General features: G+C 73.4%; 44 protein-coding genes (1 of these 44 only partly in view). 10 read left to right on the top strand and 34 right to left on the bottom strand.

The features are described from left to right. Window positions 1-777, top strand: partial view of an alpha/beta fold hydrolase gene (locus tag ACZ3YO_RS29640; protein ID WP_465575273.1) — the 3' portion only. The gene continues 537 nt to the left of window position 1, outside the view; the window shows 777 of its 1,314 coding nt (coding positions 538-1,314); its start codon lies off the left edge, out of view; its stop codon occupies window positions 775-777. A gap of 244 nt (window positions 778-1,021) precedes the next feature. On the opposite strand, the gene ACZ3YO_RS29645 is transcribed toward ACZ3YO_RS29640, so the two are convergent. Beyond that, window positions 1,022-2,620 (bottom strand): DUF4192 domain-containing protein, encoded by a 1,599-nt coding sequence (locus tag ACZ3YO_RS29645; protein ID WP_465575275.1) that lies wholly within the window; start codon window positions 2,618-2,620, stop codon window positions 1,022-1,024. A 229-nt stretch (window positions 2,621-2,849) separates the two neighbouring features. On the opposite strand from ACZ3YO_RS29645, the gene ACZ3YO_RS29650 reads away from it, so the two are divergent. After that, window positions 2,850-5,105: a RecQ family ATP-dependent DNA helicase gene (locus ACZ3YO_RS29650; protein ID WP_465575278.1), complete on the top strand. Its 2,256-nt coding sequence runs from the start codon at window positions 2,850-2,852 to the stop codon at window positions 5,103-5,105. 374 nt (window positions 5,106-5,479) lie between these two features. Next, a complete protein-coding gene (locus ACZ3YO_RS29655; RefSeq protein WP_465575418.1) occupies window positions 5,480-6,175 on the top strand; it encodes a hypothetical protein in 696 nt (231 codons plus the stop codon). Between the two features lie 294 nt (window positions 6,176-6,469). On the opposite strand, the gene ACZ3YO_RS29660 is transcribed toward ACZ3YO_RS29655, so the two are convergent. The 3 genes from ACZ3YO_RS29660 to ACZ3YO_RS29670 form a co-directional block, all read right to left on the bottom strand. Continuing rightward, window positions 6,470-7,165, bottom strand: a complete 696-nt coding sequence (locus ACZ3YO_RS29660; protein ID WP_465575281.1) for a hypothetical protein — start codon at window positions 7,163-7,165, stop codon at window positions 6,470-6,472. Window positions 7,166-7,265: 100 nt separating this feature from the next. After that, complete coding sequence (locus tag ACZ3YO_RS29665; protein ID WP_465575283.1) at window positions 7,266-7,970, bottom strand: ribonuclease HII; 705 nt, start codon at window positions 7,968-7,970, stop codon at window positions 7,266-7,268. A gap of 122 nt (window positions 7,971-8,092) precedes the next feature. Beyond that, window positions 8,093-8,836 carry a TetR/AcrR family transcriptional regulator gene (locus ACZ3YO_RS29670; protein WP_465575286.1) on the bottom strand — a complete coding sequence of 248 codons (744 nt, stop codon included), beginning with the start codon at window positions 8,834-8,836 and terminating at the stop codon, window positions 8,093-8,095. Window positions 8,837-8,996: 160 nt separating this feature from the next. On the opposite strand from ACZ3YO_RS29670, the gene ACZ3YO_RS29675 reads away from it, so the two are divergent. Then, window positions 8,997-10,544 carry an MFS transporter gene (locus tag ACZ3YO_RS29675; protein ID WP_396323771.1) on the top strand — a complete coding sequence of 516 codons (1,548 nt, stop codon included), beginning with the start codon at window positions 8,997-8,999 and terminating at the stop codon, window positions 10,542-10,544. 167 nt (window positions 10,545-10,711) lie between these two features. On the opposite strand, the gene ACZ3YO_RS29680 is transcribed toward ACZ3YO_RS29675, so the two are convergent. The 16 genes from ACZ3YO_RS29680 to nrdR form a co-directional block, all read right to left on the bottom strand. Then, on the bottom strand, window positions 10,712-12,478 hold the full coding sequence (locus ACZ3YO_RS29680) for a DUF4153 domain-containing protein (protein ID WP_465575289.1): 1,767 nt from the start codon (window positions 12,476-12,478) through the stop codon (window positions 10,712-10,714). A gap of 217 nt (window positions 12,479-12,695) precedes the next feature. After that, window positions 12,696-15,887, bottom strand: a complete 3,192-nt coding sequence (locus ACZ3YO_RS29685) for an Ig-like domain-containing protein (RefSeq protein WP_465575291.1) — start codon at window positions 15,885-15,887, stop codon at window positions 12,696-12,698. 159 nt (window positions 15,888-16,046) lie between these two features. After that, window positions 16,047-16,898, bottom strand: coding sequence for a carbohydrate ABC transporter permease (locus ACZ3YO_RS29690; protein ID WP_465575294.1), 852 nt, complete (start codon window positions 16,896-16,898; stop codon window positions 16,047-16,049). Between the two features lie 146 nt (window positions 16,899-17,044). Continuing rightward, window positions 17,045-18,067 carry a carbohydrate ABC transporter permease gene (locus ACZ3YO_RS29695; protein WP_465575297.1) on the bottom strand — a complete coding sequence of 341 codons (1,023 nt, stop codon included), beginning with the start codon at window positions 18,065-18,067 and terminating at the stop codon, window positions 17,045-17,047. Window positions 18,068-18,177: 110 nt separating this feature from the next. Beyond that, window positions 18,178-19,578: an ABC transporter substrate-binding protein gene (locus ACZ3YO_RS29700; protein WP_465575299.1), complete on the bottom strand. Its 1,401-nt coding sequence runs from the start codon at window positions 19,576-19,578 to the stop codon at window positions 18,178-18,180. A gap of 324 nt (window positions 19,579-19,902) precedes the next feature. Continuing rightward, complete coding sequence (locus ACZ3YO_RS29705; RefSeq protein ID WP_465552000.1) at window positions 19,903-21,108, bottom strand: cytochrome P450 family protein; 1,206 nt, start codon at window positions 21,106-21,108, stop codon at window positions 19,903-19,905. A 55-nt stretch (window positions 21,109-21,163) separates the two neighbouring features. Continuing rightward, entirely contained in the window at window positions 21,164-22,408 is a 1,245-nt protein-coding gene (locus ACZ3YO_RS29710; RefSeq protein WP_465575302.1) for a cytochrome P450, read from the bottom strand. Continuing rightward, entirely contained in the window at window positions 22,405-23,085 is a 681-nt protein-coding gene (locus tag ACZ3YO_RS29715; protein WP_465575305.1) for a GTP-binding protein, read from the bottom strand. Before ACZ3YO_RS29715 ends, ACZ3YO_RS29710 begins: the two co-directional genes overlap by 4 nt. Then, on the bottom strand, window positions 23,066-23,434 hold the full coding sequence (locus ACZ3YO_RS29720; protein WP_465552004.1) for a DUF742 domain-containing protein: 369 nt from the start codon (window positions 23,432-23,434) through the stop codon (window positions 23,066-23,068). Before ACZ3YO_RS29720 ends, ACZ3YO_RS29715 begins: the two co-directional genes overlap by 20 nt. After that, a complete protein-coding gene (locus ACZ3YO_RS29725; RefSeq protein WP_465552006.1) occupies window positions 23,431-23,874 on the bottom strand; it encodes a roadblock/LC7 domain-containing protein in 444 nt (147 codons plus the stop codon). The genes ACZ3YO_RS29720 and ACZ3YO_RS29725 overlap by 4 nt, the downstream gene beginning before the upstream one ends. Further along, window positions 23,874-25,562: a sensor histidine kinase gene (locus ACZ3YO_RS29730; RefSeq protein ID WP_465575309.1), complete on the bottom strand. Its 1,689-nt coding sequence runs from the start codon at window positions 25,560-25,562 to the stop codon at window positions 23,874-23,876. Before ACZ3YO_RS29730 ends, ACZ3YO_RS29725 begins: the two co-directional genes overlap by 1 nt. A 228-nt stretch (window positions 25,563-25,790) precedes the next feature. After that, window positions 25,791-26,357, bottom strand: a complete 567-nt coding sequence (locus tag ACZ3YO_RS29735; protein ID WP_465575312.1) for a Clp protease N-terminal domain-containing protein — start codon at window positions 26,355-26,357, stop codon at window positions 25,791-25,793. Window positions 26,358-26,360: 3 nt separating this feature from the next. Further along, on the bottom strand, window positions 26,361-26,597 hold the full coding sequence (locus ACZ3YO_RS29740; RefSeq protein ID WP_396323784.1) for an RNA polymerase subunit sigma-70: 237 nt from the start codon (window positions 26,595-26,597) through the stop codon (window positions 26,361-26,363). A 31-nt stretch (window positions 26,598-26,628) separates the two neighbouring features. Beyond that, window positions 26,629-27,393, bottom strand: a complete 765-nt coding sequence (locus tag ACZ3YO_RS29745) for an SDR family oxidoreductase (protein ID WP_465575316.1) — start codon at window positions 27,391-27,393, stop codon at window positions 26,629-26,631. Between the two features lie 176 nt (window positions 27,394-27,569). After that, complete coding sequence (locus ACZ3YO_RS29750; RefSeq protein WP_465575319.1) at window positions 27,570-30,458, bottom strand: vitamin B12-dependent ribonucleotide reductase; 2,889 nt, start codon at window positions 30,456-30,458, stop codon at window positions 27,570-27,572. A 211-nt stretch (window positions 30,459-30,669) separates the two neighbouring features. Then, entirely contained in the window at window positions 30,670-31,167 is a 498-nt protein-coding gene (gene nrdR, locus ACZ3YO_RS29755; RefSeq protein WP_396323787.1) for a transcriptional regulator NrdR, read from the bottom strand. A 585-nt stretch (window positions 31,168-31,752) separates the two neighbouring features. Between nrdR and lexA the strand changes: the two genes are divergently transcribed. Next, the gene (gene lexA / locus ACZ3YO_RS29760) at window positions 31,753-32,415 is read left to right on the top strand and encodes a transcriptional repressor LexA (RefSeq protein ID WP_224281048.1); all 663 of its coding nucleotides are present in this window, start codon (window positions 31,753-31,755) and stop codon (window positions 32,413-32,415) included. A 234-nt stretch (window positions 32,416-32,649) separates the two neighbouring features. Here lexA and ACZ3YO_RS29765 read toward each other — a convergent pair whose 3' ends face one another. Genes ACZ3YO_RS29765 through ACZ3YO_RS29785 form a run of 5 tightly spaced genes read right to left on the bottom strand, consistent with a single transcriptional unit; the run spans window position 32,650 to window position 40,464 of the window. Next, entirely contained in the window at window positions 32,650-34,782 is a 2,133-nt protein-coding gene (locus tag ACZ3YO_RS29765; RefSeq protein WP_465575323.1) for an ATP-dependent DNA helicase, read from the bottom strand. A 12-nt stretch (window positions 34,783-34,794) separates the two neighbouring features. After that, window positions 34,795-36,630 carry an IucA/IucC family protein gene (locus ACZ3YO_RS29770; RefSeq protein WP_465575325.1) on the bottom strand — a complete coding sequence of 612 codons (1,836 nt, stop codon included), beginning with the start codon at window positions 36,628-36,630 and terminating at the stop codon, window positions 34,795-34,797. Then, window positions 36,608-38,008 (bottom strand): lysine N(6)-hydroxylase/L-ornithine N(5)-oxygenase family protein, encoded by a 1,401-nt coding sequence (locus ACZ3YO_RS29775; RefSeq protein ID WP_465575328.1) that lies wholly within the window; start codon window positions 38,006-38,008, stop codon window positions 36,608-36,610. The genes ACZ3YO_RS29770 and ACZ3YO_RS29775 overlap by 23 nt, the downstream gene beginning before the upstream one ends. A gap of 15 nt (window positions 38,009-38,023) precedes the next feature. Continuing rightward, window positions 38,024-38,737: a GNAT family N-acetyltransferase gene (locus ACZ3YO_RS29780; protein ID WP_465575421.1), complete on the bottom strand. Its 714-nt coding sequence runs from the start codon at window positions 38,735-38,737 to the stop codon at window positions 38,024-38,026. After that, a complete protein-coding gene (locus ACZ3YO_RS29785; protein ID WP_465575331.1) occupies window positions 38,629-40,464 on the bottom strand; it encodes an IucA/IucC family protein in 1,836 nt (611 codons plus the stop codon). Before ACZ3YO_RS29785 ends, ACZ3YO_RS29780 begins: the two co-directional genes overlap by 109 nt. Window positions 40,465-40,797: 333 nt before the next feature. Between ACZ3YO_RS29785 and ACZ3YO_RS29790 the strand changes: the two genes are divergently transcribed. Beyond that, entirely contained in the window at window positions 40,798-41,985 is a 1,188-nt protein-coding gene (locus ACZ3YO_RS29790) for a hypothetical protein (protein ID WP_465575334.1), read from the top strand. A 37-nt stretch (window positions 41,986-42,022) separates the two neighbouring features. Next, window positions 42,023-43,174 (top strand): trypsin-like serine peptidase, encoded by a 1,152-nt coding sequence (locus ACZ3YO_RS29795; RefSeq protein WP_465575337.1) that lies wholly within the window; start codon window positions 42,023-42,025, stop codon window positions 43,172-43,174. 126 nt (window positions 43,175-43,300) lie between these two features. On the opposite strand, the gene hflX is transcribed toward ACZ3YO_RS29795, so the two are convergent. The 5 genes from hflX to miaA form a co-directional block, all read right to left on the bottom strand. Beyond that, the gene (gene hflX / locus ACZ3YO_RS29800; protein WP_465554404.1) at window positions 43,301-44,806 is read right to left on the bottom strand and encodes a GTPase HflX; all 1,506 of its coding nucleotides are present in this window, start codon (window positions 44,804-44,806) and stop codon (window positions 43,301-43,303) included. Between the two features lie 148 nt (window positions 44,807-44,954). Next, the gene (locus tag ACZ3YO_RS29805; protein ID WP_465575340.1) at window positions 44,955-47,396 is read right to left on the bottom strand and encodes a RelA/SpoT family protein; all 2,442 of its coding nucleotides are present in this window, start codon (window positions 47,394-47,396) and stop codon (window positions 44,955-44,957) included. Window positions 47,397-47,568: 172 nt separating this feature from the next. Beyond that, a complete protein-coding gene (gene dapF / locus ACZ3YO_RS29810; protein WP_465575342.1) occupies window positions 47,569-48,486 on the bottom strand; it encodes a diaminopimelate epimerase in 918 nt (305 codons plus the stop codon). Window positions 48,487-48,559: 73 nt separating this feature from the next. Beyond that, entirely contained in the window at window positions 48,560-49,069 is a 510-nt protein-coding gene (locus tag ACZ3YO_RS29815; protein WP_396323797.1) for a hypothetical protein, read from the bottom strand. Window positions 49,070-49,298: 229 nt separating this feature from the next. After that, window positions 49,299-50,228 (bottom strand): tRNA (adenosine(37)-N6)-dimethylallyltransferase MiaA, encoded by a 930-nt coding sequence (gene miaA / locus ACZ3YO_RS29820; protein ID WP_465575423.1) that lies wholly within the window; start codon window positions 50,226-50,228, stop codon window positions 49,299-49,301. 224 nt (window positions 50,229-50,452) lie between these two features. On the opposite strand from miaA, the gene ACZ3YO_RS29825 reads away from it, so the two are divergent. Beyond that, window positions 50,453-50,722 carry an antitoxin gene (locus ACZ3YO_RS29825; protein ID WP_465575346.1) on the top strand — a complete coding sequence of 90 codons (270 nt, stop codon included), beginning with the start codon at window positions 50,453-50,455 and terminating at the stop codon, window positions 50,720-50,722. Between the two features lie 40 nt (window positions 50,723-50,762). Here the strand turns inward: ACZ3YO_RS29825 and ACZ3YO_RS29830 are convergent, their stop codons facing one another. Continuing rightward, on the bottom strand, window positions 50,763-51,461 hold the full coding sequence (locus tag ACZ3YO_RS29830; protein WP_465575349.1) for a class III extradiol ring-cleavage dioxygenase family protein: 699 nt from the start codon (window positions 51,459-51,461) through the stop codon (window positions 50,763-50,765). A 75-nt stretch (window positions 51,462-51,536) separates the two neighbouring features. Next, window positions 51,537-53,039 (bottom strand): tRNA (N6-isopentenyl adenosine(37)-C2)-methylthiotransferase MiaB, encoded by a 1,503-nt coding sequence (miaB, locus tag ACZ3YO_RS29835; RefSeq protein WP_465575351.1) that lies wholly within the window; start codon window positions 53,037-53,039, stop codon window positions 51,537-51,539. 116 nt (window positions 53,040-53,155) lie between these two features. On the opposite strand from miaB, the gene ACZ3YO_RS29840 reads away from it, so the two are divergent. Further along, window positions 53,156-54,175 (top strand): TAXI family TRAP transporter solute-binding subunit, encoded by a 1,020-nt coding sequence (locus tag ACZ3YO_RS29840; RefSeq protein WP_396323801.1) that lies wholly within the window; start codon window positions 53,156-53,158, stop codon window positions 54,173-54,175. Between the two features lie 117 nt (window positions 54,176-54,292). On the opposite strand, the gene ACZ3YO_RS29845 is transcribed toward ACZ3YO_RS29840, so the two are convergent. Both ACZ3YO_RS29845 and ACZ3YO_RS29850 read right to left on the bottom strand, forming a co-directional pair. Then, a complete protein-coding gene (locus ACZ3YO_RS29845; RefSeq protein WP_465554414.1) occupies window positions 54,293-55,735 on the bottom strand; it encodes a sensor histidine kinase in 1,443 nt (480 codons plus the stop codon). Window positions 55,736-55,741: 6 nt separating this feature from the next. Further along, on the bottom strand, window positions 55,742-56,494 hold the full coding sequence (locus ACZ3YO_RS29850; protein ID WP_465575355.1) for a response regulator transcription factor: 753 nt from the start codon (window positions 56,492-56,494) through the stop codon (window positions 55,742-55,744). A 385-nt stretch (window positions 56,495-56,879) separates the two neighbouring features. On the opposite strand from ACZ3YO_RS29850, the gene ACZ3YO_RS29855 reads away from it, so the two are divergent. After that, window positions 56,880-57,653 carry an amino acid ABC transporter ATP-binding protein gene (locus ACZ3YO_RS29855; protein ID WP_465575357.1) on the top strand — a complete coding sequence of 258 codons (774 nt, stop codon included), beginning with the start codon at window positions 56,880-56,882 and terminating at the stop codon, window positions 57,651-57,653. Window positions 57,654-57,671 lie beyond the last annotated feature (18 nt).

A 57,671-nucleotide genomic window follows, 5' to 3' on the forward strand; every position in this document is an offset into this window, starting at 1 on the left:
GACGTCTACCGGGCGGCGTACCCCCGGGTCGTCCGCAAGAACGAGGGGCACTACGCCCGCTTCCCGCAGGACGTCGAGGTGGTGCGGCGGATCGCCGCGCACCTGGCCGCCTCGCCTGCGCCCCTGCCCGGCGGCGGGCTGCTCACCGTCGAGGCGTTCCAGGCCCTCGGAATCGTGCTCGGCGGCGGCAGCGGCTCCGGCAGCCTGCACTACCTGCTGGAGGAGGCGTGGGTGGAGGGCGCGGCCGGGCCCGAGCTGTCCGACACCTTCCTGACCGAGGCGCAGGCGAAGCTCTCCTTCGCCGGGGGGCCGCTGTACGCCGTGCTGCACGAGTCGATCTACGGGCAGCGGTCGGTGGACCGGGCCGGGACCGCGTGGTCGGCCGAGCGCGTCCGCAAGGAATTCCCGGAGTTCGACGCCCGGGCCGCCCTGGAGTCCGGGGAGCCGGTGCTGTTCACCGGGGAGATGATCTACCCCTGGATGTTCGACACCGATCCGGCGCTGCGGCCGCTCAAGGAGACCGCGGAGCTGCTCGCCGCCCGCCCCGACTGGGCCGACCTGTACGACCCGGCGCGGCTGGCCGGCAACGAGGTGCCGGTGGTCGCAGCCGTCTACCACGACGACATGTACGTCGACACCGCGGACTCGCTGGCGACCGCCCGCGCCGTGCGCGGCCTGCGGACGTGGATCACCAACGAGTGGGAGCACGACGGCCTGCGGGTGAGCGGCGGCAAGGTGCTCGACCGCCTGCTCGCGATGGCCCACGGCGAGGCGTAGCCAGCCGAGGAGCGACAGGCCTGGGTGTACCGGATCCGGACGCGGCGGACCGGGGTGCGGCCGGCCGCGGTGCGCTGCGCCTGGGCGCGGCCGGCCGAGCCGCAGCAGCTTGAGGCGCAGCAGCAAGGAACGGGGCGACCGGGCCTGCCCCGGGGCGGGCCCGGTGCCCCCGCCGGCCGGGCGGAGCGGTTGCCCCGTCCGGTCGGCGGAGGGGATCAGCGGGCACGACCGGCCGACGGCGGTGTCACTCCGCATGCCGGGATCCGACCACCGGGCGCCGGGTGCCCCGGCACCGGCCGCGCCGGCCGTTCGGAGCGGCCGGGGCGGCGGGCGCCCAGGGCGACGCGCGGCCGAGCCGCAGCTTGCGCGCGGGGCGCGGCTGGACCGACGGCCGGCACCTCTCCGCGCGGTCCGTCCGCTGGCGAAGCTGCGCGACCGTACCCCCGGCGGAGCCGACGGACGTATCGGACGCGCCGGACGCGCCCTCGGTCCGGTCCACCGGTTCTGGGGACGGAACGGCGCCCGAGGCGGTGGGGGCCGCCGGCCCGGTCTGGCCCGCGCGGGCGCGCCGTCGGCGGGTCTTGGACGGAGCGGGATCACGCAGTTTGTCAGGCCCTTGGCCCGCAGCCCGCTCGGGCGTCCGCTTCGCCCCCCGCTCCGGCTCGCCCGGCGGGCCGCCCTCCGGGTCGCGCTCCGGCTCGCGGGCCGGGTCGGCTTCCAGGCCGGCGGCCGTCTCGGCTCCCTGGGCCTCCCCGGTGCGGCGGCGGCGCTCGGCGTCCGCCCTCGCCAACAGGGAGGCCGCGGAGAGCCCGCCGTTCAGCGACTCGTAGAGCAGCTGGGCCAGCCGGTAGGAGGGGTCGAGGCGGAGCGTGTGGGCGAGGACGACCCGCGCCGTCGCGGTGTCCCCCGCGACCCAGGACACCCAGGCCAGCAGGGTGAGCGGGGGCGGGGCGTAGCCCGTGTAGGGCGGCACACAGCGCACGGCGAGGAAGCGCCAGAGCCGCTGGGCGGGAGCGAGCTCGCCAGGCCGGGCGTACTCGGCGGCGCGGTCCCGGGTGCGCCGGTCCCGGAGGGCGATGAGCAGCTCTGCCGTCCGGCGCTCGTCGAGCTCGCGTGCGCCGGCCATGAACTCGGCGACGGCCTGGTCGAGCAGTTCGGCGCCCCGCTCCGGGGAGAGCGCAGGCCCGCGCCCGGCTCCCTCGCCGCCCTCGGCCCGGGCGAGCGCCAGGCGCTGGGAGTCGGCGCCCGGCGGGCCGATCGGTGCCAGCCCGGCGACGATCGCCCTGCGGCTGCCGCGCGGCGCGAGACCGGCCAAGGTGGCCGCCACGGCCACCGCTCCGGGAGCGGGCGCGTGCCGGACCGGATGCCCCGCCGGGTCGCAGCATCCGTCGCGGCGGCAGAGGAAGGACCACCAGCGGCCGGCGGAGACGCAGAGTGACTCCTTCACCGGCACTCCCCTGCTCTCGAAGGCCGCCCGCAGCTCCGCCGCGAGCGGTCTGAGCCCGTCGAGCACCGGCGGGCCGTGCTCGGTGCGAGGGTCCTGGCAGAGGTAGAGGAGCACCTGGGCCGGGCGGCGGTCCCGCTGCTCGGACAGGCCCACGAGCAGGGCGGCCGTCTCGGCCGCGGCCGCCGGCCACTGCGCCGACGACTCCGGGATGTCCAGCCGGATCACCCCGCCCTGGTGGAGCTCCGGTCCCTGGAGTCCGACGGCGACGATGCTGTCGTCGGGGAAGAAACCGAGCAGGTAGGGCAGCAGCTCGGCCATGTCGGCCGGGCCCCGCATGGTCACCGGCCGAGCCCCGGAGGGGTGGCCGAAGGGGAGGGTGATGCGTTCGTTCGTCATGGCCGGAAGATTGCCGCAATTCGAGAACGCCCCCGGATTTTTCTTTTTTCCTGTGGATAAACCCGCCCTGTGGATAAAACCTCCCTCGTTCGGGGCATACACACCCACCCTCCCGAGGGATATTTGACGGCCGTTCAGCGGGCGAACGGATGAAATGCACCCGCGCTCCACGTGTCCACGGGTCACCGCCGTTCGCCCATTGTCGGCACCTCGGGGTTACATGGACGCCATGCAGCAGCCGCAGACCCACACCACCGCCACCGACGCTTCCGCCACGTCCGGCACCGGCACGGCCGCCTCCGGCGCCGGCACCGCGACGGCCGCCGACCGCGCCGAGGTCCGGGCGCGGGCCGAGGCCGTCCTGCGCGAACTCGCCGGGCCGGCCGCCACGCTCCGCGACGACCAGTGGACGGCCATCGAGGCCCTGGTCGTCGACCACCGACGGGCCCTCGTGGTGCAGCGCACCGGCTGGGGGAAGTCCGCCGTCTACTTCATCGCCACCGCCCTGCTGCGCGCCCGCGGCGCAGGGCCGACGGTGATCGTCTCCCCCCTGCTCGCCCTGATGCGCAACCAGGTCGAGTCGGCGGCCCGGGCCGGCATCCACGCCCGCACCATCAACTCGGCCAACACCGACGAGTGGGACGCCATCCAGGCCGAGGTCGCGGCCGGCGCGGTGGACATCCTGCTGGTCAGCCCCGAGCGGCTGAACAACCCCGACTTCCGCGACCAGGTGCTGCCCAAGCTCGCCGCCTCCACCGGCCTGCTGGTGGTCGACGAGGCCCACTGCATCTCCGACTGGGGCCACGACTTCCGCCCCGACTACCGCCGGCTGCGCACCATGCTCGCCGACCTCTCGCCGGGCGTCCCGGTGCTGGCCACCACCGCCACGGCCAACGCCCGGGTCACCGCCGATGTCGCCGAGCAGCTCGGCACCGGCACCACCGACGCGCACGCGCTGGTGCTGCGCGGGCCGCTCGACCGGGAGAGCCTCACCCTCGGCGTGCTCGCCCTGCCGGATCCGGCGCACCGGCTCGCCTGGCTGGCCGACCACCTCGACCGGCTGCCCGGCTCCGGCATCGTCTACACCCTGACGGTGGCCGCCGCGGACGAGGTGACGGCCTTCCTGCGCGAGCGGGGCTTCGCGGTGGCCTCGTACTCGGGCCGCACCGAGGACGCCGAGCGCCGGACCGCCGAAGCCGACCTGCTGGCCAACCGGGTCAAGGCCCTGGTCGCCACCTCGGCGCTCGGCATGGGCTTCGACAAGCCCGACCTCGGCTTCGTGGTGCACCTGGGTTCTCCGAGCTCGCCGATCGCCTACTACCAGCAGGTGGGCCGGGCCGGCCGCGGCGTCGACCGTGCCGAGGTGCTGCTGCTGCCCGGGCGCGAGGACGAGGCGATCTGGCGCTACTTCGCTTCGCTGGCCTTCCCGCCGGAGGAGCAGGTGCGCCGCACCATCGACGCGCTCGCCGGGGCCGGCCGGCCCCTCTCGACCGCCGCCCTGGAGCCCCGGGTGGACCTGCGCCGCGCCCGGCTGGAGACCATGCTCAAGGTCCTCGACGTGGACGGCGCGGTGCGGCGGGTCAAGGGCGGCTGGACGGCCACCGGGCAGAGCTGGGAGTACGACACCGCCCGGTACGCCAAGGTCGCGGCCTCCCGCGAGGCCGAACAGCGGGCCATGCGCGAGTACGCGGCGGGTACCGGCTGCCGGATGGAGTTCCTGCGGCGGCAGCTCGACGACGAGCAGGCCGTGCCGTGCGGCCGCTGCGACAACTGCGCCGGGCCGCTGCACACCCCGGAGGTCTCCGCCGAGGCGCTGGACGCCGCCCGGGCCGCGCTCGGCCGGCCCGGGGTCAGCTTCGAGCCGCGCCGGCTCTGGCCCACCGGCATGGACGCGCTGGGCGTGCCGCTCAAGGGCCGCATCCCGGCGGGCGAGCAGGCCGAGACCGGCCGGGCCCTCGGCCGGCTCTCCGACATCGGCTGGGGCAACCGGCTGCGCACCCTGCTGGCCGACCAGGCGCCCGACACGCCCGTCCCCGGGGAGGCGGTCGACGCGCTGGTGGCGGTGCTGGCCGACTGGGCGCGCGGCCCCGGCGGCTGGGCCGGTCCCGAGACCAGCGACGGAACCCGGCTGGACCGGCCCGTCGGCGTGGTGACGATGGCCTCCTCCCGGAGGCCGCAACTCGTCGGCAGCCTCGGCGCCCGGATCGCCGGGATCGGGCGGCTGCCGCTGCTCGGGCAGATCGAGTACGCGACCGGGCAGCCCCCGCACGGCGCGCGCAGCAACAGTGCCCAGCGACTGCACTCGCTGGCCGGCGCTCTCGTCCTGCCGCCCGAGGTGGCGGCCGCGGTGGCCGGAGCGGGCGGGCCGGTGCTGCTGGTGGACGACCTGGTCGACTCCGGGTGGACGGTCACCGTCGCCGCCCGGCTGCTGCGCAAGGCCGGGGCGAGCGCCGTCCTGCCCCTGGTACTGGCCGTGCAGGGCTGAGGTACCGGGGCGGAGGGGGCGGAAGAAGCCGGAGGCCCGAGAGCGGCCGTCACTCGAATGGAGCAATGGAGGTGATCACCGGAACACCCGCGAACGCAGGACCCACCAATCGGGGACGATGAGGGCGGTGTTGCCCGAGATGCTCCACGGTGGCCTTCGGGTGGCCGTGATCGCGATCCGGCACCACCCGAGTGGAGTGCATGCGGCTGTGGAATATATCCGGCAGAACGTTGGCTTTCGGGCGGCGTTCATCATTTCATCATTGCCGCTCCACCCCATCTGCCCTGAGAATTGGACCGTACCCGGAACCCGGTCCGACGGACCAGGACTTCGGCGTACGCACGTACCCGCGCGCCCGTGGGTCGGGAAGGAGGATCGTGATCAACGGTATCGGCCGAGGTCAGTATCCCCTCGCCCGGAGTTCGTCGCCCAGACGGGTGCTCGACCTGGAGACGTGGGCGGCCGCGGGGATCCCGTTGCTGCGCGATCCGCGCGAATTCGTCCTGGAGCTGCACCAACGCCACCTGCCCCAGCCGGGCACGGTCGTGGTCGGGGTGGTGGACGCGTCGCAGCGGCTGACCGCCTCGGCCTCGTTCGCGCCCTGGCCCCGGCACACCGACGGCTGGCAGCACCGCAACGCGATCCTTGCGCACCTGCGCCAGGTCACCCCGCACGACCTGCGCCAGACGGCCCCGACCCGGACGGCCGTACTGCTCCGCTGCCGCGAAGGTGCGGCCGGCTGGACGGAGCAGGACGGCGCCTGGATGTGGGCCTTGCAGGACGCGGCTGTACTGCACGGGCTGCGCTGCGGTTCGTACGTCGCACTGACCCCTGCGGGCTGGCAGATCCTCGGCGAGGATCGCAGTGGACGCACCCCGCACGCGGGTTCGTGGGAGAGCGGGCCGGTCCACACCGTGACGGAGCTGCCACCCCGGTCGGCGCTGCGCCAGTCGGCGGAGCGGAGCCAGCTCGGCGAGCGGTCGCAGCGCCCGCGGGCGTCCGAAGCTCCGTGGGCTCCGGCCCGGGTGACGGCCATCGAGCCGGCGGCCCGGCGCACCGGCACCGGCTGACGCAGCGGCGGCTGCAACGGCGGCCGCGCCCGCGCCCGCAGCTGCTACGGCAACGGTCCCCAGGGCACGACGCGCCGCCGGCCGGGATCGCCGCCGGGCCCTCCGCGGCCGCAGGGCACAGCGCCCGGACGACGGGTCGCGGACCGCCAACGGGCCGTCGGCGCGCACCTCGTCACCAGAGGCCGTCCTGGCCCCGCCCGAGCGTCCACCGCCCACCGACACCCACGCCGGCCCCGGCACAACGCGAACCGGGCCCGGTGCCTCGCGGCATCGGGCCCGGACGGTCCAGGGGTCTCAGGCGCGAACGGGGCGGCTGGTGGGCGCGCCGGCGGCAGCCGCGGCGACGGGGCCGGCGTTGCCGCAGACCAGCAGGAGCGCGGCCGCGTGGCCGAGCGCCTTGGTGTACGCCTCGGCGGCGCGGTCGGCCGTGCCGCCGTTGACCACCAGCACGACCACCTCACGGCGGGCAGGGCGGCTCAGCGCGGCGTCGGCGTAGAACACGTCATCGCCCTCGGCGAGTTGCGCCCAGTAGCGCTCCTCGCCGAAGGAGAGTTCGTGCTGCTGCCAGGGGTGGGCCTCACCGACCGTCAGCACCAGGATGTCGCCCGGGTTGCGGCCGTTCTCCAGCAGCTGGTCGACCGCCTCGTCGGCGCGGTCCAGGGCGTCCGCCAGGGAGGCGGCGACCTGCTGGACGGCGACCTGCGGTGCGGCGGGCGCCGGGCGTCGCGGGCCGGGCTTGGGGATCTGGGCCGTACGCGGCGGCGGCCCCGAACGGTCGGCGCGCGGCGGCGCCGGCCGCGGCGGTGCGGGGCGCTGGCCCGGCACCGGTGCGACGACCGGCGGTGCGGCAGTGACGGCCGACGGTACGGCGGCGGTCGAGCCGGCGGTGGCAGATGTGCGAAGGGCTTGTGCGTCCGACTCGCGGGGGAAGGGAACGCCGGGGCCCGGGAGGCTCTCGTGAATCTCCGGCTCCTCGGGGAAGACAGGCATACCCGGATATCTATCAAATGCCGGTCGGGAGCGCACGGGCACCCCACCTATTGGGCACCACGAACCGCCCGCCCCCACCCCGGCAATTCACGACGGAACGTCAGAAACCGAGCATCAACTGCTCGTCGACCGGGCCTTCCGAACCCGGTCCGCCCACGCCGAACCGGCTCCGCTTCAGATGGCGCCACTGGGGCAGGCCGTCCAGGTACGCCCAGGAGAGCCGGTGCTGTTCGGTCGGGCCGAACTCCTCCAGCGCGGCGCGGTGCACGGGGGACGGGTAGCCGGCGTTGTCGGCGAAGCCGTACTCCGGGTGCGCCTCGCCGAGTTCGGCCATCATCCCGTCGCGGTGCACCTTGGCGAGCACCGAGGCGGCCGAGACGCAGATGCAGGACTGGTCACCCTTGATCACGGTGCGCACCCGCCAGGGCCCGCCGAGGTAGTCGTGCTTGCCGTCGAGTATCACCGCGTCCGGCTCCACCGGCAGCGCCTCCAGCGCACGGACGGCGGCCAGCCGGAGGGCGGCGGTCATCCCGAGCTCGTCGCACTCCAGCGCGGAGGCGTGACCTAGCGCGTACGCGGTGACCCAGTCCGCGAGCACCGGGGCGAGCGCCTCGCGGCGCAGCTCGGTGAGCAGTTTGGAGTCGGTCAGACCCTCCGGCGGCTTGCGCAGGCCGGTGACGGCCGCGCCCACGGTGACCGGGCCGGCCCAGGCGCCGCGCCCGACCTCGTCGAGACCGACGACGATCTTGGCGCCGGCCCGGCGGAGCGAGCGCTCGACGGAGTGCGTCGGCGGAACGATGGGCATCGCGGTGTCCTTCGAGTGGGGCAACCTCCAGCGTAAGCCCCGCCCGGAGCAGCCCCGACCACGCTCACCCCCGCCCACGCCCACGCCCGCCAGCGCCCACGCCCACCCCACGCCCGCACCCCTCAGACGCGGATCAGCGGCACCAGCACCTCGTCCACCAGCTCGACCGCGAACCCGGGGGCGATCCCCCGGCCGGAGGTCTTCACCCGGTACAGCAGCATCGCCGGGGCCACGTCGGCGACCAGCGGAGTGGCCGCGCCGGGCCGGACGTCGCCGCGCTCGGCACCCCGGCGGAGAATGTCCAGGATGGTGCCCTTGGTCGGCTCGATCACCCGCTGAACGATGAAGTCCTTGAACAGCTCGGCCTGTTCGTGGTCCAGCTCGGCCATCAACGCGTGCATCGCGCCACCCGCCCGGGAGCTCATCGCCTCGGTGAAACCCTCGATGAGCAGCAGCAATTCACTGCGGGCGGACCCGAGGTCGGGGGTGTCGGCAGGCCGTGGCAGAGTGGAGTCCAGGGCATCGACGACCAGGTCCACCTTGGACGCCCAACGCCGGTACAGCGCGGCCTTTCCGGTCCGCGCGGCACTGGCGACGCCTTCCATCGTCAGCCGCGCGAATCCGCCGGAGGTGAGCTGGTCGAGCGCGGCCTCGAAGATCGCTTGTTCCAGCTCCTTGCCCCGGCGGCGCATCGGCCGGGACAGGACCTCGGCGGCCGCCCTGACCGGGCAGAGCGCCGCGGGCGCAGCTACCGGGGCAGGCGCTGGTTCGGGACCGGCCGGGCGCTCCCCCGCCCGCTCCACGGTCCGTCCTGCCGCCCGGTCGGTCACCGGAGTCTTCGCCTGGCGCCGCACCAACTGATCCATCGCCACCAACCCTAGAGAACGCTTGCGTTCACAATATCGCCGAGGATATCGTCCAGATTAGTGAACGATCCCGTTCCTTCATAGCCTGCGGGACGCCGTGGGACCGTGCCGGGCGTCTGGTCCACGGCATACGAAGCAATAGCCAGCAGGGGGCATCAACTTGGCTATCTCCGACACACTCAGCAAGAGCTCACCATCGCAAGGCAGCAAGGGCCGGCGCAAGGGCATCACCCTGACCGTCATCGCGGCCACGCAGCTCATGGTGGTGCTCGACGCCACCATCGTGAACATCGCGCTGCCGCAGATCCGGGACGCGCTGAACTTCTCCACCACCAACCTGTCCTGGGTGATCAACGCCTACACACTGACCTTCGGCGGCCTGCTGCTGCTCGGCGGTCGCGCGGGTGACATCCTCGGCCGCCGCCGGGTGTTCATCGCCGGCACGCTGCTCTTCGGCCTGGCCTCGCTGCTGGGGGGCTTCGCGCAGGACGGCGGCCTGCTGCTGGCCGCCCGCGCACTGCAGGGCATCGGCGGCGCGATCTGTTCGCCGACCGCCTTCGCACTGATCGCGACCAACTTCGAGGAAGGCCCCGAACGCAACAAGGCGTTCGGTGTGTTCTCCGCGGTGGCCGGGGCGGGGGCGGCGATCGGTCTGCTGGCCGGCGGTGTGCTCACCGAGTACCTCGACTGGCGCTGGGTCTTCTTCGTCAACGTGCCGATCGCAGTCCTGATCGCGCTCGCCGCGCCCCGCTACATCGCCGAGTCGGAGCGCCACGAAGGCCGTTTCGACCTGCCCGGCGCGATGACCTCCACGCTCGGCCTGGTCGGCCTGGTCTACGGGTTCATCCGGGCCGCCTCGGACGGCTGGACGGATCCGCTCACGCTTGGCTCCTTCGCGGCCGGCGTGCTGCTGATAGCCGCGTTCCTGGTGATCGAGAACCGCACCGCGCAGCCGATCACCCCGCTGCACCTGTTCGCCAACCGGAACCGCACCGGCGGCCTGGTGATGATGCTCTGCCTGGCTGCGGCCATGTTCGGCATCTTCTTCTACGTCACGCTCTTCGTACAGGGACCGCTCGGGTACAGCCCGTTGAAGGCCGGCTTCGCCTTCCTGCCGATCAGCGTGTCGATCATCATCGCCGCCCAGCTCGCCTCCGCCCTCCAGGCCAAGTACGGCCCCAAGCCGTTCATGGCCGGCGGCGCGCTGCTGGTCACCATCGGGCTCACCTGGCTGACGCAGATGAGCGCGGACAGCGGCTACGTGGACGGGGTGCTCGGCCCGACGGTGATCTTCGGTTTCGGCATGGGCCTGACCTTCGTGCCGGTGATGCTGCTCGCGGTGGCGGGGGTCGCCGGCGAGGAGACCGGCGCCGCCTCCGGCCTGCTCAACTCCATGCAGCAGATCGGCGGCTCCCTCGGCCTGTCGATCCTGACCACGGTGTTCGCGCACTACGCCACCGCCGAGGCCAAGCTGCAGGCGCCCGGCTTCCTGGCCACGGCCACGCCGGAGCAGCGCGCGGAGTTCCTGGAGAAGCACGAGTTCCCCAAGGGCACCGGCGCGGCCAACGAGGTGCTCGCGCAGGGCATTTCGCACGGCTTCATCGCGGGGGCGGCGCTCGCCGGCCTCGCCCTGGTGGTCGCGCTCGTCGTGATCAAGGCCAAGGCCAGCGACCTGCCGTCGGACACCTCGGGTGTTGCGATGCACTGAGTCGCACACCACCGGCCTGAACGAACGCGAGGGCCTGAACGAACGCGAGGGCCTGAACGAACGCGAGGGGCTGAACGAACGCGAGGGGCCGGCCGGGAGCACAACGCTCCCGGCCGGCCCCGGCCCTTTGCACCGCGGAGGCGGCTCGCACCCGCCAGGTCAGCCGGTCAGTACCCTTCGAAGAAGCCGCGCTGCAGCCCCACCGACGCGCAGGCGTCCGAGGTCGCGTTCCGCGGGCCGACCGGCGGGTGCTCCAGCAGAATCCCGCGGGACCGCGACTCGGCAAGGCTGGTGGCGTACCAGGGCGAGGCCTCCTCGGGGAGCTCGGACCACTGCTTCTCCAGGGCACAGATCCGGTAGTCCTGCGGCAGCCGGTCCAGGGCCGGGACGGCGTCGAGCGAGAGGTCGCGGACATTGCGCAGGTCGATCTGACCGGTGCGCTCGAAGCGGGCCACGTTCTGCTCGGCGACGATCGCGTCCGGCCCGATCAGCCCGTAGACGGCGACGGTCAGCGCGCCGCTGAGCACCACGGCGCGAGGCAGCCAGGCGGCGGAGCGGACCAGCCCGGCCGTGATCAGCAGGACGAAGACGGCGCCCAGCCAGACCTCGACCACCAGCACCCAGAGCCGGAGCCTGGTCAGCCCGGAGGCGTCGACGTAGAACCACATCCGGCCGAGCGCCGAGGCGACCACGACCAGGGTGAGCAGGCAGAGCACGCCGAGCAGGATCCGGGCCAGCCGGCGGTCGGACTCGGAGCTGCGCGGCGCCCAGCGCTTGGCGACGGCGACCACGACCAGGGTCAGCACGGTGACGGCCATCAGCTGCCAGAAGCCCTGCCGGGCGTACTCGGAGCGGCTCATCCCGGTGTTCTCCATGATCGAGTCCCGGCCGCCGAGCACCACCACGGCCTGGACCAGCGCGAAGGCGCCGAACATCAGGTTGAGCGCGACCAGCGGCAGCGCCCACTCCAGCCGGCCGCGCTCGCGGCCGGGGCGGACCACCGTACGGTCCCAGCGGCGCGGACCGGCCGCGATGTGGGCGAAGCCCAGCGTGGTGACCAGGCCGAGGACGAACAGCACCAGGCGCAGCGGGATCTCTCCGGGGGCGAAGCTGGGGCTGAGGCTCCCGAGGATGTCCGCCATGGCCGCGTCGGCACTCGCGAACAGCCGGCCGAAGACGATCAGCAGGAGGACCGCCACCACGGCCGCGCGCAGCACCGGAACCAGCTTGCCGCGGCCGGGCAGGGCGAGGCCGCGCAGACTGTCCCGGGCCCAGCGCAGGCCGGGCACGAGCTGCCAGAGGATGCCCGGCAGGGCGAGCAGTACGCCCGCCCAGCGGCGGCCGCCGTGGAGCGCGAGCGAGGCCAGGGCCAGCGCGCAGACCGTGGACAGCACCGTCGGCCAGCCGGCGTCGGAGATCGCGGGGACGGCGAGCAGGACCAGGGCGACCAGACTCCAGGCCACCGTCCAGGGGCGTACCTTCCGGCCGGCCGACCGGGCGGCGAGGCCCGCGCCGACGGCGGCCACCGCGCCGCAGATCAGCAGGTTGACGCCGAATCCGTCGCCCAGCAGCCAGGCGGTCAGCAGACCGGTCAGTACGGCGGCCAGCAGCGCCCTCGGCGGGGCCGGGGCCTTGGTACCCGGGTCGCTGGGGCGCAGCCAGCCGTCGGGCCGTGGCACCCGTCCGGCGACCGGCGGGCGGTACGGGTTCGGCTCGACAGGTCCGCGGTACGGGTCGAAGCCGGACTGACCGGCCCCCGCCGGTCCGGGGCCGACGGGTGCGCCGGCCACCGGACCGGCACCGGCCGAACCCGCACCGGACGGAGCGACACCGGCAGGACCGGCACCGGCCGAACCCGCAGCGGCCGAGCCGGCGCCGGACGAGCCGGATTCGGACGGTCCGTCGGCCGGGGCGGGCGTGGAGAGACCGGACATGAGTACCCCCTCAGAGGTCGGTGGGCATGCGGAAGCCACCCTGGGGGCAGTCCGCCGGCAGGCGCGCAGGCGCCGCGACTGGAGCCGACTGTAGACCATTCTGAACAGGTTCAAAAACACCGGGGCGCCTCCGTCACAGGGCTGTGACAGAGGCGCCCCTCTACCCTGGGCGCGAAAGTGAGGGCAGGTCAGCGGCTCGCCGGAGAAGCCCCGGGGCTCAGTAGGAGCCGTACAGCGAGTACGCCAGCGAGTCCTTCACCGCCGGCCCGAAGGCCGCCGGCCAGGTACCGAAGGGCACCACCGCGTTGCTGTAGGCACCCGAGCCGGCCGGGCCGGTGGAGTAGTTCATGTTGTTGACCGTGGCGCCGGTGCCGTTGCTGTTGTAGACGAACCAGTACGCCGTGTTGGCGCTCAGCGTGGCGCTGACCGGCAGCGAGTTCCAGGCGTTGGGGGTCAGCGTGCCGCTGCCGGTGGCCGCCACCAGGGAGCCGGGCGAGCCGCCCGCGTCGGTGTACACAGCCAGCTGGTACTGGTTGGCGGGCGCCGCGCTGACCGGGCCGACGTGCACGCTCAGCGAGGTCAGCGGCACGGCGGCGGCGCCCGTGGTGACCCGGCTTCCGTTGAGGTGGTTGGAGTCGGTGTCGTCGATCAGCGAGCCGACCACGGTGTTGCCGAGCGTCTTCGGCGGCGCTCCCCCGGTGGTGAACGAGAGCGTGGCCGGGTTCGCCAGCGCGTTGCCGGAGGTGTCGCGGACGGCCTGGACGGTCGCGGTGTACCCGGTGGTGAGCGCGAGTGGGGCGCCCGGCGTGAAGACGACGCCGTTGGTGGCACCGTCGTAGGTCACCGTGCCCGCGACGGCGCTGCCGCCGGCGGTGCGCAGGGTGACGGCGGAGGCGGTGACGCTCGCCTGGTCCAGCGGCTCGCTGAACGAGAAGCGCACCGCCGCGCCCGGGGCGACCCCGGTGGCGCCGGCTGCCGGGCTGGTCCCGGTGACGGTGGGCGGGGTGGTGTCCCGGCCGTACGAGGCGGTGTAGGAGCCCACCGCACCGTCGAAGAACGCGTACGACACGCCCTTGATCGTCTCGATCCGGAACGGGACCGCGCGGCCGCCGGAGGAGATGCCGGTCAGCGTGCCGGAGGCGGCGGAGACCGGCAGCATCGCGCGCAGGCCGTTGGCCCCGCCGGTGATGTCGAAGGTCAGCGAACTCCCGCTCCAGGCCAGCTTGGAGAAGGCCGAGCCGTTGCGCGCGTCCAGCCAGGTGAGCATCTGCCGACCGGAGACCACCGGGACGCCGCGCGCCTTGGCGGCGGCGATGATCGCGTCCGAGGCGGAGGAGGCGGCGAAGTCGGTGTGGATGTTGGCGGTGAGCGCCGCGTAGTAGCCCTTGGTGCCGTAGGCGGCGTCGAGCAGCGTGGTGATGGTGCCCGGGTAGGACTGGCCGGACTCGTCGGTGAGCTGGGTGGTGGCCTGGTACTCGTCGATCACGCTGCCGTCGGTGTCGGCGAAGCGCATGATCTGGGCGGTGCCGTTGAAGTAACCGGGCCGGTCCTTGGTGAAGTTGGACGGGTAGAAGTAGTAGTCGGTGTCCAGCCGGATCCCGTTGGCCAGCTTGGTCTTCGCCTGGGTGGCCCAGTCGTCCCACTCCACGCAGTGCGTGCGGCTGCTCGACGGGCCCGGCAGTGAGGGGTACTTGGCCCGCCACTGGGCCAGCTGGTCGCGGTAGAAGCCCTGGAGGGCCGCGGTGGTGCCCCAGGGGCGGCAGTTGGTCGTGACGTGGACGCCCACCTCGAAGCCCTGGTCGGTGTAGGCCTGCGCCTGCGCCGGGGTCAGCGGGTCGTCGGTGTAGATGTACGAGGAGCCGCGCACGCACTCCCAGTCGGCGACGGAGCAGCCGGGCGGGCTCTGGGCGATGTAGCCGTCCCAGCGGCCGGCCGTACCGCCGACACCGTGGTCGTCGCCGGTCATCACCACCACGGCCTTGACGTCCCGCGGGAAGTACCAGAAGCGCGGGAGCGGCTTGTTGGCGGCGTCGACCAGGGTGATCAGGTTGGCCAGCAGCCGCTGCTGTTCGTCTGCGATCGGGATCAGCGCCTTGTCGATGTTGTTCCAGTCCGGCTGGCCGCCCGTACCGAAGAACATCTCGCTGGCCTCGTAGCCGTCGGTGCTGTCGCGCTGCTGGCCGGCCCAGGCGATGTTGCCCTGGCGGGTCTGCACCACCGACCTGGCCAGGTCGTAGCTGAACGCGGCGGCCCGTCCGCTGCCGGCCGTGCGGAGGGTGACGGCCGGGTTGGCGGTGGCGGTGGCGGCGTCGCTGTACAGGGTGGCGACGGCGGTGGCGCCGCTGAGCGTGTAGAGGTCGGCGGGCCCGTGGTAGCCCATGGTGTCGCCGGTGATCCCGGTGCCGGGCGCGGCGCCGGTGTCCACCTTGAGGTAGGCGTCGGCGCGGGTCCCGGCCGCCGGGGTGAGGCCGAACAGCGGCGCGAGCTGCTTGTCCGGGCGCATCGCGACCAGCCGGCCGCCGCCGTTGGTCCAGCTGGTGAGCGTCGCGGCCTGGGCCGCGGTGAGCGGCGTCTCGCCGAGCAGCACCACGTCGTAGGAGGCGAGCAGGGAGCTGGTCACGGCCGAGATGTCCACCGTGCGGTAGGAGTTGAGACCCTCGGCCTTGAGGATCTCGGCGAGGTAGCGGCTGTACGGGTTGGCCTGGCTGGTGACCAGCAGGATCGGCCCCTCGCCGCCCGGTCCGGCGCCGGGCGCCGGGGGCGGCGGGGTCTCCTCCGGGGTGTATGTCGCGTAGATCGAGAAGCTCAGGCCACTGGCCGTGGACGCGCCGAAGTCGGCCGGCCAACTGCCGAACGCCCGGCCGCCGTTGCCGTACACGCTGGTGCCGCCGGCGCTGTAGTGCAGGTTGTTGACGGCCGCGCCCGAGCCGTTGCTGTTGTAGGCCAGCCAGTAGGGCGTGTTGGCGGAGAGGCCCGCCGTCAGCGGCACGGTGTTCCAGCTGTTGGCGGTGAGGGTCGCGGAGCCGCTGCTCGCCAGCAGGGCGCCCGGGCTGCCCGCGTTGTCGCGGTAGACCGCCGCCTGGAACTGGTTGTCGGGTGCGGCGTCCACCGCGCCCACGTAGACGCTGATGCTGCTGACCGTGCCGCCCGCCGCGCCGGTGATGTACCGGGACGCGTTGAGGTAGTTGGAGTCGTCCGAGTCGGTGGACGGACCGACCGCCGTGGAGCCCAGGGTGGCCGTGGCGGCCGCCGCGGGGGCGGCTCCCGGGCCGGCCGCCAGCGCCGCGGCCGTGCTCAGGGCCGCCAGCAGGGCCGCGATCCTCCTCCGCCACCGGGTGCCCGGGCCGCCTGGACCCGCACCTGCCCGGAGGCCCGGACGAGTGCCTGTGCGTAGGCCTGTACCTGCCATGACCGCCCCCTATGCCCGCTTCGGCCAACTGCCCCTAACGGTGTACCGGTTGCGCGGCGAGCGTGTCCACGGAACCGCCACAATCCCCCGCCGGGACGCGTCACCCCTTGACCGTCGCCGCTTCGACCGCCACCGCTTGAACCGTCACCCTTTCGAGCGTCACCCCTTGACGGATCCGGCCAGCAGGCCGCGGACGAAGTACCGCTGGAGGCCGAAGAAGACCACCAGCGGGATCACGATCGACAGGAACGCCCCGGCGGTGAGCAGCTCCCAGCGCCCGCCGAAGGAGCCGGAGAGCTGCGCCAGCCGGACCGTCATCGGAGCCACCTCCGGGGTGCCGCCGGCGAAGGTCAGCGCCACCAGCAGGTCGTTCCAGACCCAGAGGAACTGGAAGATGGCGAACGAGGCCAGCGCCGGCGTGCAGAGCGGCAGCACGATCGACCGGAAGATCTTGAAGTGCGAGGCGCCGTCCACCACCGCCGCCTCCATCAGGTCGCGCGGCAGCTGGGCGATGAAGTTGTGCAGCAGGAAGATCGCCAGCGGCAGCGCGAACATGGTGTGCGCCAGCCAGACCGGCGCATACGTACCCTTCAGGTCCACCGCCGGGATCAGCGTCAGCGAGCCCAGGTGCGCGCCGCCGGAGAACAGCCGCAGCAGCGGGATCAGCGCCATCTGGATCGGCACCACCTGGAGCGCGAAGACCACGAAGAACACCGTGTCACTGCCCCGGAACCGCACCCAGGCCAGCCCGTACGCGGCCATCGCCGCCAGCACCAGCGGGAAGAGCGTCGCCGGGACGCTGATCGCCAGCGAGTTCACCAGGAACGGCATCAGGCCGGTGGAGACGCCGGAGCCGCCCTCGAACAGCACCGTGTGGTAGTTGGAGAGGCCGAGGTCGGGGTGGAGGAGGGCGTTCCACCAGCCGTCGGCGGTGACGTCCTGCTTGGGGCGCAGCGAGGTGACCAGCAGGCCCAGGGTGGGGATGGTCCAGAGCACGGTCACCGCGATCACGAAGACCGAGGCGAGCGGGCTGCTGAAAGCCTGCCGAACCGGGCCGCGCCGGTCGCCCGCCGGCCGGCGCCCACCGGACCGACGGCGCCCGCCCGGCCAACGGCTCCCACCCGACGGACGGCGCCCGCGCACCGGATCGAGCACGCTCATCGGACCCCACGCTCCTTCCGCAGCTGGACGATGTTGTAGGCCACCAGGGGCAGCACCGCGAGGAAGAGGATCACCGCGAGCGCACTGCCCCGCCCGGTGTTGAACTGCACGAAGGACTGCGAGTACATCTCGTTGGCCAGCACCTGGGTGCCGAAGTTCCCGCCCGTCATGGTGCGGACGATGTCGAAGGCCTTCAGCGTCGTGATCATGACGGTGGTGAGCACCACCACCACCGTGGTGCGGATCATCGGCACCGTGACGTACCAGAACAGCCGCGCCCCGCCGGCGCCGTCCAGCCGGGCGGCCTCGGTGACCTCGTCCGGGATCGCCTTGATCGCGGCCGAGAGCACCACCATCGCGAAGCCGGTCTGCACCCAGACCATGACCGCCATCAGCAGGAAGGTGTTCAGCGGCTGGGAGAGCATCCAGTTCGGCGGGTGCTCCCAGCCCAGCGCGATGGCGAGCTGGCTGAGCAGGCCGATCTGGTGCTGAGAGGCGTCCCGGGACTCGTAGACGAACTTGAAGATGATCGAGGCGCCGACCAGCGAGATCGCCATCGGCATGAAGATCAGCGACTTGTAGACCGCCTGGCCGCGCATCCGGTCCACCAGCAGCGCCAGCACCAGGCCCAGGCCGGTCGCGGCCAGGGGCGCGACCACCAGCCAGAGCAGGGTGGTGACCAGGATCTTCTGCACCGAGTCGGTGGTGAACGCCCAGCCGAAGTTCTCGCCGCCGACGAACCGGCTGCTGTCGTCGTTGTACAGGCTCAGGTAGACGGTGCGGACCAGCGGGGCGACCAGGCCGACCAGCAGCAGCACCACCGCCGGGCCCAGGAAGACCGCGACGGCCAGCGGGCGGGCGATCCGGCCGGACGCCCGGCCGGCGGCCAGGAAGACCAGCAGCAGGATTCCGAGGAAGCCCGCGATCGCGCCGAAGCTGTTGCCGAACTTGACGGCCGCGTCACCCCAGGCACCGGCGGCCGGCGTGCCGTCCGCGAGCGCGGTGGCGGTCAGGGACATGGCTGCGCGTCCTTTCCCTGCCCGCAGGCAGAGAGGAGGGGCGGGCGGTGCGGGTGGGTGGCCCCGCACCGCCCTCGACAGATGGTCCTCACGTGGCGCCCGGCGCGCCGCTACTGCGGCCAGGCCGCGTCGATGTCGGCGGCGGTCTTCTGGACGGACTGGCCCTCCGCGAACCAGGCGGTCAGCGACTTCCACTCCTGCCCGGCGCCGACCGCTGCCGGCATGAGGTCCGAGCCGTCGAAGCGGAAGGTGGCCGCCGGGTCGGTCAGCGCGTCGGCGGAGAGCCGGTCGATCGGGTCGGTGTAGAGACTCTTGTCTACGCCCTGGTTGGCGGAGACCCAGCCCGTCGCGGTCTTCACGCGGCTGCTCGCCCAGTCCGCGCTGGACAGGTAGTTCTGCACCGCCTGCACCTCGGGCCGGCTCGCGAACGCGGTCAGGAACTCGCCGCCGCCCTCGACCGGGTTGGCGACCTGCGGGTTCACCGCCGGCAGGTGGAAGGCGAAGATGTCGCCGTCCGGGCCCACGTTGGTGCCCTTGGGCCACTGCGCCTTGTAGAAGGACGCCTGCTGGAGCAGGAGGCACTTGCCGGTGAGGATCGGCGCGCCCGCGTCCTGGAAGGTCGTGGTGGCGATCGACTTCACGTCGCCGTAGCCCCCGTTGACCCAGGCCGGGTTCTGCATCCAGTCCGCGACGGTCTTCATCGCCGTGGTGATCTTCTCGTCGGAGAACTTCACCTTGTGGCTCACCCACTGGTCGTACACGTCGCCGCCGTACGAGCCCAGCACCACTTCCTCCAGCCAGTCGGTGGCCGGCCAGCCGGTGGCCGTCCCGGAGGCGATGCCGCCGCACCACGGCTTGCCGCCGCCGGCCTTGGCGATCCGGTCGCTGAGCGCCATCAGGTCGGCCCACGTCTTGGGGACCTCGTAGCCGGCCTGCTTGAAGGTCTTCGGCGAGTACCAGACCAGGGACTTCATGTTGGCGCTCATCGGTGCCGCGTAGAAGGTGCCGTTCACCGAGCCGTAGGTCTTCCAGACCGGGCTCCACTTCTCCTGGTTGGCGACGGTCTGCGCGGGCGGCTTCACCACCTTGCCGCTCTTCACCATCTGCGCCAGCAGCCCGGGCTGCGGGATGATCGCGAAGTCGGGGGCGTTGCCGCCGGTCACCCGGACCGGCAGCTGGGACTCGAAGTCGTTCGAGCCCTCGTAGCTGATCTTGATGCCGGTACAGGAGCTGAACTCGGACCAGGACTTCTCCAGGTTGTCCGACTCCGGGCTGAGGATCGACGCGAAGACCGTCACCGTGGTGCCCGAATGCCCCGCGTACGGCTGGTACTTGGCGCAGTCACCGGCCAGGGTCTGCCCCCCGCCGCCCGAACCGCCCCCCGAACTACTCGAACTGTTGGAGCAGGCCGCGGTCAGCGCCAGTGCTGCCAGCAGGGCGGGTACGGCGACCAGACGGCGGGAACGGGTGGAGGGCGTACACGTGGACGGGACGGTCGGGGTGGGGGTCAATGCGGTCCTCCTCGCCAGGGCGCAGAGCGCCGGCAGTACGACAGAACGACATTGCGCTGTACCGGAGATCGACATGGACGCGGCGGCGGCCGGTTTGACGACGTTAACGCAGCGGCCACCCCTCGCCAAGGTCTGCGTTCGACCTTCATCCACTCATCGCCCAAGTTGTGACCCGGGCACGTGCCCCGCCCGCACCCGAGACCCGGGGCCGTGCCCCGCCCGAACGCCACACGGCCCCGCCCTACCGTCACACAGCCCCGCCCGAACGCCGCACGGCCCCGTCCGGGCCTGACGGGCCGAACGGGACCGTGCGACGACCTGCCGTCAGCGGAGCCGGACGGGCAGCTCCCGCAGCGAGTTGACCACCAGGGACGGGCTCGGCCGCAGCTCCTCGTCCCCCACCGCCAGCGCCAGCTCCGGGAACCGCTCGAACAGTGCCGGCAGCGCGACCCCCGCCTCCAACCGGGCCAGCGGCGACCCGGGGCAGACATGCGGGCCGTGGCCGAACGAGAGGTGGCGGATCGGGTCCCGGGTGATGTCGAACAGCTCGGCGGTCATGCCGTGCTGCGCCGGGTCGCGGCCGATCGCGTTGTACGAGATCAGCACCGGCTCGCCCGCGGGGATCACCACCTCACCCACCTCGACGTCCCCGGTGGTGAACCGGAAGAGGAAGTTGCTGGTCGGCGGCGTCCAGCGGAGCGACTCCTCGACCACCGCGTCCCACCCGACCTTGCCCGAGCGCACCAGCTCCAGCTGGTCCGGGTGGGCCAGCAAGGCCCGGACGGCGTTGCCGATCAGGTTCACGGTGGTCTCGTGGCCCGCCGCGATGATCACCCGCAGGGTGGCCGCCGCCTCCGCGTCGCTCAGCGCGCCGCCCTCGGTGTCCGCCGCCAGCAGCACGCTGGCCAGGTCGTCGCCGGGCGCCGAACGACGCTGCGCCACCAGGTCGTTGACGAAGGCGTTCAGCCCGGCGATGGTCGCCTGGATGCCCTCGGGGTTGGGCCGGATGCCGAAGAACCGCTCGTACAGGTCGCGCAGGTGGCCGTGGTCGGACTCCGGCACGCCGAGCAGCGAGCAGATCACCGTCATCGGCAGCGGGAAGGCGAACGCGGTCTTGAGGTCCACCTCCCGCTCCCCCGCCGCCAGCGCGTCCAGCAGCCCGAGGGTGATCTCCTCCACCCGCGGGCGCATCAGCTCCACCCGGCGCGGCGTGAACGCCTGGGCCACCAGCGCCCGCAGCCGCCGGTGCTCGGCGCCGTCGGTGGTCACCATGCTCGGGCCGGGCACCGCCAGGCCGATCAGCGGCCACGTCTTCGGCACGTCGCCGCGCTGGTAGGCAGCCCAGTGCGAGGCGTCCTTCACCAGCCGGGCGTCGGTCAGCAGGTCCCGCGCGGCCGCGTGCTGCGTCACCGCCCAGGCGGCGACCCCGCCGGGCAGCTCCACCGCCACCGCCGGGCCGGCGGCGCGCAGCAGCGCACCCTCGGCGGCGTTGTCGCGCGCCAGCGGATCGAGGGCTATCGGGGCGGTCATCGGCACAACTCTCCTTGAGGTCCTGGTTCTTGCAACAGCCGAACAGCCGGCCGGCTCAGGCGTGGTAGCCCGCGGTGAACGACACCGGCAGCGCCACCAGCCCGCGCACCCAGGCCGACGGGCGCCAGACCAGCGCGTGCTCGGCCACCGCCAGCCGCAGGTCCGGCAGCCGGTCCAGCAGCACCTCGATCGCGGTGGTGGCGATCACCTCGGCCGCCTCCTGCGCCGGGAAGGGGCAGCCGTGCTCGCCGTACGAGTAGCTCATGTGCGCCCGGTTGCCCTCGGCCGGGCTGCCGTCGGGCTGACGCACCGACGGGTCCGCGTTCGCGCCCGCGAAACCGAGCAGCACCATGTCCCCGGCGGCGATCCGCTGCCCGGCGAGCTGGGTGTCCCGGGTCGCCCAGCGGCCGGCGAAGATCTGCGTCGGGGTGTCCTCCCAGAGCGCCTCGTTCAGCGCCTGGCTGATGCTGCGCCGGCCGCCGGAGAGCGAGGCGGCGAACCGCTCGTCGGTGAGCATCAGCCGCAGCGCGTTGGAGATCCAGTACGAACTGGGCTGGTGCCCGGCGATCAGGATCACCCGCAGGTCACGCATGATCTCGTCGTGCGACAGGCCCGCGTCGTGCTGGAGCATCGCGGTGGCGATGTCGTTGCCGGGGTGCTCGGCCTTCTCCTCGACCAGTTGCAGCATCACGCCGAGCAGCCGCTGCGCGCCGGCGGGCGCGTCCGGGCCGCCGTCCAGCATCGTCAGCAGGCCGTCGATCAGGACCGGCGCCTGCTCCTCGTTCAGCCCGAACAGCCGGCAGAGCACCAGCAGCGGCATCCGGTGGGCGTACTCGGCGACCAGGTCGGCCTCGCCGCGCCCGGCGAACTCGTCGATCAGCCGGTCGGCGATCTCCTCCGCGTGCTTGCGCAGCTCGTACGGGTCGACGGCGGCCAGCGCGTCGGTGACCGCCCGGGAACGGCGGACGTGCTCCTCGCCCTCGGCGTACAGGATCGACGGCACCGGGGCCATCATCGGCTTGAGCGGCCAGTTCTCGGGGATGGTCTCCCAGGCGTTCCAGCGGCTGGAGTCGCGGCCGAACAGCTGCGGCTGACCGGTCACCAGCTGGAGCTCGCGGTAGCCGATCACCAGCCAGGCCGGGACGCCTCCGGCCAGCTCCACCGGGGCGACGGGGCCGTGGGCGGCCCGCAGCTCGCGGTAGAGCTGCCCCGGGTCGGTCTGGAAGCGCGGCCCGTACAGCGGGGTGGCGCCGGCGTGCGCCGGGCAGCCCGGCGGCGGGGTGGCGGCGGGCTCGGTCACGGCGTGCTCTCCTCGTACAGGGACGGGTCGGTGATGCCTTCTGTTGCCAGTAGGGCGGCGTCGCCCCCGACGCGGGCGGCCGCTTCGACCCGGGCGGCCAGGTGCCGGACCAGCTCGATCAGCACCTGCTTGCTCGACTCCCGGTCGCGCGCGTCGCAGTCCACCAGGGGGACGTCCACGGGCAGGTCGAGCGCCTCGCGGACCTGCTCCAGCGTGTGGGTCGGCTCACCGAAGTTGTTCCGGGCCACGATGAACGGCGTGCCGTGGTGTTCCAGCCGGTCGATGGCGTACCAGGACTCCTCCAGCCGCCGGGTGTCCACCAGGACGACCGCGCCGAGGGCGCCGCTGAACAGCCGGTCCCAGAGAAACCAGAAACGTTCCTGCCCGGGCGCGCCGAACAGGTACAGCACCTGGCTGGCGGAGAGTGTGATCCGGCCGAAGTCGAACGCGACCGTGGTGGAGCGCTTGCCCCAGGCGCCCGAGGGGTCGTCGATCCCCTCGCCCGCCTTGGTCATGGTCTCCTCGGTGTTCAGCGGACGGATCTCGCTGACCGCGCCGACGAGCGTGGTCTTGCCCACGCCGAAGCCGCCGACCACGACGATCTTCAGCGCGTTGTCGGCGGTGCCGCGCAGCGGCGTGCGCCGGGCCGCCGGTGCCTCAGAGCCGTTGGAGTCCATGCAGCACCTGCTTCAGCGTGTCGAGGTCGGGCAGCCGGGCCTTGTTGGGGGCGAACCGGGGGTGGCGGGCGGTGATCGCCCCGGTCTCCAGCAGGTCGCCGAGGAGGATCTTCACCACCGAGACCGGCAGCGCCAGCTCGGCGGAGACCTCCACGACGGCGGTCGGGGCCTCGCACATCCGCAGGATGCGGACGTGCTCCGACTGCATGCCCGGCGCCGGCTCCCGCTCGGCGACGATCAGGGTGACCAGGTCGAAGGCGTTCTCCGGGGACCGGCTGCGGCCCCGGGTGATGGTGTAAAGGCGGTCCGGGTCGTCGTCACGGCCCGGCAGAACCGGCCGGCCGGTCATGCCCGGGCGCTCTCTCGGGCCGGGTCCGCCGCGCCCGCCAGGTCCTCGCGGGCCGGGGCACTGAGGTGGACGCCGATCTGCTCGATCAGGCCGTGCATGTTGTGGCCGACCACACCCACGTCCGCGTCGTCGTCGGTCACCACGGCGAGGTGGGCACCCTCGCCGGCCGCCACGATGCACAGGATGCCGCCGTGGAACTCGGTCATCGACTGCCGGACGCCGCCGCTGCCGTCGCCGAACTCGATCGAGGCGCCGTGCGCCAGGCTCTGCATGCCGGAGGCGATCGCCGCCAGCTGGTCCGCCTGGTCGGCGTCGAGACCGGCGGTGTGGCAGAGCTTCAGGCCGTCGGCGGAGAGCACCAGGGCGTGCCGGGTGCCGGGGGTGGCCGTCAGCAGGTTTTCCAACAGCCAGTCGAGATCACGATCGGTGGCGCTGCTCATCAGGAGTCCTTCTCGGTGACGGGGGAAGCGTCGGGCGTGGTGTCCGTGGTCGGTTCGCCACCGCTCCTGGCCTGCTGCGAGGCGCGGCGGAAGGCGCCGAACCGGGCGGCGGCGCTCGCCGCGTCGCCACGGGCGGGCCTGGCGGCGGGGGCCGCCGGGGCGGCCGTGGCGAGCGTCTGCCCGCGGCGGCGCTGCGGCAGGCCGCTGTCGGTGACCGGCGCGGGCGCGTCGGCCCGGGTGGCCGGGGCGGGGACGGCGGGGGCCGGGGCGGGGGCCGCCGGAGCAGCCGGCACGGCGGGCAGGGGGCGCGCAGGTGCGATGGCGGGCGGGAGGGCCGGGGTGAGTGCGGGGCGCGCGGGAGCCTGCGCGGCCGGGCGATCCGGTACGGGCGCCGGGGCGGGCTCCGGGGCGGGGTGCGTCACCAGCTGCTGCGGGATCAGCATCACCACCCCGGTACCGCCGCGCGCCGACGGCCGGAACGAGATCTGCAGCCCGTGCTTGCGGGCCAGCGTGCCGACCACCGCAAGGCCGAGCCGGGTGCCCGCCGACAGCGTGGTGAGGTCCAGCGGCTCGGCGGAGACGGCCCGTTCGGCCCGGCGCAGCCAACTGTCGCCCAGCCCGAGGCCGCTGTCCTCGACGGTGACCGCCAGCCCGGCCGGCACCTCCTCGACGTAGACGTGGACCTCGGCCGGCGGGGCGGAGAAGTTGGTGGCGTTGTCGAGCAGTTCGGCGAGCGCGTGCATCACGCCCTCGGCGGCGAACCCGGCCACGGCGGCGGTGCTGGCGTTGTGCAGCCGGACCCGCTGGTACGCGCCGATCCGGCCGAGCGCGCCGCGCAGCACCGACTCCACGGCGATCGGCTTGGCCCAGCGCCGGCCCGAACGGGCGCCGGTGAGTACGGCGATGCCGTCGGCCATCCGGCCCGCCTGCGCGGTGGAGTGGTCCAGCCGCAGCAGGTCGCCGAGGACCTCCTCGTCGTGCCGGTGCTGCATCTCCCGCAGCTCGGCGTGCATGCTCGTGGCCAGCGCCTGGACGCGCCCGGCGGCGGTCGCGCAGACCGCGAGGGCGGCGGCCCGCAGCCGCTCGCCCCGGCCGACCTCCTCGGCAACGGCCCGCAGCAGCGCGTACTGGGGGTGCTTGCGGTGCGTGGCCAGCGCGCTGTCGACGGAGGCGCCGTCGCGGAGCCTCTTCACCACCTCGGGCAGCACCTCGTCGGCCAGCCGTTCCAACCGGTCGCGGTCGGCCCGCTCCGCCTCGACGTCGGCCCGCGCCCGGGCCAGTTCGCTCTGCGCGGCGGCGACGTCGGCCCGGGCCTGCGCCAGCTCGGCGCGGGCGGCGTCGCACTCGGCCTGAGCGGCGGCGGCCCGCTGCCGGGCCGCCGTCTCCGCCTGCTTGGCCGCACCGGCCACGACCAGGGCCGTCATGGCCTCGTCGTCCTTCCCGGCGAGCGCGGCGCCGAGCCGGTGGCCGCGTTCGGTGGCGGACGCCGCCACCCCGACGACGATCAGCCAGAGCACGGCGACCGCGCCGACGGCCACGGCGGTCAGCGGCTGGTGGGCCGCCGACGCCCGGCCGATCGCGATCGGGGTGACGACCAGCGCGAGCAGGACCGCCGCCGCCGTCAGGGCCACGGTGCGCGCGGCGGGTCGTCGGCGCGGGCCGCCGTCGGGGCTGGTGCGTTCTCTCATCGGTGCGGTCCTCGGCAGCGGCGGGCGTCGACGGGCTGACGCCGACAGCGGGCTAGGCGAATGCGCGACCGCCCGGCCGACGTGATGAAACGTCTCCGGGCGGTTGATCGGTTCACGCAGTCGGCCGATCATATCCATTCAGCTGTTGTCCTCAACTGGCAAGTTGACGGACAGTCTCGTTCGTTCACGCTTCGTGCACCGATCCGCGGCGAGCCCGCCGCAACTCCGTCAGCCCAGCGTCGCCTCCACCGCCCGCCGGACGGCGTCCACATCCAGCCCGTGGTCGGCGATCACCCTGACCCCGAGACCCTCGCCCTCCCGGAGCACCCCCAGCAGCAGGTGCCCGACCGCGATCTCACCGGACTTCAGCCGGACCGACTCGCGCAGGGACAGCTCCAGCACCTTCCTCGCCCGCGCCGTGAACGGACTCCGCCGCGCCTTCGGCCCGGACCGGAACCAGCCGCGCCGCCGCACCTCCGGTCCCTCCCCCGGATCGTCCAGCGCCCCCTCCCCGAACACCGACTCCACCGCCTCCCGGACGGCCTCCAGGTCCACCCCGATCGCCGCCAGCGCCTGGGCGTCCTCCCCCGTCCCCAGCAGCCGCAACACCGCCTGCCTGGCCGTCTCGTGATCCAGGCCCGAGCCCACCAGCACCACGACCGCCGGGTCGTCCGGCTCCGCCAGCAGCGACAGCAGCAGGTGCTCCGTCCCGACGTACCCGTGCCGCAGCCCGGCCGCCTCCTGCTGCGCCCGCAGCACCACCTGCCGCGCACGGTCGGTGAAACGCTCGAACATCGCTCAGCCTCCGTCCTTTTCTCCACCGGGCCCACGCCGGGCGTACTTCTTGTGCACCGCCTGCCGGCTCACCCCGAGACAGACCGCGATGTCCTGCCAGGACCAGCCCTGCTGCCGGGCGTTCCCGACCTGCAACCCCTCCAGCCGGTCCGCCAGGTCACGCAACGCCCGCACCGCCCGGAGCCCCACCGCCGGATCACGGCTGCTCGCCGCCGCCGCGAGTTCTCTGCTCTCGCTCATACTGTCAACTTAGGTTGACACTCGCGCCGCGTCAACCCTGGTTGACACCTTGGCGCAGCGCCTCCTCGAAGGTCCGCCGCCCGTCCGCATGCTCCGGCGCGAGGTTCCCGCCCGCCCGCAGCGCCCGGACCACCGAACCCGGCAGTCGCAGCGGCAGCAGCAGCCGGCGCTTGCCCGCCGCCGCGAGGTACACCTGCGCCAGCTCCCGGTACGTCCGCACCCGTGGCCCGCCCAGGTCCGGCGCGTACCCCGCCGGCTCCTCCCCCGCCAGCCCGGCCACCCGCGCGGCCACCTCCCGCACCTCCACCGGCTGGATCCGCACGCCGCTCACCACCGGGAAGACCGGCAGCTTCGCCGACAACCGGAATACCTTGACCAGCAGGTCGTGGAACTGCGTCGCCCGCAGCACCGTCCACCCCACCCCCGACTCCCGCACCAGCTGCTCGGCCGCGTACTTCGTCCGGTAGTACGGGAGCGGCACCCGGTCCACGCCCACGATCGACACGTAGACGACGTGCCGCACCCCGGCCGCCTTCGCCGCGTCCAGCAGCGTCCCGACCGCCACCAGGTCCTTGCTGCCGATGGTGGTGGCACAGTCGACCACCACCTCGACCCCCGCCACCGCCTCGGCCACCCCGGCCCCGGTCAGCAGGTCCCCCACCACCCACGCGACCCCGCTGCCGCTGCGCTCCCGCCGGCTCAGCCCCCGCACCGAGAAGCCCCGTTCGACCAGCAGCCGCACCACCTCCCGCCCCAGCGTCCCCGTCGCCCCGGTCACCAGCACCGTCCCGGCCATCGCCGTCCCCGTCCTCTCGTCACGGTCATCTGCCGTATGAGACCGAGCAGCCCTCCGATTTGTGACATCGGCAGGTACCCGGGCACGAAAACGCCCGGAGAACGACGAAGAGGCGGGGCGAGGACACGAAGTCCTCGCCCCGCCTCAGCGGTGGATCACCGCTCGCGGGTCAGCGGTCAGCTGCAGCCGCTGGTGGAGCCGCAGCCCTCGCAGAGGTAGCAGCTGCCGGCGCGGCGCATCTTGGTGCCGCAGGAGAAGCAGAGCGGCGCGTCGGCGTTGAGGCCGAGCTGGATCTCCATCAGCTCCGTCGAGTTGTGGGGCTGGGCCGGGGTGGCCTTGCGGGCCTCGACCGCCGGGGCGGGCTTGGCCACCGGGGCCGCCGGGGTGACCGGGGCGGACTGGGCGAGCGTCTCGGTGTCCAGCTCCTCGGCCTCCAGCGGCTCGTAGGAGCCGGTCTCCAGGTGGCGCTGGCGCTCCTCGACGGAGTGGATGCCGAGCGCGGAGCGGGTCTCGAAGGGCAGGAAGTCCAGCGCCAGGCGACGGAAGATGTAGTCGACGATCGACTGGGCCATCCGCACGTCCGGGTCGTCGGTCAGGCCGGCCGGCTCGAAGCGCATGTTGGTGAACTTCGAGACGTAGGTCTCCAGCGGCACGCCGTACTGGAGGCCGACCGAGACGGCGATCGAGAAGGCGTCCATCATGCCGGCGAGGGTCGAGCCCTGCTTGGACATCTTCAGGAAGACCTCGCCGAGGCCGTCGTCCGGGTAGGAGTTGGCGGTCATGTAGCCCTCGGCGCCACCGACCGTGAAGGAGGTGGTGATGCCCGGGCGGCCCTTGGGGAGGCGCTTGCGGACGGGGCGGTACTCGACGACCTTCTCGACGACGGACGCGCTCTCGGAGGCCTTGACCTCGTCGCTGTCCTTCTTCTTGGCCGAGAGCGGCTGGCCGACCTTCGAGTTTTCGCGGTAGATGGCGAGCGCCTTGACGCCCATCTTCCACGCCTCGAAGTAGATCTCCTCGACGTCCTCGACGGTCGCGGAGGCCGGCATGTTCACCGTCTTGGAGATGGCGCCGGAGATCCAGGGCTGGATCGCCGACATCATCCGCACGTGACCCATCGGCGAGATGGAGCGCTCGCCCATCGCGCAGTCGAAGACCTCGTAGTGCTCGGTCTTCAGGCCGGGCGCGTCCACCACGTTGCCGTGCTCGGCGATGTGGGCGACGACCGCCTCGATCTGCTCGCCCTGGTAGCCGAGGCGCTTGAGGGCGCGCGGGACGGTGCCGTTGACGATCTGCATCGAGCCGCCGCCGACGAGCTTCTTGAACTTGACCAGGGCGAGGTCGGGCTCGACGCCGGTGGTGTCGCAGTCCATCATCAGGCCGATGGTGCCGGTCGGGGCGAGCACCGACGCCTGGGCGTTGCGGAAGCCGTTCTGCGCGCCGATGCGCAGCACGTCCTGCCAGGTCTCGGTGGCGGCGGCCCAGACCGGGGCGTCCAGGTCGTCGACCGAGACGGCGGCGACCGAGGCGTCCGCGTGCTGCTTCATGACCCGCTGGTGCGGGGCGGCGTTGCGGGCGTAGCCGTCGTACGGGCCCACCACGCCTGCGAGTTCGGCGCCGCGGCGGTAGGCGGTGCCGGTCATCAGGGAGGTGATGGCGCCGGCCAGGGCGCGGCCGCCCTCGCTGTCGTAGGCGTGGCCGGTGGCCATCAGCAGGGCGCCGAGGTTGGCGTAGCCGATGCCGAGCTGGCGGTAGGCGCGGGTGGTCTCGCCGATCTTCTCGGTGGGGAAGTCGGCGAAGCAGATGGAGATGTCCATCGCGGTGATGACGAGCTCGACGACCTTGGCGAAGGTCGTGGCGTCGAACGAGTCGTCGTCGCGCAGGAACTTCATCAGGTTGAGCGAGGCGAGGTTGCAGCTGGAGTTGTCCAGGTGCATGTACTCGGAGCAGGGGTTGGAGGCGTTGATGCGTCCGGACTCCGGGCAGGTGTGCCAGTGGTTGATGGTGGAGTCGTACTGGATGCCGGGGTCGGCGCAGGCCCAGGCGGCCTCGGCCATCTTGCGGAAGAGCTTCTTCGCGTCGACGGTCTCGATGACCTCGCCGGTCATGCGGGCGCGCAGGCCGAATTCGGTGCCGTTCTCGACGGCGGTCATGAATTCGTCGTTGACCCGGACCGAGTTGTTGGCGTTCTGGTACTGGACGGAGGCGATGTCGTCCCCGCCGAGGTCCATGTCGAAGCCCGCGTCGCGCAGGGCGCGGATCTTCTCCTCCTCCTTCACCTTGGTCTCGATGAAGGCCTCGACGTCGGGGTGGTCGACGTCGAGTACGACCATCTTGGCCGCGCGGCGGGTGGCGCCGCCGGACTTGATGGTGCCGGCGGAGGCGTCGGCGCCGCGCATGAAGGAGACCGGGCCGGAGGCGTTGCCGCCGGAGGAGAGCAGCTCCTTGGAGGAGCGGATCCGGGAGAGGTTGAGGCCGGCGCCGGAGCCGCCCTTGAAGATCATGCCCTCTTCCTTGTACCAGTCGAGGATCGACTCCATGGAGTCGTCGACGGCCAGGATGAAGCAGGCGCTGACCTGCTGGGGCTGCTTGGTGCCGACGTTGAACCAGACCGGCGAGTTGAAGCTGAACACCTGGTGGAGGAGGGCGTGGGTCAGCTCGTGCTCGAAGACCTCGGCGTCGCCGGGGGTGGCGAAGTAGCCGTTCTTCTCACCGGCGGCGCGGTAGGTGAGCACCACGCGGTCGATGATCTGCTTGAGGCTCCACTCGCGCTGCGGGGTGCCGACGGCGCCGCGGAAGTACTTGGACGTCACGATGTTGACGGCGTTGACCGACCAGAAGTCGGGGAACTCGACGCCGCGCTGCTCGAAGTTGATCGAGCCGTCGCGCCAGTTGGTCATGACGACGTCGCGGCGCTCCCAGCGGACCTCGTCATAGGGGTGGACGCCAGGGGTGGTGTAGATGCGCTCGATCCGCAGGCCGCCCTTGGGCGCCTTGCCGGCACCCTTCGTCGTGGCCTTGTCGGACTTCGACCCGCGTGCGGAACCGCTCGTGGTGTCTGTCACTTCTCGCTCCTCCTCCTGGGCAAACGCCCAAAGTGCCCCGAAAAGTCCGGGCACCGCTGGTTCGCTCTTCCGGTGTGCGGACAGGCGACGACCTGCCTGCTTCCGCACGGTTTGTGGTGTTCTGTGCACCGTTTCCGGGCACGCATCGGCCCCGGAGGGGGCCGGTGTGGCGATCGGCCCCGGGAGGGGCCGGTGTGCTGAGCCGGGCCTCCTAGGGCGCGGCGGCGGGGACGGGCACGCAGGTGCCGTCCGCCTCGGGGACGGGCCGTTCGGCGCGGATCTCCGCGATGGCGGCCTCGAAGTCTTCCAGGCCGTCGTACGCCTGGTACACGCTGGCGAAGCGCAGGTAGGCGACGACGTCGAGCTGCTTGAGCGGTCCGAGTATGGCCAGACCCACGTCGTGGGTGGTGAGCTCGGACTTGCCGGTGGCCCGCACGCATTCCTCGACCTTCTGGCCGAGCTGGGCGAGGGCGTCCTCGGTGACCGGGCGGCCCTGGCAGGCCTTGCGGACTCCGGAGATGACCTTCTCCCGGGAGAACGGCTCGGTGACACCGCTGCGCTTGATGACCATGAGTGCGGCCGTCTCCACCGTGGTGAAGCGGCGGCCGCAATCCGGGCACTGCCGGCGGCGGCGGATCGAGCTGCCGTCTTCGGTGGTCCGGCTGTCGACGACGCGGCTGTCGGAGTGCCGGCAGAAGGGGCAGTGCACCTGAGGATCCCTCCCGGGCAGAACGTGCGGACTGGTCGAGTCTACGCGATGACGACCCGGCCTCGGCAAGCTGATCATGCACCGTGACCACTAGTACTGGGCACGATGAGGACTGTAGCCACTACATGTAGGTCTTCGGGGGAGGCAGCGCGGCGGGCGTGTCGGTCCGGACGCGACGGTCCCGCCGGTGCGGATTAGACTGCCGGGGCCGACTTCGAGTCGAACATTTAATCGATGTACAACAAAGCCTTGATCGAGTCAGCCAACTCCCGAATAATTCACTCGAACGTGTGTTTGGCGCAACCTTTCGATAGGAGGTGCCGTTGGGCTGGAAAAGGGAGAGGACAGCCGTCGAGAGGGGCCGCCGTGAACACGATCGAAAGCAACACCATCCCGGTGCAGGAACACTCCCAGCTCAAGGTGGGGCAGCGCACCACGAATCAGCAGAGTGTGGACGTCAGCATGGACCGTAGCGAAGAACACCGACTCTCCGGCGCGGCCATTTCCAGCACGAGCCGCGTTCCCGACCAGCCGATCGAGCATTCCCCCGTGCTGGACGACTCGCACCCCGCCCCCGCGCGCTCGATGCCGGGGCGCCCCCCCGGCATCCGCACCGACGAGGCCGGGCTGACGGAGCGCCAGCGCCGGGTGATCGAGGTCATCCGGGACTCCGTCCAGCGCCGCGGCTACCCGCCGTCCATGCGCGAGATCGGCCAGGCCGTCGGCCTGTCCAGCACCTCCTCCGTCGCCCATCAGCTGATGGCCCTGGAGCGCAAGGGGTTCCTCCGCCGCGATCCGCACCGCCCGCGCGCCTACGAGGTCCGCGGTGTCGAGGTGGCCCGCCCCAACACCGCCGAGACGGCCGGGCGCCCGTCCACCTCGTACGTGCCGCTGGTCGGCCGGATCGCCGCCGGCGGTCCGATCCTGGCCGAGCAGACGGTCGAGGACGTCTTCCCGCTGCCGCGCCAACTGGTCGGCGAGGGCGAGCTGTTCGCGCTCACCGTGCGCGGCGACTCGATGATCGAGGCGGCCATCTGCGACGGCGACTGGGTGACCGTCCGCCGCCAGCCGGTCGCCGAGAACGGCGACATCGTGGCCGCGATGATCGACGGCGAGGCCACCGTCAAGCGCCTCAAGCGCGAGGACGGCCGGATCTGGCTGATGCCGCACAACCCGGCGTACGAGCCGATCAACGGCGACAACGCGACCATCCTGGGCAAGGTCGTCGCGGTCCTGCGCCGTCTCTGAGCGCCGCCACAGCACGCACCGGGAAGGGGCTCCACCGCAGAGTGCGGGGAGCCCCTCCGGCGTTCCCGGGCCACGCGGGAGGCGTTCCCGGGCCACGCGGGAGGCGTTCCCGAGCGCGCTCCGACGGGGCGTTCCCGGGCCCACGGGACAGGTACTCGCCGGGTCCGGCTCAGAACTCCCGCAGGGAACGCCCTCTCGGAACGCCCGCGGAGAAGACCCGCCCAGAACGCCCGCTCAGCCCTTCCTGACCACCGGCCGGACCGGCGCCGCCGAGTCGTCGATCGCCGCCAGCGAGCGCCGCACCTGGTTGCGGTCGGTGGTGTACCAGAACTCCGGCATCGAGGACCGGAAGTACCCGCCGTACCGCTTGGTCTCCACCCGCGGGTCCAGCACCGCCACCACGCCCCGGTCGTCCGCGGCGCGCACCAGCCGGCCCGCCCCCTGCGCCATCAGCAGCGCCGCGTGGGTGGCCGCGACGGCCATGAAGCCGTTCCCGCCGCGCTGTTCGACGTCCTTCTGCCGGGCGCTCATCAGCGGGTCGTCCGGACGCGGGAACGGGATGCGGTCCATCACCACCAGCTGGCACGCCGAGCCGGGCACGTCCACGCCCTGCCAGAGCGAGAGCGTGCCGAACAGGCAGGTGGTGGCGTCCGAGGCGAACTCCCGGATCAGCTCGCCCAGGGTGTCCTCACCCTGGAGCAGGATCCGGTTGTCGAGCCGCCCGCGCATCGCCTCGGCGGCCGTCTGGGCGCCGCGCATCGAGGAGAACAGGCCCAGCGTCCGCCCGCCGGCCGCGCCGATCAGCTCGGCCAGCTCGTCCAGCATGTCGGGACGCTCCGGGTCGCGGCCCGGGTCGGCCAGGTGCTTGGCGACGTAGAGGATGCCCTGCTTGGGGTACTTGAACGGCGAGCCGACGTCGATGCCCCGCCAGTGCGGCACCACGTCCTCGCCGAAACCGGGCTCCGGGGCGTCCCCCGGCCCGCGCACGTCCGGCAGCCGGGCCTCCGAGGGCAGGCCGACCGAGGCCGCGACGCCGTTGAAGTCCCCGCCGAGCTTCAGGGTGGCCGAGGTGAGCACCACCGAGCGCTCCTTGTACAGGCCCTCGCGCAGCAGCCCGGAGACGCTCAGCGGGGCGACCCGCAGTGAGGCGGTGCCCATCCCGAACCGGTCGCTGCGCTCGATCCAGACCACGTCGTACTCGGAGTCGGCGAGCAGCCGCTCGGCCGTCTCGTGCAGCGCCTCGGCGGAGGCCATCGCCTGCTTGCGCACCGCGTCCTCGTCGCTGAGCGACTTGTCCCTGGTCTCGCCGAGCGAGGTGATCACCTGCCGGCTGGCGTCCCGGATCGCGGTGACCGCGTACGCCAGGTACTCGGGCAGCTCCTCGACCCGGCCGGGCTGAGCGGTCTCCATCAGGCCGTGGTAGTTCTCCGCGGCGCCCTGGAGGGCGTCCACGGCCTTCTCGTTGGCGAGCCGCGCGGCCCGCTTCACCGCACGGTTGACCGCGCCGACGGTCAGCTCGGCGGTGGCCGCGCCGGTGACCCGGTTGACCAGCTCGTGCGCCTCGTCGACGATCAGCAGCCCGTGCTCGGGCAGCACCGGCGCGCCCTCGATGGCGTCGATCGCCAGCATCGCGTGGTTGGTCACCACGACGTCCGCCAGCTTGGCCCGCTCGCGCGCCTTCTCGGCGAAGCACTCCTGCCCGTAGGCGCACCGGGTGGCGCCCAGGCACTCCTTGGAGGTGACCGAGAGCTGGGCCCAGGCCTTGTCGGAGACGCCGGGGCTGAGGTCGTCCCGGTCACCGGTCTCGGTCTCGTCGGCCCAGTCGCGCAGCCGCAGCACGTCCTGCCCGAGCTTGCCGGTGGGGCCGCCGAGCGCGTCCACCGGGTCGAACAGGCCCTCGCCCTCCTCGCTCGGGGTGCCCTCGTTGGCCCGGTGCAGGCAGAGGTAGTTGGAGCGGCCCTTGAGCATCGCGAACAGCGGGCGGCGGCGCAGCACCGGGTGCAGCGCCTCCACCGTGCGCGGCAAGTCCCGCTCGACCAGCTGGCGTTGGAGCGCCAGGGTGGCGGTGGCGACCACCACGCGGTCCCCGTGGGCGAGGGCCGGCACCAGGTAGGCCAGGGACTTCCCGGTGCCGGTGCCGGCCTGCACCAGCAGGTGCTCGCCGTGGTCGACGGCGTCGGCGACGGCCTCGGCCATGCGGACCTGGCCGGGGCGCTCGACGCCGCCGACGGCCTCGACGGCGGCGTGCAGCAGCTCGGGGAGCTGGGCCCGCGGGACGGCGGCCTCGGCGGCGTCGGCAGCGGCCGAATCGGCGGCGGCGTCCTCGGCGGCGTCGGCGGGGAGCTGGGATTCGGAGTCGTTCGTCATGACCCTCCCACCCTACGGGGCAGGGGTGACAATCCGGTCCCGTTGACCGGGCAGCCCGGCCGTCCCCTCGGGGGTGAGGGCGTTCGGGACGGTGCCGTGCCTGGCCGCGTGCGGGCGGTGCGGGCGGTCCCGGTAGCCGTCGAGGAGCAGCCGGTTGCGGTTGAGGCAGAGCCGGTCGATCCGTGGCCGGAACAGGTCGAAGAGGGCGAACCGCTCCTTCAGCTCGGGGAAGCGCTCCTGGTACCGGAGGACCTCGGCCCGCAGCAGCGCCCAGAACTCCGTCTCGGGCAGGCCGGTCTGCGCCTCCAGCAGCGGGGCGAGGTAGCGGAAGACGCCGATGAAGAGGCCGGAGTGGAGGAACTGGCAGAGGCCCTGAGGGTCCTCGCGCAGCAGCACCCCGGCCACCTCGGCGGGCAGCCCGCGCAGCTCGGGGAGGTCCTGGTCGCTGAGGTTGACGTCGTCGACGAAGTCCTTGACCGCGAGGCGCACGGGGGCGTCGGAGGAGTCGAAGACCAGGATGGCGTTCTCGCCGTGCGGGGAGAAGACCAGGCCGTACCGGTAGAGGAAGTGCAGCAGCGGCGGCAGCATCGCGGCGAACAGCCGGGCCGTCCAGGCGGCCGGGGCGAGCCCGGAGCGGGTGATCAGCTCGGCGGCCAGCGCCCGGCCGTCGGCGCCGCTCTGCAGCAGCGCGGCCAGGGTGCGGCCGCGCTCGCCGGCGTCCAGGGCGGGGCCGAGCGGTTCGCGCCAGATCGCGCCCAGCAGCTCCTTGTACTGGTAGGGCGCCTCGGGCAGCTCGCGGTAGAGCGGGTGGTCGACGGTGACGGAGGCGATCTCGCCGAGCAGCACCACCCGGCACTCGTCGCGCAGGAACGGGTCGGCCTGCCGGAGCCCGTGGATCCAGGCGGTGACGGCGGGCGCGGCCAGCGTGCGTTCGGTCGGGAGGCCGCGCCAGACCAGGGTGTTGAGGATGGCGAGCGGCAGCTTGACCGTGCAGCGGTCGGGGCGGCTCCGGTTGAAGAAGGAGCGGATGGACTGCTGGGGCAGCCGCAGGTCGCCGTCGGAGGGCAGCGGGACGATCTCGCCGGACGCGATCCACGGCGCGAACAGCGGGACGACGGTCTCGTCCCACTGCCAGGGGTGGACGGGCAGCAGCAGGTAGTCGTCGGCGTCCAGGCCGAGGGCGCGCAGCCCGGCGCGCAGCGCGTCCGGGTCGTCGATCTCGCGGGCGTACAGCTGCCCGGGCTCGGTGAGGCCGGGGACGCCCCGGTACTGGGCGAGCCGGCGGTGGACGGCGATCCAGGGCAGTGGCAGCGGGGTGCGCGCCTCCGGGGCCCAGCGGGCGGCGTCGGAGGCGGAGAAGCCGATCCGGCCCTTGTTGGGGACGATCCAGGGGTGGCCGCCCTGCCGGCCCTCCAGCTCGGTGTGGCCGAGGTCGGCCAGTTCGGCGGCGGTGAGCGCGGTGGCGAGCTGGTGCGCGTCGGAGATCAGGGTGGCGGTGAGCTCGCGGACGAGGTGGCCGGTGGTCTCGCCGTTCAGGCCGAGGGTGTGCCGGGCGTACGGGAGGAAGCGCAGCGGGTCGAGGCCGTCCGGCCGGGAGCAGCGCACCGAGTCCTCGGCCACCTGCCAGCTGCCGTAGGCGCCGCGGCGGGCGGTGAAGCGGTACTCGGCCTCGGGCAGGGGCAGCAGGTACGCGCCGTCGGCGGCGCCGGGGACCGGGGTGATCAGTTCCTCGTAGGCGAACTCGCCGAGCATCTTGGCCAGCAGCGCGCGGCCGGCCCGCCGCCAGTGCCCGGCGGTGAGCTGCGGGGGCAGGTACAGCGGCGGTTCAGCGGCCGGCGGTTGCGGCACGGGACAGCTCCTGGGGGCGAGGGACGGTGGTGGTGGGCGGGGTGGAGGCGGGGGCCGCCGGCTCCGGCGGGGCGAAGCCGGTCCACGCGGTACGGGCGGGCAGCCGGTGGACGGTCCGGCCGGTCACGGCGTTGAGGATCACCGCGGCGCGGTGGGCGCCGAGGCCGAGGTCGGGGGTGCCGACGCCGTGGGTGTGCAGTTCGGCGTTCTGTACGTACAGCCCGCCGGTGAGCTCGGGAAGGGTCGCGACCCGGTGGTCGAGGTCGACGCGGTAGCGGCCGGAGCCGTCCCAGTCGATCAGCTCGGCGAGCGGTTCCAGGGCGGCCGGGCGGGCGGCCCGGTAGCCGGTGGCGAGCACCACGGCGTCGGTGCGCAGGACGTGCTCGGCGCCGGAGTCGGTGTGCCGGCAGCGGAGTTCGAGCCCTCCGCAGGGGCCGGGCCGGGCGTCGGTGACGGTGGTTCCGGGGGTGATCTCGACCGGGTCGGCGTCGATCGGGCGGCCGATGGTCCGCTCGTACAGGTGGTCGTGGATCTCGGCGAGGGTCTCGGCGCTGGCGGCCTTGTGCAGCTGCCACTGGGCGTCGACCAGGCGGTCGCGGACCGGTTCGGGCAGGCCGTGGAAGTAGCGGGTGTAGTCGGGGGTGAAGTGCTCCAGGCCGAGTTTGGAGTACTCCATGGGGGCGAGGGCCCTGGTCCGGGTGAGCCAGCGCAGCCGGACGCCGTCGCCGGCGTGGCGCCGCAGCAGGTCGAGGAAGACCTCGGCGCCGGACTGCCCGCTGCCGACCACGGTGATGTCGCGGGCGCCGTCCAGGGCGGCGCGGCGGTCCAGGTAGTCGGCGGAGTGGAAGGCCCGCGGGTGGCCGGCGACACCGGCGAAGGCTTCGGGCAGGAGCGGCCGGGTGCCGACGCCGAGCACGAGGTTGCGGGCGTGCACCTCCTCGCGCCGGCCGGTGGCGGTGTCGAGCAGCTCGGCCCGGTAGCGGTCCCCCTCCCAGTGCAGGGCGGTGACGACGGTGGCGAACCGGCAGTTGGCGAGCCGCTCGGCGGCCCAGCGGCAGTAGTGCTCGTACTCCCGGCGGGGCAGCTGGAAGCGCTCGGCGAAGTAGAACGGGAAGAGCCGGTCCTGTTCGCGCAGGTAGTTGAGGAAGGACCAGCGGTTGGTCGGGTCGACCAGCGAGACGAGGTCGGCGAGGAAGGGCACCTGCATCCGGGCCCCGTCGACCAGCATCCCGGGGTGCCAGCGGAACTCCGGGCGCTGGTCGCAGAAGAGCGTGCGCAGGCCCGGGACGGGCTCGGCCAGCGCGGCGAGCGAGAGGTTGAACGGGCCGATGCCGACGCCGAGGAGGTCGTACGGCTCGGGCTGGGGTGGGGTGTCCATGGGGTGGGCGGTGTCCTAGGCGGGGTTCGGGGCGGAGGGGAGCGGGCCGCGGGCGCGGTCGCGGTCGCGGACCATCAGGGCGGCCCGTTTCCCGGGCAGGTCGAGTTCGGCGGCGGGTACGAAGCCGGCCCGTTCGAAGGCCCGGACGGACCGCCGGTTCCGGACGTCGGGTTCGGCCACCACGCGCTCGCAGTGCGGCCGTTCCCGCAGGATCCGGTCGGCCAGCGCGGCGAGCAGCGTGGAGCCGAGGCCCCGCCCGCGCCGGTCGGCCGGTCCGAGCAGCAGGTGGACGCCGGTGTCGTGGGGCCGGGCGGGGTAGTACCCGGCGAGCGGGTCGAGGTCGGCGCGGTAGAGCTCCCAGTAGCTCATCGGGGTGCCGTCGAGCAGGCCGAGGCAGGGCGCGCTGTTCCCGTCGCCGTCGAGCTGGGCCCGGATGTGGCGTTCGGTGGTGGCGGGCGGCCCGGCGAGGTCCCAGAAGGCGGCGGTCTCCGGGTCGTTCATCCAGCCGGTGAGCAGTTCCAGGTCGGCGGGCAGCCGGACCGGGCGGAGCCGGAACTCGCCGGCGGTGGTGGGCATGGCGCCCCAGCCTGCGACCTCCTCGGCCGGGCTCGCGGCGGAGGTCACGCGCCGGCCACCGGGTTGGGGATGTCGACGTAGACGGACTGGGTGGCGACCGGGCCGACCAGCTCGTCCATGCCGTTGATCCGGGTGAGCAGGTTGGCCTTGCAGGGCAGGGTGGCCGCGTCCAGCAGCAGGGCGGGCAGTGCGGAGCCGGTGGCCGCGACCCGGGGGCTGCCCAGGAAGCCGCGCAGCGCGGCCAGCAGCACCGCCTCGTCGGCCAGCCGCTGGGAGCCGAGGGCGCCGATCAGGCCGAGGACGTGGTTGATGCCGAGGTAGTAGGCGAAGTGGTGGTCGATCACCTCGTCGGCGAGGAAGGTGTCGCTCTGCGCGCCGAGGCCGGCCAGCCGGCCGGTGAGCCGCTCGGCCGCACTCTGGCGGTAGTAGAAGCCCTGGTTGTCGCGGTAGCGCCCGCCGGTCGGCCAGCCGTCGGCGTCGAGCAGGACGAGACTGTTCTGCTGGTGCGCCTCCAGCGCGATGCCGGCCCGTCCGTCCAGCCAGAGGACGGGCAGCACGACGGCGTCCAGGTAGCGCAGGAACCATTCGGCGGCCACGGTGGCCAACGGGCGGCCGCAGCGGGCGGCGAGGGAGCGCAGGACGTCGCCGAGCCGGGACGGCACGGTGTCGCCGGCGCCGAGCGGCTGTTCGGCGACCAGCCCGGCCACGCAGAGCACGCGGTCGACGGGGGCGAAGGGCTGGGCGCGCAGCACGGTGTCCAGGCCGCCCGGGTCGCCGAGGGCGGGGTGGTCGACGCCGATCCAGGCCGGGTCGCGGACGATGTCGAAGCCGGGGTGGGCGGCCCGCCACTCGGCGGCCAAGCCGCTCTCCAGCAGCCGGTGCATCTCCAGGCCGCGGTGCAGTTCCTTGCGGAGGTTCTCCCGGCGGGAGTTGGTGATCCGCAAGCCGAGCGAGAGCTTCAGCATCCAGGGCGTGCCGGGCCGGTAGACGGTGCGCACCGAGGAGGTCGGGTACCAGGGTGTGCCGGCCGGGCCGAGGTCGTGCAGCAGTCCGTCGGCGAGGAGTCCGGCCACGGCCGGGCGCAGCGCCAGTTCGCGGGCCTGCCAGGGGTGCAGCGGCAGGGCGGCGGTGCCGGGCGGTAGCAGGGCCGGGTCGCCGAGGAGTCGGGCGGTGATCCGGTCGGCGCTCTCGGTCACGGCGGAGCCGGCGGCGAGCAGTTCGCGGTCGACGGCGTACCAGTGCAGCTGGAACGAGCCGTGGAGTTCCGGGGAGTAGGCGGCGCTCTGCGCGGGGCCGAGGCCGTCGCGGCTCTTCGGGGTGGGGTGCAGCGGGTGGCCGAGCAGCAGGGACTGTTCGGCGGCGAGGAAGTGGGAGCCTTCCGGCCCGCCGGGGGCGGCGGCGGTGCGGTGGTGGGTGAGGATGTCGGCGGTGCGGACGACGGAGTCGGCGACCCGGGCGGCGAGGTCGGCGACCTGGCCGGGGTCGGGGCGGGCGGCGGCCGCGGCGGCGAGCAGCGCGGCGGTGGTGACGGCGTCGACCGGGGCGTCGCGGCCATCCCCCGCCGCGGCGCCCCCGCCGGCCGAGAGGGTGGCCGGGCCGAAGCGGTGCCAGCCGGCCCTGGACCAGTGGCGGACAGGCGCGGAAAGCCGGGCGGCGCCGCCGAGGACGGCGATCCGCAGCCGCCCGTCGGGGCCGGGCGTGGCGCCGGTCTCGCGGGCCCAGCAGCGCAGCAGGGCCTCCAGGGCCGCCTGTTCGGCGGCGACGGCCGGGTCCGGGTGAAGCAGCGGATCGGGTTGCGCCGGGCCGGCCACGGCGGGGCGGGCCGGGGCGGGCCGGCGCGCCGGGACGTCGGGCGGGGCTCCGGTGAGGGCGGTGCTCAAGGCTGCTCCTTGGGGCGCGTGGGGTGCGGACGCGCGCGGGTGGTGGAGAGGGTCTGGCGGGCGCTCGCACCGTCGCGTCAGGTAAGGGTTACCTATCCCTGACGGGTGATCACAAGGGCGGCTCACTCGTCCGGGTGAAGAGCGGTGATTGTTCACCCCTGGGGTGGCAGCCCCTGCCGTGGCAACGAGCCGACGGGGCGTTCGTCACAGATCGGTGACCTCCCGTCAGCTCCGGAACCCGGGGGTCGGCCCGTGCCGTCCTGGAGGCCAGTGGGAGACTCCAGGGCGGCGGGCGCCGCCGGAACAGGACCATCCAGGGGGAGAGCGAACACCATGCCATCGATCCACCGGTCAGCCATGGCCGCGGCCCTTGCCGCCGGAACCCTGCTCGCCGTGAGCGCCTGCGGCCCGGACGGCCCCGCCGGCGACGGGGGCACCGCCGCACCGCCACCGGCCTCGACGAGCGCCACCGCCTCCGCCTCCGCGGGGGGCGGCGGAGTGATCGGCGGTCTCACCCTGCCGTCGGGCATCCCGACCAGCCTGCTGGAGGGCCTGCCGAAGAGCTGGGACGACCTGAAGAAGTGGAAGTTCGAGGACTGGGACAACTGGGCCTCCAAGCACGTCTTCAACAACCCCGTCGTCAAGGACTTCTGGAACCCGGACAAGATGGGCGACTCCAAGCCCGCCGAACCGGCGCCGCCCACCGCCAAGCCGGCCGGGGACGCCGGGGTCACCGACCCCGAGCCGCCCGTGGTCAAGGCGACGCCGGTGGCCCGCCCGTACACCAAGCAGCCCTCGGGCAAGGTGTTCTTCAGCGCCGAGGGCGGCCGCGGCAACTGCTCGGCCACCGTGATCGCCGACCCGGCCCACCCCGGCAAGAGCAACCTGGTCTGGACGGCCGGGCACTGCGTGCACCCGGGCAAGGGCGGCGACTTCTACAAGGACCTCGTCTTCGTCCCCGCCTACAACAACTCCGGTGCCTCCAGCGGCGGCAAGAAGGCCCCGCTGGCGGAGCTGGCTCCGCTCGGCACCTGGTGGGCCAAGGACGTGGTGACCTCGCCGCAGTGGACGGTCGAGGGCGGCGGCACCGGTGACGCCGCCAGCCAGTACGACTTCGCGGTCATGCGGGTGCAGAACCAGAACGACACCGCCAAGTCGCTGGAGGAGACGGTCGGTTCGGCCGTTCCGGTCTGGTTCGACGCCCCGCGCGACCAGCTGAAGGTCTCGGCCGTCGGGTACCCGCTCTACAAGCCCTTCGACGGGCAGGAGCTGTACAAGTGCGACGGCGGCAAGCCGGTCCGGCTCTCCTTCGACCCGAAGCGCCCGTCGATGCACACCATCGGCTGCACCATGACGCAGGGCTCCAGCGGCGGCGGCTGGTTCGCCCCGATGCCGGACGGCAGGCTCGCACTGGTCAGCAACACCTCCATCGGCACCCAGGACCACACCTCGCTGAGCGGCCCGTACCTGGAGACGGTCGCCAAGCAGGCCCTGGACTACATCTCCCGCAAGCAGAAGTAGCCGCCTGGCAGGAACCGACCGACGGGGAGAGATCACCATGCCACCGATCACCACGGCCGGGCCCGGCCGCCGGGCCGCGACGGCCGGAGCCGCCGTGCTCGCCGTGCTCGCCCTCAGCGCGACCGCCTGCGGGCCGGACAACGAGAAGAGCAACGAGGCCGCGGGCACTCCGTCCGCGACCGCCACCACCGCGCCCGGCAAGCCGGGGGCCGCACTGCCCAGCAGCCTCCAGGACCTCGCCAACTGGAAGCTCGACGACTGGGCGAGGTTCGTCGGCGACAACGCCTTCGTCAACGAGGTCGCCCAGGGGTTCTGGTCGATCGCCAAGATGGAGAACGCCAAGGGCCGGGCCACCCCGGAGTACTCGCACACGACGGCCGGCAGCACGGTCGAGCGGGACACCCCGCCGGCCGCCATCCCCGCCAAGCCGCAGCCGCACCCGTACAGCCCGGCGACGGCCGTGGTCGGCAAGATCTTCATGACCACGCCCGAGGGCGACTCGATGTGCTCCGGCACCGTGGTCTCCGACCCGGCCAACCCCGGCCGGAGCAACCTCGTCTACACCGCCGCGCACTGCCTGCACGACGGCAAGGGCGGCACCTGGCTGAAGGACATCACCTTCGTCCCCGGCTACAACCGGGACGGACAGGCCAGCCGGGGCAGGCAGTACAGCGAGCAGCAGGTCTCCCCGTACGGGCGGTGGACGGCGGTCCGCGCGCTGGTCTCGCCGACCTGGGTGAAGGAGAACGGCGTCGGCCCCAACTCCCAGTACGACTACGGGATCATCCGGGTCCGCAACGAGAACGGCTCCGGCAAGTCGCTGGAGGAGACGGTCGGCAGCTCGATCCCGGTCTGGTTCAACGCCCCGCGCGGGCAGATCACCTCGGCCTTCTCCTACGGCTACCCGGCCGAGCGGCCGTTCGACGGTATGGAGCTCAGCCACTGCGACTCCGCGATCCCCCCGGTCAAGCTCTCCTTCGACCCGGCCCGGCCGCCGATGTACGTGATCGGCTGCACCATGACCGGAGGCTCCAGCGGCGGCGGCTGGTTCATCACCAAGGACGGCAAGCCGAACCTGATCAGCGTCAACTCGATCGGCAACCGCAACCCGTCCGAGTACATGGCCGGCCCCTCTCTCCAGGAGCAGGCGCGGCAGGCCTTCGACTACTTCTCCAAGAACGCGAAGTAGGCCCGCGGCAACGCCGACGGCCCCGGTCTCCGTTGAGGAGACCGGGGCCGTCGGCGTTCTGCTCGGACCTCGGGATCCCCGGGCCCGCGGAGCCCTGAGCCCTGCGCAGCCTCGGCCCCGCGGGCCTCAGCCCTGCAGCGCGACCGAGAATCGCTCCAGCTCGGCGGCCAGCTCGGCCTGCACCTTGGCGTGCAGCAGCGTGCCCTCCGCGGTGTGCTCGGTCGAGATCAGCTCACCCTCGGCGTGCACCCGGGAGACCAGGCCACCGTGGGTGTACGGCACCAGTGCCTGCACCTCGATCGCCGGGCGCGGCAGCTCGTCGTCGATGAGCTTCAGCAGCTCCTCCATGCCCAGCCCGGTGCGGGCCGACACCACGATGGCGTGCGGCTCGCGGCGCAGCAGGCGCTGGAGTACGTGCGGGTCGGCCGCGTCGGCCTTGTTGATCACCACGATCTCCGGCACGTTCTGCGCGTCGACCGAGACGATGACCTCGCGGACGGCGGCCAGCTGCGTCTCCGGCTCGGGGTGCGAGCCGTCCACCACGTGGAGGATGAGGTCCGCGTCGGCGACCTCCTCCATGGTGGAGCGGAACGCCTCGACCAGGTGGTGCGGCAGGTGCCGGACGAAGCCGACGGTGTCGGCCAGCGTGTAGAGCCGGCCGCTCGGGGTCTGCGCCCGGCGCACGGTCGGGTCCAGGGTGGCGAACAGCGCGTTCTCCACCAGGACGCCCGCGCCGGTGAGCCGGTTGAGCAGGGAGGACTTGCCGGCGTTGGTGTAGCCGGCGATGGCCACGGACGGCACCTGGTGGCGCTTGCGCTCCTGGCGCTTGGTGTCGCGGCCCTTCTTCATCTCGGCGATCTCCCGGCGGAGCTTCGCCATCTTCTCGCGGATCCGGCGCCGGTCGGTCTCGATCTTGGTCTCACCGGGACCACGCGTGGCCATGCCGCCGCCGGACGTGCCGGAGCCACCACCACCCATCTGCCGGGAGAGCGACTGACCCCAGCCTCGCAGCCGCGGCAGCATGTACTGCATCTGCGCGAGCGAGACCTGCGCCTTGCCCTCACGGGACTTGGCGTGCTGGGCGAAGATGTCCAGGATCAGGGCCGTCCGGTCGACGACCTTGACCTTGACCACGTCCTCCAGGTGGATCAGCTGGCCCGGGGTGAGCTCACCGTCGCAGACCACGGTGTCGGCACCGGTGGCCGCGACGATGTCCCGCAGCTCCTTCGCCTTGCCGGAGCCGATGTAGGTGGCGGCGTCGGGCTTGTCGCGGCGCTGGATGACGCCGTCCAGCACCTGGGAGCCGGCCGTCTCGGCAAGCGCGGCGAGCTCCGCCATGGAGTTCTCCGCCTCCTCCAGCGTGCCGTCCGTCCAGACACCGACGAGCACCACGCGCTCCAGGCGGAGCTGGCGGTACTCGACCTCGGTGACGTCTTCGAGTTCGGTGGAGAGGCCGGCGACCCGGCGCAGGGCTGCACGCTCGCTGCGGTCGTACTGGTCGCCGTCGTAGTGGTGGTGGCCGAGGTCCTCGTCGATGGCCGCGAGGTCCTCGTCCATGAGGGCTTCCGCCCGCAGACCGTCGAGGCGGCGCGGGGCGTCGGCGTGGTCGCGGGCTTCGAACGTGGAGGTCATTCTGTCCTTTGGCTGGCTGGTACGGAGGGCCTGTCTGCGTGACCGTACCGACGGTCACACCCGGAGTCTGCCCAGCTGCCGCCTCGTCTACCGCTCGGGCGAGATGTGAGCTACCCCGCGGGACCGCGGCCCCACACAGGCAATTCTCTCAGTGCCCGGTGAACGCCGCGGACCGGCCGTGAATTCCCCACGATGTTCGCACGCCCGGTGCGGACGGGGCATCCCCATTTTCCGGTCCGGAGACCGGTCCGTCCTCGCCCGCGGGGCCGTCCCCGTCCGCCGGGCCGCCCAACGCCGCCGGGCCGTCCCCGTCCGCCGGGCCGCCCAACGCCGCCGGGCCGTCCCCGTCCGCCGGGCCGCCCCCGGCGCCGGGCTCCGCCTCCCCCGCCCGAGGACGCGCGCCGCCGCCGCCCGCCGGTGCGTGCGGGCGGCTCACGTCGTACACCCCCGAGACCCGCAGCATCGCCCGCATCACCGCGGCCAGCGCGGCCGGCTCGGGCAGCTCGACGGTGTAGGTGTGCCGCACCCGCAGCTCCTGCGGCGGCTCGACCTCGGCCGAGACGATGCCGACGCCCTCCCCCGAGATCGCCGCGGTGAGGTCGGCCAGCAGCCGGGGCCGGTTGAGCGCCTCGGCCCGCAGGGTCGCCCGGTAGCCGGACGGCGGCGCGCCGTCGGGCTGCCAGTGGATCTCCAGCGCGCCGCGCCCGTCCGCCCGCATCCGCTCACCCGCCGGACAGCCGGTGCGGTGCACGGCGACGGCGCCGCCGCGGATCGCGAAGCCGCTGATCTCGTCCGGCGGCACCGGGGTACAGCAGCGGGCCAGCCGGACCGGTGCCCCCGGGCGGCCGGCCACCGCCACCGGGGCGGCGCCGCGCTCGGCGGCCCGGTGCGCGGGCGGCGCCGGCTGGCCGGCCGAGGGGCCGGTGCGGACCACCGGCAGCCGCGCCGGGTGGTCGGCGAGCCATCGTTCGATGGCCAGCCTGGCGGCCGGGGTGCGGGCGTGCGCCAGCCATTCGGGCGCGGGGCCGGAGGGGTGGGCGGCCGGGTCGCCCTGCTCGGTGAGGATGGCCAGCCGGTCACCGTCCTGGAGGACGGTGGAGAGCGAGGTGAGCCGGCCGTTGACCCGGGCACCGATACATCGGTGGCCGGTCTCCTCGCCGAGCAGGTAGGCGGCGTCCACACAGCTGGCGCCGGCCCGCAGCTGAAGCGTTTCGCCGGCCTCGGTGACGACGGTGATCTCGCGGTCCCCGGCGAGGTCGGCGGTGAGCGCGGACCAGAAGGCGTCCGGGTCGGGTGTCTCCTGCTGCCACTCCAGCAGCCGGCTGAGCCAGCCCGGCCGGGCCGGGTCGGTGCGGTCCAGCTCGTCCGTGCCCTGGTCCGCGCCGCCGGCCCCGGGCTGCCGGGGGTCACCGAGGGCGACCACGCCGGTCTGCGCGACCTCGTGCATCCGCCGGGTGCGGACCAGTACCTCGACCACCGCGCCGCCCTCCAGCGCCACCGCGGTGTGCAGCGACTGGTACAGGTTGAACTTGGGGGCGGCCACGAAGTCCTTGAACTCGCCGGGCAGCGGCGTCCAGCAGGTGTGCAGCTCGCCGAGGACGGCGTAGCAGTCCGCGTTCTCCTCGACCACCACCAGCAGCCGCCCGAAGTCGGCCGGCTGCGGCCCCTGCGGCCGCCCGTCGGGGCCGGGTGCGGCGGCCCGCTTGAGCAGCACCCGGTGCAGCGAGACGCAGTGCCGGGGGCGGACGGTGACCTCGGCGGCCACCCCGGCCTCGGCGAGCTGGCGTGCCAGCGTCCGGGCGAAGGGTTCGAGCAGGGCGTCCGGTTCGGCCTCGTGGCCGGCCTGCAGGGCGCGCGCGCGGGCGTACTCCTCCGGGTGGAGGGTGGCGAAGACGATGTCCTCCAGCTCCGACTTGAGTACCTGGATGCCGAGCCGCTCGGCCAGCGGGATCAGCACGTCCCGGGTGACCTTGGCGATCCGGACCTGGCTGGCCGGCCTCATGTGCCGGATGGTGCGCATGTTGTGCAGCCGGTCGGCGAGCTTGATCACCATCACCCGGACGTCGTCCCCGGTGGCGACGAGCATCTTGCGGAAGGTCTCGGCCTCGGCGGCCGCACCGAAGTCGACCTTCTCCAGCTTCGTCACCCCGTCGACCAGATAGGCGACTTCGGGGCCGAACTCCTCGCCGACCTGAGCCAGGGTCAACTCGGTGTCCTCGACAGTGTCGTGGAGCAGCGAGGAGACCAGGGTGGTCGTCCCGGCGCCGAGTTGGGCCAGGATCATGGTGACGGCCAGCGGGTGGGTGATGTACGGCTCGCCGCTCTTGCGTTTCTGCCCGCGATGGCTGGCCTCGGCCAGGCGGTAGGCCCGGCCGAGCAGGCCGAGGTCGGCCTGCGGGTGGTGCCGGCGGTGGGCCTGGACGAGCGGTTCGAGGGCGTCGGGCACCGGCGTGCGGCCGGTGGCCAGCAGCGCGGCGCGCCCGGCCCGGCCGAGTGCGGCCCGCCCTAACCCCCCGAGGGGCCGCTTGGGCCCGGCCTGCCGTGCGGACGTCGGCTGCCCCGCAAGGGGCTGCCCGGCTTCGATGGTCATCGTCGGCACCTCCGGCAGCGTCACCGGCTGCTCCCCTCCGAGGGGCGCTCGACCCGGTGATCCATGCTACCGAGCAGAGCACGTTCCGCGATGCCCTGCTTCCCGTCCGTGACCCGGATCACCCTAACGGGGGGATTCGTCGCTGCACGAAATGGGCAAACCGCCCGCGCCGTCAGCCGTGGACGGCCTGGAGGGTCGCCAGCCACCGCGGGTCGAGCTCGCCGCGCGCCACGATCACCGCCGGGCCGGTCATCTCCACCCGGCCGTCCGGGTACTCGGTGATCACCACCCGGCCGCCCGGCAGGTCCACGGTGTAGCTGACGGCCTCGCCGGTGACCGCCGGGTCGGCGCCGTCCCGGCGGGCGGTGGCCACCGCGACGGCGCAGGCGCCGGTACCGCAGGAGCGGGTCTCGCCGGAGCCCCGCTCGTGCACCCGCATCGCGACGTGCCGCGGCCCGCGGTCCACCACGAACTCGACGTTGACGCCCTCGGGGTAGGCGCCCTCGGGGCTGGTGAGCGGCGCGCTGTACAGGTTGCCGGCGTGGTCCAGGCTCTCGACGAAGGCGACCGCGTGCGGGTTGCCCATGTTGACGTTGCGGGCCGGCCAGCTGCGCCCGCCGACCGTGACCTCGATCCCGTCCGGGCCGGGCAGCAGCGCGCGCCCCATGTCGACGGTGACCTCGCCGGGGGTGCCGTCCTCGGCGTCCTCGGCGACCCGGGCCGTCCGCACGCCGGCCCGGGTGGCGATGGCCACCTCGCCCGGCTCGGCCAGCCCGGCCTCGACCAGGTAGCGGGCGAAGACCCGGACGCCGTTGCCGCACATCTCGGCGATCGAGCCGTCGGCGTTGCGGTAGTCCATGAACCACTCGGCCCGGTCGGCCTGGTCGGCCGCGGCCGGGTCGGCGGCCGAGCGCACCACGCGCAGCAGACCGTCGGCGCCGATGCCGGCCCGGCGGTCGCACAGCACGGCGACGGCCTCGGGGCCGATCACCAGCTTGCCGTCCGGGTCGGGCACGATGACGAAGTCGTTCTGGGTGCCGTGCCCCTTGAGGAAGGACAGGCCGGCGGGCTGCGGGGAGGTGTCGCTCACGCTGCCGATGATACTGAGCCGCCGGCCGGGCCGGCCGGGCGGACCACCAGGCGGACCGCGTCCGCCGGCGGGGTCAGCGCAGGTGGACGACCCGCCACAGGGCGAGCGCGCAGGCGGCCAGCGCGATCAGGGTGTAGATCACGATCGCCTTCCACCCGGCCCGCCGGCCGGAGCCGCGGCGCGGCAGGCCCGGCCACTTGTACCCGGCGTGCCGGGCGGCCATCGCACCCCAGCCGACCGAGGCCGCGGTGAGCAGCAGCCCGAGCATCCCGACCATCGCCGAACCGGCCCCGGCCGAGCCGAAGGCCAGCGGGAAGGCGAACATCAGCGAGCCGGCGGTGGCCAGCAGCGCTATCGGCAGCGTCTGCCACCAGCGCAGCCGGCGGCGTGGGCGGATCTCCCGCTCGTGCACCGCACCGGCGGGGGCGCGGGTGTCCAGCGCGGGCAGCGCGACCGCGTAGGAGGTGGGGGCGTCGAGGCCGGGCAGCACGGGCAGGTCCGGCATGGTCGACGCGTCGAGGTCGTCGGCCTGTGCGGTGGCGCTCCCGCTCTGGCCGGTTTCGGGGCCGGTACCCGTCGACACGCGGCCTCCCCTGACAGTTCGACACGAGTGCGGACTCGCGGCCGGGCACGGTCGGCCCGCCCGGGCCGACCCTTATGACCTCGATGATGGCATGTCCAGAGAGGCGTTCCGGGCCTGACCGGGGTCATCGGGTGATCCGTGGCCATCACGTGATCCGGCCGTAACCGCGGGTTCGTCCTGCACGCCCACCTGCGCGCGCAAGTGCACCGCCGGAATGGCCGGATACCGCCTACGGCAGGGCCGATTCCTGACGGCAGATCAGTTCCAGCGAGCGGGCGAGCAGCTCGCCGGGGTCCGCGCCGGCCGGGCGGGAGAGCCAGTGGATCCGGTCGTCGCGGCGGAACCAGGACTCCTGCCGGCGGGCGAACCGCTTGGTGGCGCGGACGGTTTCGGCCCGCGCCTCGTCCTCGGTGCACTCCCCGGCGAAGTGGTCGAGCACCTGCTGGTAACCGAGCGCCCGGGAGGCGGTCCTCCCCTCGCGCAGGCCGAGCCTCTCCAGCTCCCGGACCTCGTCCGGCAGACCGGCCTCCCACATCCGGTCGACCCGCAGGGTGATCCGCTCGTCCAGCTCGGGCCGGGGTACCGCGACGCCGATCTGCACCGCGTCGTAGACGGCGGTGTTGCTCGGCAGGTTGGCGGTGAACGGCTGCCCGGTGATCTCGATGACCTCCAGCGCCCGGACGATCCGCCGGCCGTTGCCGGTCAGGATCGCCGCGGCGGCGGCCGGGTCCAGCTCCGCGAGCCGCCGGTGCAGCGCGTACGGGCCGGCCTGGTCGAGCTCGGCCTCCAGCCGGGCCCGGACCGCCGGGTCGGTGCCGGGGAAGTCCATCTCGTCGATCGCCGCCCGGACGTACAGCCCGGAGCCGCCGACCAGGACGGGGGTGCGGCCGGCCGCGAGCAGCCGGTCGATCTCGGCCCGGGCGAGCCGCTGGTACTCGGCGACGGACGCGGCCTCGGTGACGTCCCAGATGTCCAGCAGGTGGTGCGGGACGCCGCCGCGCTCGTCGAGCGTGAGCTTGGCGGTGCCGATGTCCATGCCCCGGTAGAGCTGCATCGAGTCGGTGTTGATCACCTCGCCGCCGAGGCTGCGGGCGAGGGCGACGGCCAGGTCGGACTTGCCGGCGGCGGTCGCACCCACCACGGAGACCACGCGCGGCACGGTGGCACCGGGCTGGACGGGGCCGGGCTGCGCGGGCCCGGGCTGGACGGTACTGGAGCTGCTCACCGGACCAGTCTCGCAAAACCGCCGACGCGACGGAGACCTCCCCGCCCGGTGGGTCCTATTGAGCGACGATATGACCGTTTCCGCCCATATCCCCAGTTGAGAACGGTTCGGCCGCGAGAGACGTTGAGCAGGAGACAGAGAGGAACGGTGAGGACGCCATGGGTCTGATGGACAACCTCAAGGGCAAGGCCGAGGAGCTCAAGGAGAAGGCCAGCGAGCTGGCTGGCAAGCACAGCGACCAGATCGAGCACGCGGTCGACAAGGCCGGTGGCGCCATCGACAAGGCCACCAAGGGCAAGTACAGCGAGAAGATCGAGCACGGCACCAGCAAGGCCAAACACGCGGTGGAAGACTTCGCCCACAAGTCCGGCGGCCCGGGCGGCACCACCCCCGGCACCCCCGTCGACGGCCAGGGCCCGACCCCCTGAGCCCGCGCTCCCGAGCCGCTCGCCCGGGCAGGGCCGCGGGTCAGCTCCAGGACGCCACGAGGTACCCGACCCCGTACGGCGCGTCCCGGTAGCCCAGGCGCGCGGTGAGGCCGGCGCCCTCGGCGGCGCCGGCCAGCACCTGCCAGGGGGCGCGGCCCTCGGCCTTCAGCTCGGCGGCCAGGCCCGCGTCCAGGGCGGCCAGGGCGGCCAGGTCCGCCGAGCCCAGGGCGTCGGCGAGCGCCGCGTCGAAGCCCTCGGCCCGCTCGTCCAGGTAGCCCGGTGCCTTCAGCGAGCGGCAGGCGCTGCCGTCGCCCATGACCAGCAGCCCGACCCGGTCGGCCAGCCCGGCCAGGCCCTGGCCGAGACCCAGCATCCGGTCGGCGGGCGCGTCCGCGGGCACCGCGCAGGCGTGCGTCGGCAGGGTCGCCCCGGCCCGCTCCAGCAGCCAGGCACCGACGGTCAGCGAGGGCGCCAGCTCCGGGCCCTCGACCCGGCCGGCCGGCAGCCTGGCCACCAGCGGCACCCCGTAGCGGTGGAAGGAACCGGCCCCGCCCTCGGTCCACACCTCGGCCTCCGGCCCGGTGCCGACCACCACGACCAGCTCCGGCCCGGCCGCGAGCAGCGCGGCCAGCGCCTCGTCGCAGGCCGCGCGCAGCGGCTCCAGCTCGGCGGCCGCACCGGCGGCGACCTCCGGGACGAGCAGCGGCGGGCAGGGGCAGACGGCGGCGGCAACCAGCATGTGGATCACTCTAACGAAGAACGACAGCGGCCCGGCGGGATCGGGGATCCCACCGGGCCGCGCCACGAGCAGCGGTCAGTCGCCGCAGCAGCCGCCCGCCGGGGCGGCCAGCGGCAGCGCCGCCGGGGCGCCGACGGTCGGCAGGCCGAGCATGACCCCGGTCGGGGCGGCGGCCGCCGGCTTGGCCTGGCGCTTCTCCCAGGCGTCGCCGGCCCGGGTGCGGCGCACGGCGAGCGCCGGGCCCTCGGCCAGCAGGTGGTGCGGGGCGGCGTAGGTGATCTCCACGGTGACCATGTCGCCGGGGCGGACGGGCTCCGACGGCCGCGTGAAGTGGACCAGCCGGTTGTCGGGGGCGCGGCCGGAGAGCCGGTCGGTCCTGTCGTCCTTCTTGCCCTCGCCCTCGGCGACCAGGATCTCCAGGGTGCGGCCGACCTGCTTCTTGTTCTCCTCCCAGGAGATCTCCTCCTGGAGCGCGATCAGCCGGTCGTAGCGGGCCTGCACGACGGCCTTCGGCACCTGGTCCTCCATCTCGGCGGCCGGGGTCCCGGGGCGCTTGGAGTACTGGAAGGTGAAGGCGTTGGTGAAGCGGGCCTCGCGGACCGCGTGCATGGTCTGCTCGAAGTCCTCCTCGGTCTCGCCGGGGAAGCCCACGATGATGTCGGTGGAGATCGCGGCGTCCGGCATCGCCTCCCGCACCTTCCGGATGATGCCGAGGAAGCGCTCCTGCCGGTACGAGCGGCGCATCGCCTTGAGCACGGTGTCCGAGCCGGACTGCAGCGGCATGTGCAGCTGGTGCATCACGTTCGGGGTCTCGGCCATCGCGGCGATCACGTCGTCGGTGAAGTCGCGCGGGTGCGGCGAGGTGAAGCGGATCCGCTCCAGGCCCTCGATCTGCCCGGCGGCGCGCAGCAGCTTGGAGAAGGCCTCGCGGTCGCCCAGGTCGGAGCCGTAGGCGTTGACGTTCTGGCCGAGCAGGGTGACCTCGATGACGCCCTCGTCGACCAGCGCCTCGATCTCGGCGAGGACGTCGCCGGGGCGGCGGTCCTCCTCCTTGCCCCGCAGCGCGGGGACGATGCAGAAGGTGCAGGTGTTGTTGCAGCCGACCGAGATGGCCACCCACGCGGCGTACGCGGACTCGCGGCGGGTGGGCAGGGTGGAGGGGAAGGTCTCCAGCGACTCCAGGATCTCGACCTGGGCCCTGCGCTCGACCGCGGCACGCTCCAGCAGCGCGGGCAGGTGCCCGATGTTGTGGGTGCCGAACACCACGTCGACCCAGGGGGCCTTCTTGACGATGGTGTCGCGGTCCTTCTGGGCCAGGCAGCCGCCGACGGCGATCTGCATGCCCTTGTGGCGGCTCTTGACCGGCGCCAGCTGCCCGAGGTTGCCGTACAGCTTGTTGTCGGCGTTCTCGCGCACCGCGCAGGTGTTGAACACGACCAGGTCCGGGTCGCCGTCCTGCCCGGCCTTCACGTATCCGGCGTCCTCCAGCAGGCCCGACAGCCGCTCGGAGTCGTGGACGTTCATCTGACAGCCGTAGGTCACGACCTTGTAGCTCTTCAATCCGCTCTCACCACTCACCAGACCAGGGTACGGGCAGCCGCGAATCGGTTTTCCCCACCGGTCCCCACCCGTCCGCGGCCGCCGTCGCGCGTCCGCCCCTCCCGTTCGGTGCGCGCGCCTGGCACTATCCCTGCATGGCCCCCAGCTCCGCGCCCCGAGTCGGCGCAACCCTCCGCGCGGCGGCGCGCAGCCCGCTCTGGCGGGCGGTGCTGGCCCTCGTGCTGGTGGTGGCCGCCCTCGGCGGCTGGTGGCTCTCGGCCGGCCGTACCCCGGACTACCCGCGCGGGGCGGTGGGCTTCGCGACCGGCGTGCGGGGCGGGGTGTACGACCGGTACGGGCAGCTGCTGGAGACCCACGTCGCCAAGGCGATGCCGGGGGTGCGGCTGCAGCTGGACAACTCGGAGGGCTCGATCGACAACCTGGCCCGGGTGACCAGCGGCCAGGACGACTTCGCGATCGCCACCGCCGACGCCGTCGCCCAGTACTCCGGGCCGGGCAGGGACCGGCTGCGGGCGATCGCCCGGCTCTACGACGACTACCTCCAGCTGGTCGTGCCCGCCTCCTCGCCGGTGCACCGGACGGCCGACCTGAAGGGCCTGCGGGTCGGCGTCGGCCAGCCCCTGTCCGGGGTGAACCTGGTGACCCGGCGGCTGCTCTCCTCGGCCGGACTCGACCCGGACCACGACATCCGGCCGGCCATGCTCGGCGTCGGCGACGCCGCCGAGCGGCTGCGCGAGGGCAAGCTCGACGCCTTCTTCTGGTCCGGCGGGCTGCCGACCGGCGCGCTCACCGGGCTCTCCGAACAGTTCAAGATCAGGATCGTGCCGCTCGGCGACCTCGCCGAGGCCGTCCACCGGGTCGAGGGCGGCGGTACCGACGCCTACCGGGCGGCCACCATGCCCAAGGGCACCTACCCGAACGCGGAGCCCAAGGACGCCGTCGCCACCGTGGCCGTGCCCAACCTGCTGATCACCCGGGACGACGTGGACACCGACCTGGTCCAGGGCATGACCCGGGCGGTGATAGACAGCCGCGACCAGATCGGCTCCGAGGTGCACGCCGCCCAGCTGGTCGACCTGCGCACCGCCGTCTACACCAACCCGCTCCCGCTGCACGAGGGCGCGGCGCGCTACTACCGCTCGGTGAAGCCCTAGAGGTGCCACCAGCACCGGCCCGCGAGGCCGTAGAGGTGAGGTGAAGCCACGGAGGCGCCACCCACCGGCTCGGCGAAGCCCCGGAGGCGCCACCGCCGCTCGGTGGAGGCCCTGCGCCTAGGTCCTGCGGGTCTTCTCCGCCCTCGGCACCGCCAGGGTCACCGCGAGACCGGTCGGCCGGACCGGCGCGAAGGTGAGCGAGCCGCCGGCGGCCTGGAGCAGGGTGCGGGCGATGGAGAGGCCGAGGCCGGAGCCGTCCACGTTCTGGTGCCGCGCGCTGCGCCAGAACCGGTCGCCGGCCCGGGCCGCCTCCTCCTCGGTGAGGCCGGGCCCGGCGTCCGAGACGGTCACCGCGACCTCGCTGCGCCGCACCGCCACCAGCACCCGCACCCGGGTGCCGGCCGGGCCGAACTTGAGCGCGTTGTCGATCACCGCGTCCAGCGCGCTGCCGAAGCCGATCGGGTCCGCCATGCCGAGTGCCAGCGCCGGGCCCTCCCAGCCGAGCTCGATCCCGCGCTGCTCCGCCACCGGCCGCCAGGCGTCCGCCCGGGCCAGGGTGAGCGCGACCAGGTCGGTCGGCTCGGGCTCCGGGCGGGCGTGTTCGGCGGTGGCCAGCCCGAGCAGGTCGTCCAGCACCCGGGCGAGCCGGACGCCCTCCTCGCGGACCCTGCCGAGCTCCTCGTCGTGGCCCTCGGGCAGCTCCAGGCCCAGCACCTCGACCCGCAGCAGCAGCGCCGCCAGCGGGTTGCGCAGCTGGTGCGAGGCGTCCGCGACGAAGGCCTTCTGCTGGTCCAGGGCGAGCACCACGTGGTCGGCCATCTCGTTGAACGATCGGGCCAGGCGCTGGAGTTCGGGCGGGCCGCCGCCGGGCGCCACCCGGGCGTTCATCCGGCCGGTGGCGATGTCGTGGGTGGCCCGGTCCAGGGTCCGGACGGGGCGCAGCACCCACTCGGTGAGACGGACGGCGAGCAGCACCGCGACGATCATGGCGGCGGCCTCACCGGCCCCGATCACCAGCCAGCGGTGCAGTATCCGGGTGCGCAGTGCACCGGTCGGGGACTCGCTGAGCACCACCGCGACCACGTCGCCGTCCCGGACCACCGGTGTGGCGATGGTCAGCGTCCGGTCGGAGGTCCACGGCCAGACCTGCGGCGGGTTGTGGCTGCGCCGCCCGTCCAGCGCCTCCTGGAAGGCCTGCTCGCCCCAGCCGGCGACCGGCACCCGCCAGTCCGCCGGGGCCGTGGCTATCGGGACGCCGTCCCGCTGGAAGATTCCGAGCCGGACGCCGTACAGGTCGTGGTAGCGCGCCACCTCGGCGTCCAGCGCGCGGCGGCGGCTGAGGTCGCCCGGCGCGGGCTCCAGGTCGCCCTTGAGGGCGGAGTCCAGGGCGGAGACGCCCGAGGTGGGCAGGTCCTGGGCGAACCTGGCCGCGTCGTCGAGCCGGTCGACCACCACCCGGGTCTGCTCGGCGGCCGCGACCGCCGCGGCGAGCGGCAGCCCGAGGGCGGCCAGGACGCAGAGCATCAGCGCGAGCAGAATGCCGAGCAGGCGGGTACGCACGAACGGTCAGTGCTCCGCGGGGGCCTGGGGGGCGTCCGCGGCGGTGGCCGGGGACTCGGGGATCAGCCGGTAGCCGACGCCCCGGACGGCCTCGACCAGGCCGGGCAGGGCCAGCTTGGTGCGCAGCGAGCCGATGTGCACCTCCAGGGTGCGGCCGTTGCCCTCCCAGCCGCTGCGCCAGACCTCGCTGAAGATCTGCTCGCGGCGGTAGACCACGCCGGGGCTCTGGGCGAGCAGCGCCAGCAGGTCGAACTCCTTGCGGGTGAGCGGCACGTCCCGGCCGTCGACGCTGACCCGGCGGCGCTCGCGGTCGATCCGGATGCCGCGCGACTCCAGCGGCCCCCGCTGCTGCGGCACGGTGTCGGGTGCGGGCGCGGAGACGGCGGCGGGCGCGGCGCCGCGGCGGGCCACGGCGTGGATCCGGGCGAGCAGCTCGCCCATGTCGTACGGCTTGGTGACGTAGTCGTCGGCGCCCAGGTTGAGGCCGTGGATCCGGGAGCGGATGTCGGCGCGCGCGGTCACCATGATCACGGGTACGCCGCTGCCGGCCCGTATCCGGCTGCAGACCTCGAAGCCGTCCCGGTCGGGCAGCCCCAGGTCGAGCAGGACCACCCGGTACGGCTCGTTGCCGTCCGGCACCAGCGCGTCGAGCGCCTCGTGCCCGCTGCGGGCGTGCCTGACCTGGAAGCCGTGGCGTCCGAGCACCGCGACCAGCGCGGCGGCCACGCGTTCGTCGTCCTCGACGAGCAGCAGTCGCATCGTTCCTCCTCTCCCGGACGGTCCCCGGGGTGTCACGTGATGTTCACGGGCCCCCACCGGGCAGGTCCCGGTTCTGCGCAGTATGGGCCAGCGGAGCGCCGGACGCCAGGCTCGGCCATGTCCCGGACCCCTGCGGGACGCCGTGCGGCGGGGCGGGTGCCCGCTGTCACCGCCCCCGTCCGGGACTCGTGAACGGCCCGCGCCCGGCGTGTGGCCGGATCGTGATCCTCAAGTTCCGCTCAGATCGGCTGACGTGACATCGTCAGCGCTCCTATGGTCACCCCACCGGGGGCCGCGGCTCCGCCGGCCTCGGCCCCCGGCTTTCCTATCACCATTGCCGCCCAAGGGAGTTCAGCTCTCGGGCCGATACCAGGGAGCAGGCGCGATGACCGAGAGCCTCACCAAGGACTCCAGCGCCGCAGCCGCCCCCCTGGTGGTGATGCGCGGGGTGAACAAGCACTTCGGCGCCCTGCACGTGCTCCAGGACATCGACCTGGAGATCAAGCAGGGCGAGGTGGTGGTCCTGATCGGCCCCTCCGGCTCGGGCAAGTCCACGCTCTGCCGGACGATCAACCGGCTGGAGACCATCGACTCCGGCACGATCACCATCGACGGCCGCCCGCTGCCCGCCGAGGGCCGTGAGCTGGCCCGGCTGCGGGCCGAGGTCGGCATGGTGTTCCAGAGCTTCAACCTGTTCGCGCACAAGACGGTGCTGGAGAACGTGGTGCTCGGCCAGGTCAAGGTCCGCGGGATCGCCCGCGAGAAGGCCGTGGCCACCGCCAAGGAGCTGCTGGAGCGCGTCGGTGTCGGCGCACAGGCCGCGAAGTTCCCGGCCCAGCTCTCCGGCGGGCAGCAGCAGCGCGTCGCGATCGCCCGGGCACTGGCGATGAACCCGAAGGTGATGCTCTTCGACGAGCCCACCTCGGCGCTCGACCCGGAGATGATCAACGAGGTGCTGGAGGTCATGCGCCAGCTGGCCGCCGACGGCATGACGATGGTGGTCGTCACCCACGAGATGGGCTTCGCCCGCTCCGCCGCCAACCGCGTGCTCTTCATGGCGGACGGCCGGATCGTCGAGCAGAACACCCCCGAGGCCTTCTTCACCGCGCCGCGCAGCGACCGCGCGAAGGACTTCCTCTCCAAGATCCTGCACCACTGACCGTCCCCGGCCTTCCGG

Source organism: Kitasatospora sp. NPDC022785, from assembly GCF_055561295.1.

Coding starts and splice junctions, on each gene's coding strand:
- ACZ3YO_RS29645 (WP_465575275.1), bottom strand. CDS start 2,620: ATGACGAACGAACGCATCACCCTCCCCTTCGGCCACCCCTCCGGGGCT.
- ACZ3YO_RS29650 (WP_465575278.1), top strand. CDS start 2,850: ATGCAGCAGCCGCAGACCCACACCACCGCCACCGACGCTTCCGCCACG.
- ACZ3YO_RS29660 (WP_465575281.1), bottom strand. CDS start 7,165: ATGCCTGTCTTCCCCGAGGAGCCGGAGATTCACGAGAGCCTCCCGGGC.
- ACZ3YO_RS29665 (WP_465575283.1), bottom strand. CDS start 7,970: ATGCCCATCGTTCCGCCGACGCACTCCGTCGAGCGCTCGCTCCGCCGG.
- ACZ3YO_RS29670 (WP_465575286.1), bottom strand. CDS start 8,836: ATGGATCAGTTGGTGCGGCGCCAGGCGAAGACTCCGGTGACCGACCGG.
- ACZ3YO_RS29680 (WP_465575289.1), bottom strand. CDS start 12,478: ATGTCCGGTCTCTCCACGCCCGCCCCGGCCGACGGACCGTCCGAATCC.
- ACZ3YO_RS29685 (WP_465575291.1), bottom strand. CDS start 15,887: ATGGCAGGTACAGGCCTACGCACAGGCACTCGTCCGGGCCTCCGGGCA.
- ACZ3YO_RS29695 (WP_465575297.1), bottom strand. CDS start 18,067: ATGTCCCTGACCGCCACCGCGCTCGCGGACGGCACGCCGGCCGCCGGT.
- ACZ3YO_RS29705 (WP_465552000.1), bottom strand. CDS start 21,108: ATGACCGCCCCGATAGCCCTCGATCCGCTGGCGCGCGACAACGCCGCC.
- ACZ3YO_RS29715 (WP_465575305.1), bottom strand. CDS start 23,085: ATGGACTCCAACGGCTCTGAGGCACCGGCGGCCCGGCGCACGCCGCTG.
- ACZ3YO_RS29720 (WP_465552004.1), bottom strand. CDS start 23,434: ATGACCGGCCGGCCGGTTCTGCCGGGCCGTGACGACGACCCGGACCGC.
- ACZ3YO_RS29725 (WP_465552006.1), bottom strand. CDS start 23,874: ATGAGCAGCGCCACCGATCGTGATCTCGACTGGCTGTTGGAAAACCTG.
- ACZ3YO_RS29730 (WP_465575309.1), bottom strand. CDS start 25,562: ATGAGAGAACGCACCAGCCCCGACGGCGGCCCGCGCCGACGACCCGCC.
- ACZ3YO_RS29735 (WP_465575312.1), bottom strand. CDS start 26,357: ATGTTCGAGCGTTTCACCGACCGTGCGCGGCAGGTGGTGCTGCGGGCG.
- ACZ3YO_RS29740 (WP_396323784.1), bottom strand. CDS start 26,597: ATGAGCGAGAGCAGAGAACTCGCGGCGGCGGCGAGCAGCCGTGATCCG.
- ACZ3YO_RS29745 (WP_465575316.1), bottom strand. CDS start 27,393: ATGGCCGGGACGGTGCTGGTGACCGGGGCGACGGGGACGCTGGGGCGG.
- lexA (WP_224281048.1), top strand. CDS start 31,753: ATGCCGGGGCGCCCCCCCGGCATCCGCACCGACGAGGCCGGGCTGACG.
- ACZ3YO_RS29765 (WP_465575323.1), bottom strand. CDS start 34,782: ATGACGAACGACTCCGAATCCCAGCTCCCCGCCGACGCCGCCGAGGAC.
- ACZ3YO_RS29775 (WP_465575328.1), bottom strand. CDS start 38,008: ATGGACACCCCACCCCAGCCCGAGCCGTACGACCTCCTCGGCGTCGGC.
- ACZ3YO_RS29790 (WP_465575334.1), top strand. CDS start 40,798: ATGCCATCGATCCACCGGTCAGCCATGGCCGCGGCCCTTGCCGCCGGA.
- ACZ3YO_RS29795 (WP_465575337.1), top strand. CDS start 42,023: ATGCCACCGATCACCACGGCCGGGCCCGGCCGCCGGGCCGCGACGGCC.
- hflX (WP_465554404.1), bottom strand. CDS start 44,806: ATGACCTCCACGTTCGAAGCCCGCGACCACGCCGACGCCCCGCGCCGC.
- ACZ3YO_RS29805 (WP_465575340.1), bottom strand. CDS start 47,396: ATGACCATCGAAGCCGGGCAGCCCCTTGCGGGGCAGCCGACGTCCGCA.
- ACZ3YO_RS29825 (WP_465575346.1), top strand. CDS start 50,453: ATGGGTCTGATGGACAACCTCAAGGGCAAGGCCGAGGAGCTCAAGGAG.
- ACZ3YO_RS29830 (WP_465575349.1), bottom strand. CDS start 51,461: ATGCTGGTTGCCGCCGCCGTCTGCCCCTGCCCGCCGCTGCTCGTCCCG.
- ACZ3YO_RS29840 (WP_396323801.1), top strand. CDS start 53,156: ATGGCCCCCAGCTCCGCGCCCCGAGTCGGCGCAACCCTCCGCGCGGCG.
- ACZ3YO_RS29850 (WP_465575355.1), bottom strand. CDS start 56,494: ATGCGACTGCTGCTCGTCGAGGACGACGAACGCGTGGCCGCCGCGCTG.
- ACZ3YO_RS29855 (WP_465575357.1), top strand. CDS start 56,880: ATGACCGAGAGCCTCACCAAGGACTCCAGCGCCGCAGCCGCCCCCCTG.